This window comes from Dysgonomonas sp. HGC4, from assembly GCF_001261715.1.
In the GTDB taxonomy this organism is placed as follows: domain Bacteria; phylum Bacteroidota; class Bacteroidia; order Bacteroidales; family Dysgonomonadaceae; genus Dysgonomonas_A.
Genome location: NZ_CVRU01000105.1, coordinates 1 through 40,592 on the forward strand (window position 1 = coordinate 1; position 40,592 = coordinate 40,592).

The window sequence follows — 40,592 nt, forward strand, 5'->3', positions numbered from 1 at the left end:
TAAATATTTAATGTTACTTATATAACATACAAACAGCAAATGAATAACAATAAAACATCCTAAAAGTTTACTTATCTTTGTAGAAACCATGATAAAAATACCTATTGTTATTTTATGAAAACAGATATTGAAATTGCCAGAAGCATCAAACTTGAGTCTATATATAAGATAGCTCAACAGATAGACATAGCTGATGAAAATATTCATAGCTATGGAAAGTACATGGCCAAAGTGCCTGCATCACTTATCGACAATGAAAAGGTAAAGCAAAGTAATCTGATATTAGTAACCGCTATAACACCTACTAAGGCAGGTATTGGTAAAACAACAGTCTCAATAGGACTTACCTTAGGACTAAACAAAATAGGAAAGAAAGCAGTGGTTGCTTTACGCGAACCCTCTTTGGGACCTTGCTTTGGCATGAAAGGAGGAGCAGCAGGAGGCGGATACGCACAGGTACTTCCGATGGAAGACATCAACCTGCACTTCACAGGAGACTTTCACGCAATTACCTCAGCTCACAATATGATATCGGCTTTGCTTGATAACTACTTATATCAGAACCGATCTGCTGGAAAAGGATTGAAAGAAATTCTTTGGAAAAGAGTGTTAGACATTAACGACAGAAGTTTACGCTATATAGTTTCGGGCTTGCACGGCTCAGCAAATGGCATCCCAACCGAATCGGGCTTTGATATCACTCCTGCATCCGAAATAATGGCAATACTTTGCCTATCAAAAGATATTGCCGATTTAAGAAGACGTATTGAGAAAATTATTTTAGGATACAATTATGATAATACACCTTTCACGGTGAAAGACCTAGGCATTGCAGGATCTATAGTAGTACTATTAAAAGATGCCATCAATCCAAACTTGGTACAAACTACCGAACATAATGCAGCCATAGTACATGGAGGCCCATTCGCAAATATAGCTCACGGATGTAATTCTATCATTGCAACTACACTAGCAATGAGTCACGCAGACTATGTGGTAACGGAAGCTGGTTTCGGTGCAGATTTAGGCGCAGAAAAATTCTTCAACATCAAATGCCGTAAAGCCGGATTGACTCCTAAACTAACCCTTATTGTAGCAACAGCACAAGGTTTGAAAATGCACGGAGGTGTTGCCATAGAAGATATTAAGAAAGAAAACATTGAAGGATTAAGAAACGGATTGGCTAATATTGAAAAACATATCATGAATATGCAATCATTTGGTCAGACTGTAGTTGTAGCCTTCAACAAATATGCACAAGACACTCAAGCTGAACTGGATATTATTACAGAATTTTGCAAGGAAAAAAAAATAGGGTTCGCTATAAACAACGCTTTCACCGAAGGTGGCGAAGGAGCAATAGAATTAGCAAATTTGGTTGTAAATACAATTGAGGAGAACCCATCTAAATCACTTTCTTTTACATACGAGGACAGCGATTCGATACAACAAAAGGTTGAAAAAGTAGCAAAGAAAATATATGGTGCAGAATCCGTTGAATTCAGTGGCAAAGCACAAAAGATACTGCAATTGATCAAAGGGACTGATATGGAAAAGTATCCTATATGTATTGCAAAAACTCAATATTCGTTTTCGGAAGACCCAAAGGCTTATGGCGTAGCAAAAGGCTTTACTCTTACCATTAACGATATGGTAATAAATAACGGTGCAGAATTTATTGTAGCCATAGCAGGCTCTATAATGAGAATGCCCGGATTACCCAAAAACCCACAAGCAAATCATATTGATATTGTGGACGGATTTATTGACGGTCTAAGCTAAGGTGTGAGATCTTCTTAAGGTTCTGATAAAGTATCAAATCCATAATCAGTTATAATTTAGCATACACCATTTCTTATGAAAAAAGTATTTATCCTGTTTCTATTTCTTACAGTGGTACTCGTTACCAATGCAGGGATAGTATATACAAAACAAGATTCGCTTATCTACGAAAGGTACGTTAATCAATTAAAAGCTGATGCGAATTTGTCAATAGGTGAATTGATCGTAAAAACAGCATTATTCTTTCGAGAGACTCCGTATGTAGCATCTACACTTGATAATAATAAATCGGAACAACTGGTAATAAACCTACGTCAATTTGATTGTACTACATTTGTAGAAAGTTGTATTGCTCTTAGCAGAACTCTTAAAACAGGAGATTATACATTTTCTAATTTCGGCAATCAGTTGCAGATTATCCGATATAGAGAGGGCAAGATAGAGGATTACTCTTCCCGATTACATTATGTAACGGACTGGATATACGACAATACTAAAAAAGGAATTCTGAAAAACAAAAGTTCTGCTTTAGGAGGCACACTAAATAGTAAGACAATCAATTTTATGTCATCTCACACAGATGCCTACAAATCTCTCCATAATAATGCGGAACTACAACAAAAAATCACAGACACAGAACATCAAATAAATAGCAGAGGTGGATATTACTTTGTAAAGAAGGAAAATATAAACAAAATTAGCAATCAAGTTCTGAATGGTGATATGGTAGTGTTTGCAACAACTATTGATGGTTTAGACTACACACACATTGGTATTGCTTATCACGATGGAACAAAGCTCACCTTTATCCACGCATCCAGCAGGGTTATGAAAGTTATTGTAGAGCCCCAGTCATTGTCTGATTATTGCTTGAAGTCTGCAAAATGTACGGGAGTTAGCATTGTACGTGTAACAGACTTAGACAAATAAGACGCTAAAACTATTTAGAGTGTTTATATGTTTCATAAATAAAGAGAGTATAATATTAAATGTGAGATCTAAGCCTTTTTATTGCTTCAGAAAGCATAACAATTAGATAATAAAATCACTAGACAACACAGTTATAGGTATTTCAGATTACTTAAATATAAACAATGAATAAAGAATTATTTTTAAGGATGAGCAGTTGGTCTCAACTCTTTTTCCTTTGTCTTTTTAGCTTTTGCGGCTTGGTTATCGCTTCTGTTCTCACTCTCTTAATAGGAGTAGGAACGGACTCTCTGCAATCTTTGGATTTCATGAAAGCCATGCAAGTGGTTCAGGTAATCTTCATTTTCTTGATTCCTTCATTACTCTGTGCTTATTTATTTCACAAATCGGCTCCTCGATTTCTGAAAATAAATAAACCGATTGATGTAAAATTCTTATTACTCTCTATTCTGCTTATATTCGCAATTCAGCCGTTAATAGCCTTTACAGGCTACTACAATGGATTGATGACTCTTCCTGAGTCTCTGGGAGGCCTCGAAAGGATAATGAAAGCAATGGAAGAGCAAGCACAAGCCTTAATAGAAAAAATGCTGACAACAAACTCTATCATCATACTATTAGTCAATTTATTTGTAATAGCTATTACCGCAGGTGTTACCGAAGAATTCTTCTTTAGAGGATCCATGCAACAAACTATAAAGAAAATCTGTAAAAACAGACATGTAACTGTGTGGATTACAGCTTTTATATTCAGCTTCATTCATTTTCAGTTTTACGGCTTTGTTCCCCGTTTACTTCTAGGAGCTTTGCTTGGATATATTTTCCTTTGGTCGGGCAATCTATGGGTTCCTGTAATTGTTCACGCAATTAATAATACCATCGGAGTTCTGACTTTTCATTTCTTCCACAATACACCTATATACGAAAAGCTCGAAACTTTCGGCGTAGGCAATACCCTATGGGCTACAGTTGTAAGTATTGTTTTATCTGGTACTATTTTAGCTATCTTGTCGCGTGAATATCAGAAAAATAATCCGCAAGACTTTACAATCTAACGTCACATGCTTTTTGTTGTTTTGGCTAGTATATAATCAAAGACGCTTATATACGCAGGAATGTTTAACATTACAAACTCTTAATGGAGGTTATTAAAAGAAAAGATGGTTTTGGACATCTGATAAAATGGATTATCAGACTAGGGGATCTAATTGTTATAAATGTTAGCTTAATCCTCTTAGCAAAACTCCTTTCCTCTGATGAAACATTTACACTATTAATAAATGATATTCGTCTGGGTGAAATATTTCTACTTATTAATCTCATCTATTTTATAGTTGTAAGTGTTGTCCCGATAAACTTATCATCGAATATTATTTTCTTTGATAAAATTGTCCATCGGAGTCTCTTATTTATATCTCTTTACTTCATATTACTTACAGCAGGAATGCTACTATTAGGAGTTGGCAGAATCAGTTTTGATGATTGGCTCATCTTCTATTTCGGACTCTCCATATCCTATATCTTATGGCATATTATAGTACGTATTATTCTGAAACTATATCGAAGTAAGGGATATAACTATAAACGAATTGTAATTATCGGAAGTGGCGATAATGCTTTAAACGTCTATAATGAACTACGATCGAGTGATTATGGATACAAAACATTAGGTGTATTTGACGATAACCCCGATCAGCACGACTCACCCCTTAAGTATCTTGGCACATTATCGCAGGTCGATAAGTTCTGTATCGAAAACAAAGTAGATGAAATTTATTGCACCCTGCCTAATAATGAAGAATCTGCTATTTTACGCCTGGTGAATTTTTCAGAAAAAAACATGATACGCTTCTTTCTTATACCCGAATTTTACGGTTATATAAAAAGGAAATTAGTACTAAACTCACTTCAATCAATACCTCTCATCGGTATCAGACCCGAACCGTTGCAATTGGTTTATAATAGAATTCTAAAGAGGACATTCGATATTATATTTTCACTCATTATACTAATCACGATCTACCCTATAGTTTACCTCATATTCGGAATTATAATAAAACTTACATCACGCGGACCTATCGTTTTCAAACAACGAAGAACCGGTTTACAAGGTGAGGAGTTTACATGTTATAAATTCAGAACCATGTATCTGAATGATAAATCTGATTCACTTACTACACAACACACAGATCCTAGAATTACACCCATAGGAGCATTTATGCGTCGAACAAGTATAGATGAACTACCTCAATTTTTCAATGCGCTGATAGGCAACATGTCAGTTGTAGGACCTCGCCCACATATGACCAAACAAACCGTTCTATATAATGGGCTAATAGACAAATTTATGATTCGCCACATGGTAAAACCGGGAATCACAGGTTGGGCTCAGATATCAGGATACAGAGGAGAGACAAAAACCATCGAGCAAATGGAAGGACGATTCAAGCGAGATGTTTGGTATATAGAAAACTGGTCTTTCATCCTTGATATTAAAATAATCGTTGTTACAACACTACAATTATTAAAAGGAGATGATACCGTTTATTAAAGCTATCTGCTATTATCAAACAATATCACCTCCATATATTCTCACTTCTAACTTTTCATTTTTTTGAAAGAGCCAGAGTATAGTCTTAATATATTTTTCGCTGATTAAGAGCTGTCCTATAGCGATTTGCATTTCTCACATGCTCAGCATGAGTCACAGCAAAATTGTGTCTACCCGAAAAATCTTCTTTAGCACACATATAAAGGTAATCGTGCTTTTGCGCATTCAACACAGCATCTATACCTTTAATTGAAGCAACCCTAATTGGTCCTGGAGGCAACCCTAAATGCTTATAAGTATTGTATGGTGATTCCACTTGTAAGTGCTCAAAAAGGATTCGTTTTAATGAAAAATCACCTACTGCAAACTTCACTGTTGGATCTGCTTGTAAAAGTTGACCAATTCTCAATCTATTGAGGTATAGCCCTGCAACTACCGGATATTCATCCGAAAAGTAACATTCTTCCTCTACAATAGACGCCAAAATAGACACCTCAATAGGAGTCAACCCTTGAGCTTTTGCTTTTTCGAGACGCTCACTTGTCCAAAACTTCGAATATTCGTCCTTCATTCTTTTCAAAAAACTATCCAAAGTTACATCCCAATAGACTTCATAAGTATTAGGAACAAACATACACGTGATTGTTTCGGGCGTAAAACCCAATTTAGAGCACATCTCTGCATTATTAAACGCATCCATAAACTCTTCTTCGGTTAACATCAATTGAGACGCAAGGCGCTTAGCTAAATCAGCCTTAGTGCGAATATTATTAAATTTCAATTTAACAGGAGCCTGATGCCCTCCCTTTAAATCACCTATAACCTCTTGTATACTCATATCAGGAGTAATTGCATAACGTCCCGTCTTCATATTATCGGGATACTTCATGTAACTAGCAAGACGTTTAAAAGCATTTAAATCCGAAACATGGGCAGTGGTATCCATTTGAGTAAGTACCGCTTCAAAGCTTTTTTGCTTATCCACATAAATATAAACAGTCTCTTTTATTCTGAATTCAGCATCCAGAAAACCCTTGATGTATACAAAAACACCTCCTGCTGCAAGAATTAGCACAGCAAGGATTATAAGCAGAACATTTCGTTTAGTTTTAGCCATTTTTTCAATTAAGGTCGTAGACCTGTTTAATTATTTTGCAAACACCGTAAATATATTTGTTATATCTGAATAATAACTCATTAAGTACTTATACTTAATTATCTACAACCATTTTGTAGTTTTCTTTCCTCAAATATCCGCCAAAATTAAACATATTATTTAGAAAAAATGAGAGAGTGAACTTGATAAATCAAAACAAACAGCTATATTTGCATCGCAATTCAGTTTTGCCTACGGAAAACCGTTGATTGGAAGTGTGGGTGAGTGGCTGAAACCACCAGTTTGCTAAACTGACGTACGGGTAACTGTACCGGGGGTTCGAATCCCCCCGCTTCCGCAAAAGCGAAGACTTAAGAAAGTCAAATTAAGCGAAACCCTGTAAAATTAATCTTTTACAGGGTTTTTTCTATTTAAGTCTCTCATTAAAAAGAAGCACAGCATTAAAATTGAGCATACGGAATACTTAACTATCAATACTACTTTTCATCTTAAGACCGACTATATTGCTTCGGATTCATCCCTATATGTTCTTTAAAGGCTCTCGAAAAATGACTTAAGTTTGTAAAACCTAATTCATAACCCACATCCGATACAGATAACTTTTCTTCTTTCAATAAACGGGCAGCCTCTTTCATCCTAAATCCTTGATAATAATTAAAAATACTATTACCGAAAATCTGCTTAAATAAACGTTTCAGTTTGGTTGGGCTCATATTAGCTCCTTCTGCCAATTCTCTAATAACTGGGGGAATTTCGAGGTGCTCAAGCATTTGTTCTTTTACTTTGTAGATAGTCTGCACATCATGACCATTTAAAGCATAAAGGTGTTTCTCATCTCGCTTTTCCAGCTCCATTAACAATCTACAAATTAACTCTTCTGATTTTATTCTAAGAAAAAATAATTTAAAAGTTTCGTCAACCGATTCATTTACAATCTCATCTACAATTTTTTGTAAAGAAGGATAAATCATTTGTTCGAATAATAGGGGCTGCATATTTTGTAACAAACTCTGCAAAACCAGTGATTTTTCAGATAAATCAAATATCCCCTTCAAATAGTCAGCATCCACTTCTATATTTATAGTAGCAGTATTTGTATGAATTGAAATAATATCATCGGTATTTACACGACTGGTTCCAATCAAGACAGAAGGTATTGCCTCTAATTGCTTACTAGCTTTCAACATTTCCGTTTTAGGAAAGATATTTTGAAACTTAAAAAATATCATTCTTTTAGAAACATCAATGTCTGGGTTCTCAACAACCAGATCCTCATTTAACTCATAATTACTTACAAGCATTCGGATATGCTCATTAAAAACAAATCCAGAACAATAACCGCGACCAAATTTTTCAGGAATTTCCAGTCTTCTGTTTATTACTTCCGTCCCTAATAAATAAGCAAGTCTCATTAGAATGCTTGATTCTGTTTGCTGATTCTCTTTTTTCACACTAAACCCTTTACGACTATTTTAACGACTAATATAGCTATTTTATCTTCATAACACCTATTAATTTCGCATTATCAATTAACATGATAGGTTTCTTTGGAATTTAACGATAAGAAAATAAAGTATCAAATAAATAATGATTGAAAATGAATACGAAGAAAAATAAGTTGTGGATTATTATAGGGATTGTATTATTGAATTCTATTGGAATGTCTATAGTCTTGCCCCTTTTGCCTTTTATAGTGGGTGAATACCTACCCTCTCAAAAAATCGTTGTGGGTATGAGTGTACTAATGTCCGTCTTTGCTGGCTGCACATTTTTTGCATCTCCCGTTCTTGGTGCACTAAGTGATAGGTATGGACGAAAAAACATTCTTATCACTAGTTTATTGGGCTCTACTATAGGCTATATCCTGTTTGGAATAGGAGGAGCACTCTGGGTGCTTTTCCTTGGACGGATTATCGACGGACTTACCGCTGGGAATATCAGTACACTGTTTGCATACATCTCTGATAGTACTAAGCCTGAGGAACGTGCTAAATGGTTTGGCTATATTGGTGCTGCTATGGGAATAGGAAAGTTGGGAGGCCCTGCATTGGGCGGATTATTGGGAAGCATAAACCTTGCATTACCAGTCTTTCTTACTGCGGGATTAATATTTCTATCCAGCTTAGCTGTCTACTTTTTGTTACCCGAATCTTTAACCCCTGAGAAAAGGACTAAACACTTAAGCATTGACAGTTTCAATGTCTTCTCACATTTTAAAGATATATTCAGCCTCAAAGACATTAAATCATTACTCATATTGGGAATACTTTTTTATGCAGCCTTAGGTATTTTTCAGTTCAATTTCACCATTTTCCTCAAAGACATTTACAAATGGGGACCAGCTGTTATTGGTACCATGCTAACACTTGTTGGTATTTGCGAAATTATTTCGCGTGCATTCTTATTGCCTTGGTTATTAAAACATTTTAGCGAAAGAAATATTGGTATAACTGGTTTAATTGTTTTCGGAATCGGACTAGCATTGATTATAGCAAGTATATATTTACACTCAGTAGTTATTATTTCGCTAGCTGTAATATTTATAATCTCGGGCGAAGGCTTGTTTGATCCAACGTATAATGGAAAATTATCGCGATCTATTAATGAAAACAAACAAGGAAAATTACAGGGCGTAAACCAAAGCTTACAATCAGCAAATAACATGCTTGTGCCACTAATTGCAGCTGCAATTTATTTTTACAGTCCAAGTATACTTTATGCAATAGCGACATTTATTATACTCGGAGCAGTTATTATCTACACAAAACTTTTGCCTACACAAGACTTACACAAAGCATAAACAACAATAACCGATGAAGAATAATATGATTAATAAAATATCATTTTCATTATTTCTTAAAATATTTTTTCACCTCAGTCGTCAATATAAATAGAGAGCTCTCCGTAAGAAAAATAGATTATAAAATATAAAACTGAAAAGATTATGACAACAAGAGGTTTTGGGATGGGATTCGGAAGAAACCCTTTCGACAAAGATGCAAGACAAAAATTCAAAGAAGAATGGTCTAAAATGACCGATAGCGAAAAACTAGACTTCATGAACAAACGCATGGAAGGCATGGACAATCACGAAGATCATTTTTCTGTTGAAGCAATAGATGCTCGTTGTGAGAAATGGATGCAAATGTCAAGCGAAGAAAAGCAAACATTCATTGATGAAAGAAAAAAAGCTATCAAAAGCAAAATGCAGGCAATGCACGGATATTTTGGTTTCGGGCAATAAAACAACAAAAAAATAATTACACAAAATCCGATTGTAAAACACCATTACAATCGGATTTAGATAATAACAATTTCGATATGGAAACAAATACAATTGGACCTCCCTCTAATCATATGGAGTTTGATAAAGCATATAGTTCTTTATCTCATTGGATGTGGACTGATACACGCATACCCTCAGAATTAAAAAGGCTTATAGAAACAAACAAGCCTCAAACTTCATTAGAGTTGGGTTGTGGACTCGGTCGCTTTTCTAAATTCATGGCTAATCAGAAAATACAAGCAACAGGAGTAGACTATTCAACTGTCGCTATTGAAAAAGCAAATAAACGGGTTGCGAATGAGAGAAACAAACCCACTTACTTAGTAGGAGATGTTACTAATCTGGAAATACTTTCCGAACCTTTTGATGTCTCTTTTGACATTGGATGTTTCCACTGCCTCAACAAGGAAGCTCAGCAAAACTATGTAAAAGAAGTATATCGGTTATTAAAACCAGGTGCTACACATTTGATCTGGGCATTAGATGAATCTCCTAGCAATATGAAACTAACACCCGAGTATATAAGTGATATATTTAGTAACAATTTTCAATTACAAAAGTCACAGCGTAGCCGAAGACGTGTCGTATTTGTAGCATCTCACTGGTATTGGCTCATACGGAAATAAAAATACTTTTCATCTCTTATATCTAACAAAAAAAAATCGCCATCTAAAACTTAGACAGCGATTTCTTTTATTTTAAATTCTGAAAGATTATTTATCTTCTTTCTTTGCTCTTGGCTTACGTTTTGGCTTTTCTTCTTGAGCAGCCTCTTCTTTAACCTCAGTTGTTGCAGGTGCCTCTTCTGTAACTTCTTCAGGAGCAGCAATCTCTTCTTCACTAACAAAAGCTATTCCTGCTGCCGACAGTAAGTTATACCAACTAATCAATTTCTTGATGTCAGTATCATAAACTCTTTCTCTGTCATAAGTAGGAAGAATCTCTGCGAAATATTTTTTTAATACATCTGGTTTTGAGTTTGTAGCTACCGAAGCTTGTGCTCCGTTTTCTTTTGCTTGAATTTTAGTCAAAACTTCACTCAAAGGAACTTCGCCCTCATCTGTATACATTGCAATATCACCCAAAGAAACAACCTTATCTCTTGCATAGATAGGAAGTCTTCTTTTATCTGTTAATGACTCAACAATGACCATATTCTTAGCATTTGACACGAGTCTAAATAACCCCGGTTTACCGGATACAGATAAAATAGTTTTCAACATAATCTTTATTTTTAGTTTTATCGTTTGACCTATTATACATTTAACGAATCACAAAAATAATGGGATTGTTGTAATATAAAAACACCATAGCCAAACAAAAAAGTTAAGTATCTATATATTAATTAATTATTAAAATATTTTTTTATACGAATGGCAATAGGGTGTCGATCCTTTATGCTCATAATATTGTTGATGATAATCTTCTGCCTTCCAGAAAGTAGATACAGGCTTCAACATCGTAGCCACCTTAAAGCCTTTGCTTTCAAGGATAGCAATATATTTTTCTGCTATTTTTTTCTCCTCTTCGGTACTATAAAATATACATGAAAGATACTGAGGTCCTATATCGGGTCCTTGCCCATTAGTTTGAGTAAAATCGTGAGTCTCGAAGAACAACTTCACCATTTCATCATAATTAGTCTGTTTTGTATCATACTCCACCTCTGTTAATTCAAGATGTCCCGTATTTTTTTGACAAACTTGTTCATAAGTAGGATTATCAACATGACCACCCATAAAGCCAACAGTCGTATGTTTTACACCTTTGACTTTCATAAAATAATACTCAGTTCCCCAAAAACAGCCCGACGCAAAATAAGCCTTGTGGATATTCTTATTTACATCCGGAATAAATTTCAATGAAATAGAGTTCACACAATGACGTGTTTCCTTGTCTGTAAAACCCTCTCCAAGAAAAACATGCCCCAGATGTGCTCCACAGTTGGTACAGATAATCTCTGTACGCGAACCATCAGCATCAGGAACCCGTTTTACTGCTCCCTGAATTTCATCATCAAAAGAAGGCCAGCCACAATGTGAGTCAAATTTGTCTGCCGATTTATACAATGGGGCATCACATCTTTTACAGACATATGTTCCCGACTGTTTATTGTTTACATATTCTCCTGTATAAGGATATTCTGTTCCTTTATATACAATCACACGCTCCTCTTCAGGAGTAAGTTCGTTATATTTCATGTCTTTTGGTTTAAAATTTTCTGTTTTCTGCGCACATGAAACTTGCACTGTAAGGAAGCAAGCCATCGCAATTAAATATTTAATAATAGTATAACGCTTATAAGTTAGCATCTCTTTACCTACCTTTCTTTTTTATAAAAATAATTTACAAATGCATACCATTTTCTACTTTCTAAATAATTTAAATTCTTATCGTTACTATACGCTTCTCTCTCAAAAGAAATATTATAATAGGCTGTAAGACTATCTCGATACTGAACCAATCGAATAAGCCATTCTACGAAGTAAAGTAAGTAAAAAAACACCCACAACATCTCAATGATTTGTCTCGAATGGATTTTTTCATGATTCAATTCGGATTTCGATAAATCCCCATATTCTTTGCGACCAATTATAACACCAAACAGGTTAATTGCTGCAAAGCCTTTAGGAGGAAAATGCTTACTATAATAAATCTTCATCTACGACTATTTTCACACAAAAGTAATCACAATAAAGTATCTTTAAGGTCTCAGACCTATTTATTACTTTTACATATAATTTTCAACATCATACATTAGAACAAAAAAGATGCCATGGAGTTTATTTATATCGCAATAATTTTAGTTTTTTCTATTTTTATTATCTGGTGGATATATTCCTCTGGAAAACAACAATCTGAGGAATTGAAGAAAGAAAACCAACGTCTCAAATCGGAGATTGGAAATCTACAAACTAAGCAGCTCGAAGCAGTACACGAATCAGCAAACCTAAAAGCCAATCTTCAAAGCAAAGAAGAACAACTAAGACACCAGCAAACCGAGCTCTTAAATGCCAGGGAACAACTAAACAAAGATTTTCAGATATTAGCAAATAAGATACTCGAAGAAAAATCGAGTCGTTTTACTGATATCAATAGACTGAATATGGAATCTATCTTAAAACCTTTAGGCGAAAAATTATCTGAATTCAAAACCAAAGTCGAAGAAACATACGACAAAGAATCTAAACAAAGATTTTCGCTTGAAGAACGCATCCGCGAACTTGTAGTACTCAATCACCAAATAAGCGAAGATGCCAACAATCTGACCAAAGCTCTAAAAGGAAATAACAAAATACAAGGAAACTGGGGAGAAATGATATTAGAGTCTATCCTCGAAAAATCGGGATTAAAGAAAGGCGAAGAATATTTCTCTCAGGATATGCTCACCGACGAGAACGGACAAAAAATACTGAATAGCGAGAACAAAGCCCTTCAACCTGATATTGTCATCCTATATCCGGGAGGACGTAAAATAGTAATTGACTCGAAGGTCTCACTAAATGGTTACATTAGATACGTAGAAGCCGATACAGATGAAGCCAGAATAATATCGGAAAAGGAGCATATTATCTCTATTAAAAAGCATATTGACGAGCTTAGCAGTAAAGCCTATCAAGATTACATAGAGTCGTTAGATTTCGTCATGATGTTTATACCAAACGAACCAGCTTACATTCTTGCCATGCAATTAGATTCGGGCCTTTGGGATTATGCATACCGCAAACGTATCTTGTTAATTAGCCCTACTAACCTTATTGCATCCCTGAAAGTGGTAGCTGACTTATGGAAAAGAGAGGCTCAAAGCCGTAATGCGCAAGAGATAGCCAAACGAGGTGCTATTCTGTATGATAAGTTTGCAGGATTTGTTGAAACCTTACAAGAGGTTGGTAAAAACATAGACCGTACTCAAAAAAGTTACGATAAAGCCTTCATTCAGCTAAAAGATGGTAATGGAAACTTAATAAGACAAGCAGAAATGTTAAAGGAGCTAGGTATAAAGCCTCAAAAAGAGCTTCCAAACACCTAAAATCGTTAAATAATATTAATCGCGATAAAATAATGATATAGAAGTATGTTTTATAACATAAAACCCCTTATATTTGTACTGTGTTTTTCATGGTATTAGATTTAAGGTTAACAATGAAGATTGGTTGTCGTGATGACAACCTTTTTTTGCTTTATAACGTTTCCTTTTTTCAGACACAAAAAAAGGAGAAAATTACTTCCTCCCTTCTATATAAATTTATTTATTTAAGCTTACTTAGCCTTAGCCAACTCTGCAATCAATTCATCCCATTTAGCATCATCCATTTTTGGACCTACTATCTGTATTACATTTCCGGCAAGCAAAGTTCCTATCTTTCCACTCTCTGCTAATGTCCGATTTTTAATCAAACCATATAAAAATCCGGCTGCATATAAATCTCCTGCACCCGTAGTATCAATACAATTCACTTTAAGGGCAGGTACAAATACTTTTTCGTCACCTCTCTTTATCCATGAACCCTTTTCTCCTACTTTCACGATGGCAATTTCTACATCTTTGGCAATCATATCCAATGCGACCTCGGCTTCAACATCAAATAAGGCTCGTGCCTCTTCTTCATTAGCAAAAACGATATCAATATAGTCAGGGATAATCTCAAGTAGAAAATCTCGGCTAGCTTCTACGACATTATAACTTGCCATATCAAGCACCACCTTTAAACCTGCATTCTTAGCTAATGTTATAGCCTTACGAATCAAATCCAGATTTTGCACTAAATATCCTTCAATATAAAAGTAGTCGTAACCAACAAAATCCGATTCATTAAGATCTTCCGCTGTTAATCCTGCTGCTGCTCCTAAGAATGTTCCAAATGTACGTTGCCCGTCTTTCGAAACAAAAGTTGTTGCAATACCCGAAGCCTCATCATCTGTTATAATCAAGTGTGATGTTACTTTACATTTATCAAGATCGTGTTTATAATAGGTTCCGTAAAAATCTTTACCTACTCGTCCGATAAAACCCGTAGCAATATCTAAACGTGCAAGACCATTAATTGTATTGGAAGCCGAACCTCCCGAAGCCACAAATTTCTCTCTGTCTGCTATAGCAAGATGCAAAGATTCCTTTTTTACTTCGTCAATTAACTGCATACTCCCTTTTGGAAGCTCTAATTCTTCAAGTAGAATATCGTTGTCTATCAAGGCCAAAACGTCCACTAGGGCGTTTCCCATTCCTAATACTTTCATTTTTATTAAATTTTCATGCAAAGATATTGCATAATTCGGAAATAAGCTCTACTTTTGCTACGCTTTTGGAGAAAAGCACTAAAAAAATATTCTTCCTTAGCTCAGTTGGTTAGAGCATCTGACTGTTAATCAGAGGGTCCTTGGTTCAAGTCCAAGAGGGAGAGCTTTTTTTGTTAAAATTATCCGAGAGTTTACACTCTTCCTTAGCTCAGTTGGTTAGAGCATCTGACTGTTAATCAGAGGGTCCTTGGTTCAAGTCCAAGAGGGAGAGCAGAAAAAAAGTCTGAAGAATATTCTTCAGACTTTTTTTGTTATTAAGATCTCAAACCTCATCAATCAGAGTAATTCGAACTCAGATTTCAAACGAATATCTTCCGCCGAAGAACCGATCATAAGATCAAATTCACCCGGTTCTGAATCAAATTCTAATTTTTGATTGTAAAAAGATAGCTTTTCATTATCAATAACAAAAGTCACAACTTTACTTTCGCCCGCGTTCAGCTTTATTTTCTCAAAACCTTTAAGTTCTTTTACCGGTCTTACAACCGAGCCTACTTTATCTCTCAAATACAACTGAACTACCTCTTCGCCTGCATACTTTCCTGTATTAGTTATGCGTGCAGTAACCTCAATAGTCTCACCTTTATTGATTTGTTTCTTCGAAAGTTTCAAATCTGAATATCCGAATGTAGTATAGCTCAAACCATATCCAAATGGAAACTTAGGACTATTTGGCAAATCAATATAAGCAGAAACATAATTCAAATCATTTTCGTTCTTAGCAGGTCTACCTGTATTGAAATAGCTGTGATAAATTGGAATCTGCCCAACTGATCTAGGGAAAGTCATAGGCAATTTTGCAGAAGGGTTTACATCACCAAATAATACATCCGCAATAGAGTTTCCTGCTTCCGAACCTAACCACCATGTGTAAAGAATAGCAGGTACATTATCTGCAGTCCAATTAAACACCAATGGACGACCTGCATTAATTAAAACTACAACCGGTTTTCCTATTGCTTGAATGGCTTTTACTAATTCCTCTTGAACACCAGGTAAGCTTATATCACTGCGGCTTTTTGCCTCTCCACTCATATCACGTTTTTCGCCGATGCTTAATATCACCACATCTGCCTGATTAGCTATTGAAATAGCCTCAGCAAATCCGCTTTTATCATCACCTTCTATTTCGCAACCTTTAGCATAAAGCAATTTAGATGTTTTACCAACTTTGTTTTGTAGTCCATCCCATTGCGATACAATAAACTTATCGTAGTCTACCTCATCTAATTCTACCGACCAGAAACCAAGATTTTCTTTATACTCTTTTACCAAAGGTCCTATAAAAGCAATTGTTTTAGTTTCTTTAGATAGTGGCAAAACATTATTTTCGTTTTTCAGCAATACAATACTTTTAGCCCCTATCTCGCGTGCAGCTTTAGTATGCTCGGGATTATTCATAGCAGCCTCTTGTCTCTTAACATTACTGTATTTATAAGGATCTTCAAATAATCCCATTTCGAATTTCTTATACAGAATACGTCTTACAGCATCATCAACCAAAGCAATATCTACTTTATTTTCTTTCACAAGGTCTGCTAAGTTATTTTTATAACATCTGCTTTCCATATCCATATCACTTCCTGCAACAATAGCAGCTAAAGCAGCATCTTTTCCATCTTTCACAAAACCATGCTGTACCATCTCGCCAATAGATCCCCAATCAGACACCACGAAGCCTTTAAAGCCCCATAGTCCTTTCAAGATATCACGTTGCAGAAATACACTTCCTGTTGCCGGAATACCATTCAGATCATTAAAAGAATTCATAAAAGTGGCAGCACCTGCATCTAAAGCAGCCTTGAAAGGAGGTAAATACACTTCCCAAAGCATACGCTCACTCATATCAACCGAGTTATAATCACGTCCTCCAACAGCAGCTCCATAAGCAGCAAAGTGTTTGGCACAAGCCATTACGCTTGTTATATCACCTAGTTTTTCTCCCTGAAAACCTTTTACTCTGGCTGTTGCAATCAAAGAACCCAAATAAGGATCTTCTCCTGCACCCTCCATCACACGCCCCCAACGAGGATCTCTACCTATATCGACCATCGGAGCAAATGTCCAATGAATACCACTTGCAGCAGCCTCTATGGCAGCAATGCGTGCTCCTAGTTCAATAGCATCCAAATCCCAACTGGCAGCCTCCGCCAATGGAATAGGAAAAGTAGTTTTATAACCATGTATTACATCTTGTCCGAAAAGCAAAGGAATTTTCAATCTCGATTGCATTGCCATTTCCTGACATTGACGAGTGTGAGCCACACCTTTTACATTCAGCATAGACCCTATCTGCCCTGTACGAATCTGGTTTTGTTTATCTCCATCTTTCGTTATCGGTCCGGTAGCCGACGACCAATCTCCGGTGTATTGATTCAATTGTCCTACTTTTTCTTCGAGAGTCATTTGCTTAAGCAAATCATCTACTCGCTTGTCTATCGCAGGATTTTGAGCTGTCAGGCTTAAAACAGCCGACGCCGTAATAAAAGCGGTTAGGAATGTTTTTTTCATTGATATTAATATTTTATAAAGTGTAAATTATCTTGCTGGTTATTCAATCTTCAAATATATTGATTATTTGTCATAATAACACTAACCTAAAATAAGTAAAATAAAGATTTAATATCGTATTTCAGAATTATAACTATCAGCTGCTATTACGCTTACCAAAAACTATAAAATGGCCTAAGACTGTAAATTAAAACCCATTTCTTAATTTAACACACCATATTATCTAAAAACTGTATATTTACATACTCATTCTATAAACCAACTATAAACCATGAAAAAACTCTTAGTCCTTTTATTCCTTCTTTGTGCCGTCTTTCTTCATGCACAAAATTCCAAAGTACAGGAATTACCCCTTATCCCCTACCCTTCCAATATTCAAACCGGAAGTGGAAGTTTTGCAATCAATGGAAATACAAAAATCGTTGTAGCAGACATATCAAAATTCAATAATGAAGCAACCTACTTGCAAGCACTATTAAAATCGGCTATTGGCAAAAACATATCTATTGCTAAAGGTGGAGCTAAAAATGTAATTGAAATAAAATACAATCCTCAATTAGAAAAAGCAGAGGCTTATACCCTTGAAGTGACACCCGATAAAATTACTATATCAGCAAGTAACGGGCACGGAGCATTCAATGCATTGCAAACGATAAGACAATTGTTACCTCCAACTATCGAAACTGTAGGAAACAATACTCTAACATCCGTTTCAATACCAAGTCTGAAAATAGAAGACAGCCCCGCATTTAGTTGGAGAGGTATGCATCTTGATGTATCTCGCCACTTTTTCACTCTTGATTATCTAAAAAAACATATTGACAGACTTGCTCTCTATAAATTCAATAAATTCCATCTACACTTAACTGACGACCAAGGATGGCGTCTTGAGATTAAGAAATACCCAAAGCTCACCAACGAAGGAGCATGGCGTACATTCAATAACCAAGACTCAGCCTGCATAAAAAAGGCTGAAGAGAATCCAAATTTCAAGATTGATCCTCGTTTTATCCATGAAAAAGATGGAAAAACTGTGTATGGCGGATTCTACACTCAAGAAGAAATGAAAGACCTAATTGCATATGCTCAATCGAAACATATTGAAATTATTCCCGAAATAGATGTTCCCGGACATATGATGGCTGCCATCAATGCATATCCTTATCTTATTGAAGGACAAAAATCAGAATGGGGAGAGCTTTTCTCAACTCCTGTTTGTCCATGTAAAGAAGAAGCATATACTTTTACGAAAGACGTACTACAAGAAGTAATTGACCTTTTCCCTTCGAAATACATTCATATTGGAGCCGACGAAGTAGACAAAAAATCGTGGAGCAATTCCGAACTATGTAAAGAGTTTATGAAAGCTAACGGACTCGAAGATGTGGATAAACTACAGAGTCACTTTGTACATGAAATGCAAGAATTTGTAGAAGCTCACGGCAAAAAAATTATTGCTTGGGATGAAATTCTCGAAGGAGGCACAAATCCAAATGTAACCATTATGTATTGGAGAGGCTGGGTAAAAGACGCTCCTAAAAAAGCTGTATTAGGAAATAGTGAAGTAATAATGACTCCTACAAATCCTCTTTACTTCGACTATGTAAACAACAATATCAGTGTAAACAATGTATATCACATGGAAGTAGTTCCAACAGATGTACCTGCAGACAAAGCACATTTAATACAAGGAGCACAGGCTAATCTTTGGACAGAAATGATTCCAACTGAACAACAAGCCGAGTTTCAGATGTATCCTCGTATGATTGCATTGGCAGAACGCACATGGACAAATAACACCAACAGATTTGACGAATTTTCTCAACGCCTTCTAAAACAATATCCAAGACTTGATGCTCTGGGGATAAATTACAGATTGCCCGATATTGATGGGTTTGCCCAAGAAAATGTTTTTATGGGATCAACCGATTTTATGGTAAACAGTCCACTTCCTGATATGACTATACATTTCACGCTTGATGGAGGCATCCCGACTGTTGATTCGCCCAAACTATCACAACCCATCACAATATCTCAACCAACGCTCCTAAAAATGGCTCTATTTAGTTCAGGAGGAGTGAGAGGTGAGATATATAGCCTAAACTTTAGACCTACATCTTTAAATAAAGCTGTAACGGTAGATAATACGAATGCCGGACTTCGTTGCGATTTCTTCAATAAGTTTTATAAGAACACAAAAGAAATAGTAGGTACTCCCGATGAAACATTCATAGTGCCAAACATTCAAGCCCCTAAAGAAACTAATTCGTTCGGATTGAAATTCAACGGATATATCAATGTTCCCGAAACAGGTATTTATAGTTTCTTCTTCAATTGCGACGACGGTGGAGTACTTTATATAGCCGGAGAAACTGTTGTAGATAACGACGGACAACATTCTGCCATAATGAAAAGCGGACAGGTAGCCTTAGAGAAAGGTTTGCAACCCTTCCAATTAGATTTCCTTGAAGGAGGTGGCGGTTATACACTAAAACTTCAATATAGCTTCAATGGAGCTCCCGTACAAGAAATTCCCGATAGTTGGTTTAAACATTAAAACCAATAGAAATACCATAATAAAAAAGAGCTCAAATAGCTGAGCTCTTTTTTTATTTCCTACAAAACATGAAGGCTAAACTAGCGCTTTTTTGCTTTCCAAGGTTTGAATACAGAAATTACAATCATAAACAATAACAAACCCGATTGAAAGAATCCACTGATTTCCATAAACCTATTATTTGCAATAAATTCAGCATTAAAAACAACCTCCTCTTTCAATTCGCTTATAAGACTCAGATTCTGAGTAAGCGCAGGATGATAAGCAAATGTACCGAACAGTATCTGAGCCACAGTGATTATCCACTTAACAATAATCCATCGATGTTTGAAAAAGCCCCAGTTAGTAAATATTCCATACACAATGCCAATAACTAAACTGGTCATAGCACCCGTAATTATTAGCCAATTATCAACCACAAGCAGTATACTGTATTTCATATGTAGCTCATCTACCGATTGTGCCTTTGACAAAAAAGTAATAAGTACCATAGCTATAGCTCCACTAGTCCATATCATGGCAAATATTAAGTGGAGTATTTTAAGAACTTTGATACCTTTTGATCCTAATTTTTTCATATTGTTAGTTTAATAGTTGATTAGTCAATGTTTAAAAGAAAAAAATTATTTCAACTCTTCTACATTCGAATAGATACGCTGTAAAAGCTGCTTCAACAATTCATAATCGCTTTCATTTATATCCTGCAGTACCTTTTCGAGAGCCAGATCTCCACATTTAATAGCCGCAGGCATAAGAACCTTGCCTGCTTCTGTAATTTGAATAGCATTTTCTCTTTGCGACACATGAACTCGACAAACCAAACCCCTATCTTCCAGATTATCAATTGTCCGTTTTATGGCAGCCGCATCCTTACAAAGCAAAGTTGCCAGCTCCTGCTGACTCAATCCATCTTTATAATACAAACACCGAAGTACTATAAACTGCGAATGTGGCAATTCTATATTATTTCTCTTAAGCTCTATTCTCAGCATTTTAGCTAGTGAGAACGAAGCTCTATTCAATAGAAAACCAAGTGAATATAAACTATCCATATCAATTCTGTTTTTACAAAAATACAAAAAACAATTGACTAATCAACAATCAAAAAAAACACATCAAATAAAACGTAAAAGAAGAGTACACAATGTGGCTCTTCTTTTACAATAAGGACAAATATTAGAAATAGTTATGTGACCTTAAAATTTACTCATTGAAGGATGTTTTCCTTTATATTTTGGATCGTAATTATCTATCCACCAATAATACATCATAGTGGCAAGTGCCCAATAAACAACAACCTGAACCCACAGAACTACATACTCAAACCAAACATCGGAGAGGGTTGCACCCATCGTATTGATGCTTACAAAACCATGAATACCCGGAGTGGATGGCAGAAGATATGCAATAGCCTTTAATACGGGAGGTATAGATACCCAAGGCCATGAAATACCCGACATAAACAGAAACGGCACACTTGTAAATACAACTAATAACATTACAAACTCACGTTGAGAACAGAAGTAAGATAAAGTCATAGCAAAAAAGGTAGCCGCCAGAATATAAGGGAAAAGAAACACTGCAATAGTTAATGGATCTCCAATCTGAGGGAGATTAAACAGATAAGGAACGACTCGCAATACCCATGCAGATGTGATAATATACAGAGTACTATAACAGAAACCCTTACCAATGGTCAACTTCAATGGGTGAATATTTTTCCCTTCCGACATATGGGATGCAACAGTAAATCGCTTTTTATCATTATGAGTACCCACAATAGTACCTACACCTAACAGTAATGTTTGCTGAATAACCAGAATAAGAATTGCAGGAACCAAAAAGCTGGCAAAACCATTAGATACATTATAGAAGGACACCCACTCATAATCTACCGCTTCCATTGTTGAAGCATCCTGCGCACGTGTACCATGCCCCATATCATTCACCCTGATATCTGCTCCCATTTCCAAAGACACTTCCATACAAGTAAGCAACATTGCTTTATAAAAAAGCATACTACTCATATCGGAGTATACCAAAACGGCTGTTTGCTGTGCAGTATTCAGATCGATACTGAATGATGCAGGAATATATATAATTCCGTATGCTTCTTTACGGCGAACGGCTTCGCGAGCTTCTTCCATATCGGCAACATGGGCAACCACATTTACATCAGCGGCTCCATCTACTTTACGTGTAAACTCTCTAGACAAAGCCGAGTTAGACTCGTCTACCACAATAACTTTTACTTCATGGACTGCCTCATTATTGTATAAAAAAGCATACAATACTGGATATGCAAGTGGAACTATTAGAAACAATAGTACTACTGCCGGATCCCGAAAGACAACTTTCAGCTCATGCAACCACACGTAATATATATCAAGCAGTAATTTTTTCATTCTTCGTATACATTTTCGTACATAAAGTTTCTAACTCTACCCATAAAGATCAATCCCAGAAAGAAAAAGCCTAACAGAGCAGCATAGTGATAAGCCGAATATTGCCATGCAATACCATTAAGAGCCTGATCAACATAAATCAAAAAGAAATGCCGAAGAGGAAACAAGAAGCTTAATGCATAAAGTACAGGACTCATAGCTATTGACGGAAACGAAAAGCCGGTTATAGAAAAGGAAATCATCCCTAATAAACTTGCCGCACTCAACGATAATCTATAATTTCCAAAAACAGCAAGTAACATTAATCCAAACCCTTGAGCCGATAATATCAAGCACAAGTAAGCAAAGCAAATAGGAAAGAAACCTGAGTTTAACGGAAAATTATTATAATAGTACAATACTGACATAAAGAATAACGATAATACAAAAAAGAGAATCGTATATGGTAAAATCTTACCAAATATTGCCTTTACGGTAGAACCGCCCGCCAAATCGAGAAACTTACGCCCTGTACCCATCTTCACCTCAGATCCAAAGCTAGATATAGTAAACATAGCCAGAATCAAGAATATGATACCGGGAGTAAGCACATTATTCAGATAAACCGAATAGTTTAACCAAGGATTTCCAATAGGATGAGCCTCAATAGATATGGGTTGTATAATAGGCATTAATTGCCCTTGTGTATAACCTTTTGCCTCCCCCATTCTAAGACCGACTGATGCCGAAGCCAATACACTAATAGTCTTCATATCCTGAAACAATAACGAACCAGATATAAGAAAAGCATTATTAGTATAGAAAACTATCTTGGGACGATTGCCCGAAATAGCATCTTTTGCAAAATTACGAGGAATAGTAAAGACTCCATACACTTGGCCACGCTCCATTTCGACACGTGCTTCTTTGAATGAAAGACTCTTAAATTTGATATCGGTCTTTGCAAACGCATCTAATTGACGAACCAAAGATCGTGAAGTCAACGAATTATCGAGATCAACTACGGCAATAGGAATCTTAGTCGGTAAACCGGCATGCATCATATACATCAGCAAACCAAATGTAAGTAACGGAGCCACAATCATCCCCCAGATACAAATCTTGGAAGATAATATACGTTTCCATTCTCTCACGAAGACTACCCACATACCTTTTTCTGAAGCCATTCTTTATTTAAGTAATGTTTATTATTTACTGCTTCAATACAGCTACCTCTACTTATTATAATTGCCGAGACAATAAAAATATACGGCTTTATTCTTTTATGACAAGCGACATTCCAGGCAAAATATCAGGCTGATTTTCTACAAAATGCCCTCTTACCTCAAATGTTTTACGATCATAGCCACCAGTAGTTTTGGTTGCTTTCCATGCAGCATAAGAACCAAGGTCTTTCATATAATATACTTTCAACTGCACATCCTTATTCAAAGCAGGCACAAAGGCAGTAACCGTTTGCCCTATCTTGAAGTTTTGCAAACGATCTTCTCTCACATTGAAAGTTCCCCATTTGTCCGAAAGATCCATTACATTCATAATAGGAGCACCCGTACCAACCAATTCTCCCACATTAGGGAAACGATCAGATACACGTCCGTCAACAGGAGAAATAAGATATGTTTCTGTTATATAAGAATCTACCTCAGCCACAGCACCTTTTGCTCTGTTTAACATAGCCAATGCTGCTTCTTTATCTTCACGCTCAGCTCCGTTTTTCGCCATATCGTATTGAGATCTAGCTGCTTTTTCGGTAGCTACGGCAGCATTATAATTTGCCTCAGCCTCATCTCTCTTCTGAGCCGTTGTTACACCTTTATTGTACAGATTTTGTACACGTGTAAAAGACTTCTGAGCTATATCAACTCCTACTTTTGCTTTTTGCCACATTTCGTAAGCAGCATTAATCTGCTCAACTCGCGCTCCTTTTTGTGCTTTGTTACTTTGTGCAGCAGCACCCTGTTCGGCAGCGGTAGCTTGCGAAAGTTTAGCGTAAACATCCGGTGCACTAAGTATAGCCAAAGTATCGCCTCTGCGAACAGAGTCTCCTTCTTGCACGAAAAATTTCTCGATACGCCCGGGAACTTTGCTCGAAATACGCACTTCAGTTATTTCGGCTTCTCCCTGCAATGTATTATCTTCTTGATTTAGAAAAAAGAATCCATAAATTGCAACAGCAATGATAACTGCGGCAAAACCGAGAATCGGAATAAGTTTTGATCCTGATTTATTATCTTCTCTACTCATATCTGCATTTATTAAGGTCACAGACCTATTTTTATTGTTTTACATTAGTTAAACTTCTACCTAGTGCTTTATTCAAATATACATTGCATAGTTTCACATCAATCTGAGAATCGATCATCTCCGAGTGAGCCGATAACCATGCTGTATGAGCAGCCAAAACATCCGAAGCAGGAATAACCCCTTCTTCGAAACCCAACGTAGCATATCTCAAGTTTTCATTCGCTTTTTCCATATTTTGCTCCGAAGAAATATACCTTTTGTGAGCTTCATTCAGTTTAAAAGCTGATTGATTGATTTGTAGTTCTATTTTTTCTTTTGCATCTTCCAGTTGATATTCCTGAATACGAGTCTGAGCCTTTGCAGCACTCAGTTTGGCAGAACTGGTCATAAAATTAAGAGGAACACTCAATTTCAGCCCTACGTTCCACATTCCTCCAAATGTATTTTGAAAACCATCAAAACCATTGGGGTTTGTCCATGTATAAGCAGCCATTAATCCTAGTTCGGGTAAAAACTCGGCTCTCTCTATTTTTTCTTTTCCTTTATATATCTTAGTAGCTAGTTCGAGACTCTTTATTTCGGGCCTGTTTAGCAGAGCTTCTTCAATCGAAGGAGTAATAGGTGCTTCTGTTGAGATCAGCATTTCACGTTTTTCATCCGCTAAAGCTACTTTGTCTTCAATCTCTAACCCACATAATTGGTTGAAAAGCATTCGAGCTAAACTTAAACCATTATCAACCTTAGTTAAGGTCATGTCCGCTTCATTCTCTTTTACCATTACCGACAAAACATCTGCTTTGGTTGCAACTCCTTCGGCTTCCATTGAGCCAACATCAGAATGCATCTTTTGCAGCAATTTGAGGTACGATTCAGCAAGATCTCTTTTATAAGCCAACGAAACAATTTGCCAGTAAGAAGCATCCAACTCTGCAATAACATCTTGCAATTCGGTATCCTTCTTTGACTTTGCCAACTCCTGAGCATTCTTCATTATGTCATTATAAGCCACAATACGCCCACCCATAAACAATGGCTGAGTCATTGATATAGAGCCTACCCAAATATTTTTTATATCGAGTTCTCCAATAGATCGTATCTTGTCTGATAATTCCTGTGGAATAGGTATCTGAGTTCCGGGAGGAATAGGTATTCCTATACCCGACAAATCGGGAATGGTAATAGATCCCGGAATAGCCGAAGAACCTATAAGATTCAGATTCTTTTCGTTGCGAATATACATTCCGGACGCAGAAAATTTAGGGAAATACTTTAAGTAAGCTTCCTTTTTTTCATAGTAGGCGACCTTTTCTTCCTCAGAGGCCATCTTCAAATGCTTATTGTTCTGGATAGCCAGATTTCGGGCATCTTCGAGACTTAGTGTTCTTTGTGCAGATATAGTACCGCTTAAGGCGCCAACGCAAAACAAAATCCAGAGAAAATTTCTTTTACTCATGTGTTGTGTCCATTTTTAATAAGTAAAGTATTAATCGCTATATTTTTCAATCAGCCAATTTTAGTGTTATAATGTAACTAATCAAGAAATGAGTTTACAACTTTAGTTAGTTGTCTAAACAATAAAATCACGTAAAAGTACACTCTTTAGACTATATAAACAACACCTAAATATCCCTTTTAGTTCGGAATATTTAAATTCAGTTAAAAAAACGTTTTCACAACTTTCCTATAAAACACAAAAATGGGTAATCTTTCGACTACCCATCAAATATAATGTGTTTATCACAAATAATTTATATATAGTAAAGATTATTCTCTGAAATAAATTCTCCTAACCCTCGATGATACAGAAGTTAATACCTCGTAAGGAATAGTATTAATCTTTTTAGCCTGGTCTATAACAGATAATTCATCACCAAAGAGAATTACCTCATCACCTTCTTTAATATCAAGCCCAGTAATTTCGATCATAGACAAGTCCATGCATATATTGCCGATAATAGGAACCAGATGCCCGTTGACCAGCACATGCCCATTTCTATTTCCAAATTGACGGCTCAAACCATCTGCATATCCTATACGGATAGTCGCAATAGAAGCATCGTGATCAAGGTCTCCCCTTCTACCATACCCCACAGTTTCACCTTTTTTGAGATGTTTTATTTGTAAGATCGTAGTCTTAAGCGTACAAACATTACGTAATCCATCTAATCCACTGGCACTGATACCATACAAGCTAATACCTAAGCGCACCATATCCATTTGCTCTTCGGGGAAACGTTCGATCCCTGCTGAGTTAAGAATATGTCGCCAAATAGTATAATCCAATCCATCTTGCAATGCAGAAGCAAGCTTTTTAAATAACGAAATCTGTTGTGTTGTAAAATCGTCAAATGCCCAACTTTCGCTCGCTGCTAAGTGTGAGAATGTTGATTTCACTTTAAGAGCTTGTTGCGATTTCAAACGCTCTAATAATAAAGGTATATCTTCTTCAGTAAAACCAAGACGATGCATACCTGTATCCATCTTTATATGAATAGGAAAATCGGAGATTCCCCTGCGTTGTGCTTCTTTTATAAAGGCATCGAGAATCCTGAAATTATAAACTTCGGGTTCGAGATACGATTCAAATAATTGATTAAAACCCGATACCTCAGGGTTAAGTACAATTATAGGAGTCTTTATTCCTGCTTTTCTCAAGACAACCCCTTCTTCGGCAATTGCTACTGCAAAGTAATCACATTTATGATATTGAAGTATCTTAGCTACCTCTTCGGAACCCGACCCGTAAGCATCTGCTTTAACCATACAGATAATCTTGGTATCAGGATTCATTCTCGAGCGGTGGAATTTAAAATTATGAAGTATAGCATCCAGATTTATATCCAACACCGTCTCATGATTCTTTTGCTCTATGAGTTCGCTGATACGTTCAAATTCAAAATGACGTGATCCTTTTAATAAGATCGTTTCTTCATGAAATTCGTTCCATATTCCGGAAGAAATAAAATCTTCTGTAGAATCGAAGAAAATATGAGGAATATTCGCAAACAACTTTTGCTGATCCGAGATATGATGACCGATACCAATAATCCGACCAATACTAGCAGAATCTGCCAGATCTGAAACTGATTTATATAAAGCCTCATCCGAAAATCCTGATTGCAATATATCAGAGAGAATAAGAGTTCGTTTCGGAGAATCCTCAGCAGATTGTTGCCCTAAGAAAGACAGTGCAATCTTCAACGAGTTGATATCCGAATTATATGTATCGTTTACAATGATATTATTATTCTTGCCTCTACGTACATCCAAACGCATAGCTACCGGCTCAAGCTGTTTTACTTTTTCCTGTATAGTTTCGATAGATGTAGTCAAGTATAAGGCAGCCGCTATACTGCTGGTAACATTTTCGACAGAAGCATCATCTGTAAAGGGTAATTCTACTGTAAACGGTAAGCCAAGAAAAGAGTAAGTAATAAAAGATTTAGCTTCGAGCTTTTCAACCTTTAGTATAAGTAAGGGACTGTTAGATCGATTGTTATAAGACCACGTAAAACTTTTCTGAGACAGACAAGTAGCCTCCATACATTCATCAAGAAGTTTATTACCCTCTTCACAAATTATAACATCGCAATTGACAAATAACTCTAATTTTTCGAGACATTTTTGCTTCAAATTCTTGAAGTTCTCTTGGTGAGCATCTCCAATATTTGTAAAAACACCAATAGTCGGCTGTATTATTTTTTGCAGACGAGTCATTTCATTAGGCATAGAAATACCAGCTTCGAAAAGTCCAAGTTCTGTATTTTCATTCAATTGCCATACCGATAAAGGAACTCCCAATTGAGAGTTATAACTACGTGGCGATCGGGTGATATTCTTCTCTGAACCTAACATCTGATATATCCATTCCTTTACAATGGTTTTACCGTTACTTCCTGTTATAGCAATAACAGGGATATTAAAGTGTTCGCGATGAAAAGTTGCTACCTTTTGTAAGGCAAGCAAAGAGTCCTTGACATGTAAAAGATTTATGTCTTTAAGATTCTTCCATTCGGATTGAATAGTTTGTACAACAAAATGTCGTACACCCAGATTGTATAATTCATCAACATACTTATGCCCGTCGTTGTTTGCCGTCTTCAAGGCAAAGAACAGTGTCTCTCCGGGATTAAAAACTTCGCGACTGTCGCTCAACAAATGACTTATGGGCGATTCGGGATTGTTTACCTCTTTTATTTTTAATGTTTTGGCAATTTCAGAGATAGTATATATCATTTCTATATTTAGTTTTTTAGAACTCTCAGTTTACTTCAATAAGCAACTAATCAAAGTCTTTTATGTTGAAAAATAAAGCAGCAAATATTTACTCGGTTTATGTTCTCTAGGAGAGTTTTTTCTCGAGTAACAAAAGCTCCTTTTCACAATCAAAGTAAGGATATTTATTTCGTAAAGATTTGACCTTTAACAAAGTTTGTTTTAAAAATTGTTTATGATCCTCCGTCTCTTCATTAAAAGGTCGATGACCAATTGCCCTACTTATATTCTGCCATTCGACACATAATTTTCGGGTCTCTTCATCTAAATAAGTAGCAGTAAAAATATCCCATATATATTGTATAGCTACATCATTGGGATGAATCATATCTTCGGCATAAAACCTATAATCTCTCAACTCATCCAAAACGATTTCATAAGACGGAAAATAATATAGATTGGAAAACTTATTCATCAACTCATCAATAGCCAGAAGTAAAACAGCTTTACTCAATTGATTATTGTGTGCCCCATCTTTCCAATGACGAATAGGACTTACAGTGAATAAAATTTTCAAATCGGGATTAATCCTTAAAGACTCTTCTATAAGTTTAGTCCATGAAAAAACAATTTCCGATACAGAAAGTTTATACCTATCAAAAATATTTGATGGTTGCTTATGGCAGTTGGCAACAACGTTCTCCGTTTCTTTGAGATTAAAAGCATAGGCTGTACCAAAAGTAACGAGAAGAATTTCTGCTTCCTTTAAATCAGCAGAGGCTTTTTCCCTAGCCTCATTTATAGTTTTAAGAAAGCTATCTTTATCAGGACTGGAAAATACACTGTGGTGAAAATAAGTTCGGTAAATTCCGTGATGATGAAAAATATCATCTTCTGTAAAAACTCTATTTTGCTGTAACATCTCTATTGCCTGCGCGATAGAAGCGGGATTGTAAAGTACGCCGAAAGGATTTACATTGACCGAAAATTTATTTTCGAGAAGTTGTTTCCCTATATTTTCGGCAAAGCAAGACCCAAACAAAAGTATTTTTGTCTGATGATTAATTCTTAGTTCTGATTTTGGGACTTCAACCTTTTTCCTGAATTCCATTCAAATAAAATTCTAAAATAAGTAACATTCAATATAACTAAGTTTGGTTATTCTACCTATCAAAGAAGTAGAAAGGCTTATCTCGTCAATATTCTTTTTCGTTAGCCAAGTTCCAGGCATTCAAATAAGAGGCTTTAGTTATCTCAACTAATTTTTTCCAATTTATTTTCGAAGCCTCATCGCTTGGTTTGTGATAATCGGGATGCCCATCGGTATGATACCAAATAATCGGGACACCTGCCTTTGCAAAAGAACCATTATCGCTTCCTCCCACAGGCTTATCCCAAGGCGTGTAATTAGGAGTCAATTGCAAATTATATTTTTTGATATCGTCTTTCAGCCATTTACCAAAAGCAGGATTAGCTTCGGTATAGAAATAGACTACATAAGTAGGATTAGACTCATCGGTATTACGACCTATCATATCGAAGTTTAGATAGCCTTTTACTTGATTGATAAATTTACAGTTTTGTGTAAAATATTTGGAGCCTAATAAGCCATCTTCTTCTCCATCCCAGAATGCAAAAATCACATTACGCTGTGGTTGAACTCCACTCTCTACAAAAGCTTTCGCAATCTGCATTACAGCCGATACACCAGACGCATTATCGTCAGCCCCGTTATATATTTGATCGCCCACCAAATTTGTATCCATCCCCAGATGATCGAAGTGAGCTCCTACTATCACATATTCATTTTTATTGACTCCCGGAATCATTCCCAGAACATTTCGCAGATTTAAAACACGATGAACTCCTTGTTTATATTTAGCGATTGAATCGGGATTTACCTGATATCTTTTCTTTTGTTTAAAATCTTCACTATATGCCTCAAATGCTTGGAAATAAGTATCACTTAAAGGCTGAATACCTAAAGCTGTAAGATATGAAGCCAAATATTCGGAAGCAACTTGTCCTCCTAAAGCTCCTGCTCCACGCCCTTGAAGAGCATCACTTGCCAAAAAGCCAACTGCAGCTTTTGCCTCTCTTTCCGAAATGGAGTTTAGTCCTTTTTCGATAGGCTTTTGAGCAAAAATATTTAATAACGAAACACTTAATAATAAAACAGATAAATAAATTTTCATGATAATAGGTTTTCGGGATAAAGTAACTTTATCCTTACATACAACGAATCAGGTCTATGACTTAGATTTTACTTCAATAGATTTAAACTTATCACGGTTAGATGTAACCTGTTTTACATACTGAACCACTTCCGACCCTCTAAGGTAACCGTTTTTGCAGACAGAATCATTATAATATTCGGGTTTACTTTTTAGCTCTATATATTTTTCAACATGCCCATCCCATATATACGGATTGTCATTGTACTTCCGAGCCAATGCCTGAGCGTCTGTAACATGCCCGTTACCACCATTATACGCTGCCAACACAAACTTGAGTCGCTGTTCTTTATTCTCTATTTTAGCAAACATCCCATCTAATTTATTTATCAGCTCAGCCCCCACTTTTATACTTAGTTCAGGATTTTTAAGATCATCTCCAGAGACTCCAAAGGCTTTAGCCGTACGAGGCATCAACCCCATTAATCCCACTGCACCTGCCCATGATGCAACCTCAGGTTTAAAACGCGATTCTTGATATGCTACTGATGCCAACAGATGCCAATCGTATCCAGATATAGCTGCATATTTCTTGAAAATCTCATCATAAAGCGAAACATGCCCTTTAGGGACATTGGCTAAGACATTTAAATCAAAATCGGGTTGTTTACTTAACTCGAAGTATTTTTTCAGAATAGATTTATACTCTCTGGTCTTACTGTTCTCAGCAAACCATTCGTTCAAAGCCTTTCCTAGTTCGGGTGTATCTTTACGAACAGCCCATGAAGAACGTTGCTCGAAACTTAAAGGGAGAGAAACATCAATATTACGATAGTATGTTTTATTCAGTTTAGCAATATATTCGTCCGCCACTGTGTAGTCGATCTGTTTTTGAGCAACCATTTGGATAAGGTCTTCCACCGTTACCGTATCTTTCTCAACATCTTTAATAACAATACCATTACCCAACTCAGCATCTAGATTGAGTAATCGTTTATGATACTTCGTGTTATGTTTTATGTAAACTTCTTTTCCTATCAATTGAGTAACATCAGTTACCATCGAATCTTTCTTATTTGTTCTTTGGACTAATACTTGATGCGAAACTTGCTCCAATCCACAATAGAGAATAGAATCTTTCAGTTCGTTTTGTACAGAAATAGGACTGGTTATTAAATCTCCCTCACCATTTTGAAGCATTTCGATAAGTCGTGTTGCGTTTTCGGCAACCTTTACATTTAGTTTTAGACCATAATAATCGCAAAATTCTTTTGCCAGATCATAGTCATAACCCATCGGCTCATCTTTGTAGATAAAATATGAAGTAGAACTACTTAAGGTAATAATATTTAGCTCGCCCGACTCCTTTATTTGCTCAAAATCTCGAGTCTGAGGCTTCTGCCCTCCACAGCTGCAAAAGACGGCAATCATACCTATTAAGAATACAAAATAGCTAATCTTCGACATCATATTCAACTTATTAAAGGTTTTAGAGCTATTATAAATATCGTCGCAAATATAATATTTTTTAGTTAACAGATTATCAAACTCTAGAAAACGGATAAGAGACTGTTATTTAAATCAGTAAATAAACTTGAAGCTTTGTTAATCTTGGGTTGATCAGATCAAAACCCATCTTAGAACATACTAAGAATCAAAACAGGTATAAATAAGAAAGGTGACATTTCTGTCACCTTTCTTTAGTCTTATTTTGATCCAGCTATTTACTTCGCAATAAACAAGCTCTGAGATTTACCTTTTCTGAAAATCATAGCATCATTACGTTTACCTTTACGAAGAGCTTTTTGTTCCTCCTCTGGTAGCATAACTACACTTCTACACCCATCGCAACAACATCCTTTCATTGCCTCGGCACACTCGGGACATTGGATAAACAAAAGGTGACAACCTTCGTTCGCACAATTGGTATGTGTATCGCAAGCTTTACCACACTGATGACAATGTGCAATAACATCTTCGGTAATACGCTCACCTAAGCGATTGTCGAAAACAAAATTCTTTCCGATAAACTTACTGTCTAGTCCTTCGGCTTTTACTTGTCTTGTATATTCAATAATACCACCTTCCAATTGATAGACATTCTTAAAGCCCTGATGCTTGAAGTAAGCACTGGCCTTTTCGCAACGAATACCTCCAGTACAATACATCAACAGGTTTTTGTTTTCTTTATGCTCTTCCAGCATTTTGTCTATAATAGGAAGAGATTCTCTAAATGTTGTAACATCAGGAGTTACAGCTCCTTCGAAATGTCCTACTTCGCTTTCATAATGATTGCGCATATCCAATACCACAGTATTAGGATCGGCCATCATATCATGAAATTCTTTAGCCCTAAGATGTACACCAATATCGGTAACATCAAAGGTTTCGTCATTAAGCCCATCTGCCACAATCTTCTCGCGAACTTTAATCGTAAGCTTTAGAAAAGATTTGTTGTCATGCTCAACTGCCACATTCAAGCGAATATCTTTCATAAACGGATAAGTATCCAGATAATCTTTAAAAGCTGAAATATTGGCAGCAGGTAACGATAGCTGAGCATTGATGCCTTCGTTAGCTACATAAATACGTCCAAGCACATCTAGTTTTGACCACTCAAGAAAAAGCGAATCTCTAAAAGCTTGAGGATCAGCTATATGAGCATAAGCATAAAAAGAAAGTGTGAGACGTTGAACTCCTGCTTCATCTATCAGTTTGGCTCTTTCGTCAGCGCTCATCAAATTGTACAGTTGCATATTATACAATACATTAAATGTAAATAATCGTTAGAATCATTCTAAATAAAGAGACAAAAGTAAGTGCAAAAAACAAGAACCGATGACTATGAGTCATCGGTTCTATCTATATCTAAATCTAAACAGGTTGTAACCTTAGAATTGTTGCATGTCGCACAGTTTACGATAGTATCCGTTAAAGTCATACAACTCATTGTGATGACCTCTCTCTACAATACGCCCTTCGTGCATTACGCATATCTCATCAGCAGTTTTTATAGTAGATAGTCGGTGAGCAATAACGATGGTGGTACGATTACGCATCAAGTTCTCAAGAGCCTCCTGAACCAGTCGTTCCGATTCGGTATCAAGAGCAGAGGTTGCCTCATCCAGAATAAGTATCTGAGGATTTTTAAGAATCGCACGGGCAATACTTACACGCTGGCGTTGTCCTCCCGAAAGCTTTCCTCCACGATCACCAATATTAGTATCGTAACCGTTTTCAGTTCCAACAATAAAATCATGTGCATTAGCTATTTTAGCAGCCTCTACAACATCTTCCATAGTAGCATTATCAACTCCAAAGGTGATATTATTAAAGAATGTATCATTAAACAGAATTGCCTCCTGATTCACATTCCCCATCAAAGAACGTAAGTCAATTATTTTTGCATCTCTAACATTAACTCCATCTATTAAGATTTCGCCTTTATCAACATCATAAAAACGAGGAAGTAGATCGACCATTGTAGATTTACCTGAACCCGACTGTCCTACAAGAGCAATAGTTCTTCCCTTAGGAATTACGAGGTTTATATCTTGCAACACCCAATTGTTTTGGTATTTAAACCAAACGCCTTTATATTCTATTTTATCATTGAAAGGTATTTGTACAGGATTCTCTGGATCAGTTATATTACTTTCTGCTGCTAGTATTTTATCTATACGAACCATAGACGCCAACCCTTTCTGAATAGCATAGGCCGATTTCGAAAATTCTTTAGCCGGATTTATGATACTGTAAAACATCACCAAATAAAACATGAAGCTCGATGCAGTTATAGAAGCATCGTGTCCAAGAATAAGATTACCACCATACCAAAGCACAATAGCAATAGTCAACGTTCCAAGAAACTCACTCATTGGATGAGCTAATTGCTGACGACGATTTATCTTATTAGACATTCTGCGCAAATCATCACCACCTCTGTGGAACCTGTCAGTTACTTTTTTTTCTGCATTAAAAGCTTTTATAATACGCAATCCACCTAAGGTTTCTTCGATTTGAGCCATTAGCTCTCCCCATTTTTCCTGGGCTTCTGTAGATTGACGCTTTAAAGTCTTCCCTATCCTACCCATTATAAAACCTGATACAGGAAGTAGTATCAACACAAAAATTGTTAGTTGCCAACTGATAACCAACATCGTTGTGAAATATACTAAAATCAAAATAGGATTTTTGAAAAGCATATCTAAAGAACTCATAATTGAGTTTTCTACTTCACCAACATCACCTGTCATCCGACCAATAATATCACCTTTTCGTTCTTCCGAGAAGAAAGACAATGGAAGTGATAGTATTTTGTCATTTATCTGATTACGAATATCTCGCACTACACCTGTACGTATCGGAATAAGGAAAAAAGAACTTAGATAAGTAACTCCAACCTTTACTAAAGTCATACCAACTAAAGCCAATGCCAGAATAAACAAAGTAGAGGAAGCTCCGTATTGCTCAATGTAGTTAGCACTCAGATAATAAAAGTTATTCTGTGCAACTCCCATTATAGATTCAACTTTCTGAAAAAGAGTTGTTGCGTCTGGGCTAATCCAAGGCATGAATTCATATGTATCCTCATTTATTTTAAAAAGGATATTAAGAATCGGCACTATCAAAGCAAAGGATAGTACATTCATTAACGCCGACAGGATATTGAAGACAAAGCTGAGAATAAGCTCCCTTTTATAAGGGGGTATAAATCGGCGAAGAATACGTAAAAAATCTTTCATATAGGAGTCTAAGTGAATAAAAGGATCTAATCCTACATTGATAAAGATAAACCATCTTTATTTTATAAGACCTTAGATCTGTGACCTTAAAACAAGCCCGCAAGTTAGTCATAATTATTTTCATCCAAAACACAATGTTTGGCGATCTTATGAATCATCCATATATTTGCTTATAAAAAACAAAAGAATGATTAGATATATCCTCCTTTCTCTTTGTATATTATATAACCTGACGACATTCGCCTCGGATGGATACATGTTCAGAATACAACTCAAAGACAAAGGACAAACAACCTACTCTATAGACAAGCCCGAAGAGTTTCTTTCGAAGCGTGCAATAGAGCGTCGCCAAAGACAGCACATCAGCATTAATGAAACGGATATACCGATTTCATCGACATATATTAACATCATCGAGAATTTAGGATGTAATGTAGTCGCAAGAAGTAAATGGCTAAGTACAGTTAGTATTTATTGTATAGATAGCTCATTTGTCGATAAAGTAAAAGAGTTAGATTTTGTAAGCAACGCAACTTTCGTATGGAAAGGAGACACAACCAATACCGCAACAAAAGACATTGCAAGAAGCAAACGCACCGTTATTAAATCTGAAAGTGAATACGGATATGGAGAAGATCAGATACGAACAGTAAACGGTCAGTTTCTACACAAGGAAGGATATAGAGGTAAAGGCCTTGAAATCGCTGTTATTGATGCAGGATTCAGAAATCTGAATGAGCTCCTACTTCTTGATAATATTTCTATAAAAGGATTTAAAGATTTTGTATTTAATGGCGACGATATCTTTAAAAGTAGTGATCATGGGTTGAAAGTATTATCAGTTATGGCAGCAAACCGCCCTAACATATTTATAGGAACTGCACCCGAAGCTAAATATTGGTTGTTACGATCAGAAGACAGTCGATCAGAATTTCCAATCGAAGAGGATTATTGGGCAGCCGCAGCCGAGTATGCCGATAGTATAGGGGTAGATATAATAAACGCTTCGCTTGGCTATCACACATTTCATGCCCCTGCACAAAGTTATACCCACGAACAACTCGATGGAAAGACTGCTTATATCACTCAAGCTGCCGAAATAGCCGCATCCAAGGGAATATTTGTAGAAATAAGTGCAGGAAATGAGGGTTCAAACTCGTGGAAGAAAATAGCATTTCCAGCAGATGCAGATAACGTACTTACTGTGGGAGCCATAGCCCGAGACTCTACCATTGCATATTTCAGTTCAGTAGGTCCTACTGCCGATGGAAGGATAAAGCCCGATGTTGTAGCAGTAGGATTAAGCACAGCAGTAGTAGCCAGTTCGGGAGAAGTAGAACCTGCACAAGGTACATCATTTTCAGGACCCATAATGTCAGGATTAGCTGCCTGTTTATGGCAATCAGCACCTAATCTAACTAGCTTAGAGTTGCTTGATATTATCAGAAAATCCGGAAACAGATACAACAACCCCGATAATTACTACGGATATGGCATTCCTAATATGAAAACCGCATTCCTTTTGGCAGGAAACACGCCCACAGGAATAGAAGAAGAAGCTATGAATAACGAGCCATTATTCGACATAAAATCCGATAGTATCGGACATTTTAGAGTTTTCAGAAATAGGGAAAGCAGCAATAGCACATATACAATTAAAGTTATTAATCTTGACGGGAAAATAATTCTCACAGATACTTTGAGTGAACAGGAACAAGACTTCCGATTACATGATTCTTCTAAACAAGTAAGAATTATCACAATAACAGGAACAGGTGTAAAGGAATCGTATAAAATTATTTTTTAAGCTCACACATAAAAATGGAACAAGCAATAATCTCATTATACGAACTAAACAATCTGGTAAGGGGTGTAATAGCAAATACATTCTCTCAATCTTTTTGGATACGTGCCGAGATGAGCGATGTGCGAGTCAATCAAAATGGTCACTGTTATCTCGAATTCATCGAAAAAGACAGCCAGAACCGAAATATTATAGCCAAAGCACGCGGAAGTATCTGGTCTAATGTTTTCAGGCTTCTAAAAGCCTATTTCGAATCAGAAACAGGGCAAGCTTTTGGTACAGGATTAAAAGTACTTGTTCAGGTTAGTGTAGAGTTTCACGAACTATATGGCTATAGCCTCAATGTTCACAACATAGACCCGACTTACACCCTAGGTGATCAGGCTCGTACCAGAGCATTAATTATAAAGCAACTCGAAGAGGAAGGGGTTCTAACCCTCAATAAAGAATTAGAACTACCCGATATTGCAAATCGGATTGCCGTTATATCATCTCCAACAGCCGCGGGATACGAGGATTTTTGCAATCAACTGGAGAATAATGCCGATCAATTCGCATTTTACACTCATTTATTCCCTGCGATTATGCAAGGAGAACGTACAGAGGCATCTATCATATCGGCACTTGAACGAATTTACGATCACATAGATAAGTTTGATGCTGTGGTTATTATTCGTGGAGGAGGGGCAACATCCGAATTAAGCAGCTTCGATTCGTATCTACTGGCTGCAAACTGTGCACAATTTCCTCTACCCATCATAACAGGGATTGGTCACGAACGAGATGATACCGTACTAGATGTAGTAGCTCATACAAGAGCAAAAACTCCTACTGCTGTTGCTGAATTCCTGATAAAGAGAATACAATCGGCAGCTACAATTATGTATGATCTACAAGAATCGATCGTAACATCTACAAACAGAAAAATAACGGAAGAAACGGTATTTTTGAACACACTAGCCACCCATTTCTCATATATAACGAAAGACAGGACAAAAGATCAACTCAACAAACTGAATACTTTTTCAGACAGATTGAGGAACGCAGCAAGAAGGGTAATCCAAGAAGAAACACATAAGCTGGCAAACAGAGAGCAGCTCCTTAAACTTATCTCTCCCGAAAACATACTTAAGAAAGGATATACTCTTACTACAAAGGGAAACAAAATTGTAAAAAGTGCAGCAGATCTTCAATCAGGAGATCAAATCACAACCTTATTTTATGACGGAGAAACAGCATCTGAAGTTAAGTAGATATTTTAGGACAGAGGTTTACGGCGAACTATGCGAATAAAATCATCCATAACCTTAGAACCTAAAACTTTCAGCAAAGCCAAGTATATAACAGTGCCAATTAGTGCTTGAAAAATTACAAGAAGCAACATACTATTTATCAAAAATGATAGAAAATAAAGAGGCAAATATGAAATCATTGCTATCAAGACATAAGGATAGATATCTCTAAACACCTCCACTATTTTATAATCAATTGTCTTTCCTGCAATATAATAACCAATAAAAAATGATACTACAAGCGTAAAGCTTGCACCCATAACCACAGCATTCACTCCATAATTTATGGTTATTAATATAATAAGTATCGAAAGAACGTTACGTATAAACTCAATAGTCAGTAATAACCCCGACTTACCTAAAGATTGCAGTAAAGAAGACAACAAATAAAACAAGGGAACTACCGACCCACCAATTACCAATATTCTGAGAAGGGGAATTACACCTCTAAATTTTTCTTGCAGAACCACCAAAACAATGGGTTCTGCTGCTACAATAGTAAGTATGGCAATAGGGAAACAGATAAAACTAACGATTCGAACAATCTTCCGAAAGGCACGTTTCTTCCGCTTTAAATCGTCTCCAAAGTTATTTAGAAGAGGAAATGCCACCCCTTGCAAAGTTGAAGCAATAACAGATTGAGGAATCTCGTTCAATTTACGAGCCTGAGAATATAAACCTGCATCAGAGAAAGAAAATCTCTTACCTATAACCAAAGCATAGATATTGGCTATAATTTGATTGAATAAAGAATTCAATAATAATTTGCCACTATATGAAAACATGGATCGAATTCGTTCAAAGCTGAAAGATACTTTAGGATACCATCTCACAAAAAGCCACAATAAGAGCGAACGTAAGAAAGCCTGTACAACTTGTTGCACAGCCAAACTCCAAACACCATATCCTTTATACGCCATTCCAATTGCAATGATACCCGACACGACTACTGAAATAAGTGAAACCTGAGTATTTACACGAAAATTCATTTCTCTAACCAGATGCACATTCTGAACAACACCTAATGCATTAAAGAAAAAAGCTAAGAATAAAAAGCGAGATAAGTTTTGAAGCTCTGGTCTATTGTAAAAATTAGCAATTACAGGGGCAAACAGAAAAAAGAGAATATAGATTACTATACTTATCGAAACATTAAAATAGAAGATCGAAGCATAATCAGTTTCATCAACATCCGACTTTCTGATCAATGCTGAAGAGAACCCACTCTCTTGCAACAAATTAGCAACTGTAACAAAAATAGTCAATACAGCAATTAAGCCGAATTCATCGGGACTAAGCAAACGTGCAAGGATGAAGATGAACACAAACTGAAAAATTTGTTGTCCGCCCTTGTCCATAAAGTTCCAAAATAGAGCTGAAACCGTCTGCTCCTTCAATGTTTTTGCCATAACCGCAATCTACTACAAAAATGAATAGAAAACAAAGGTAAAAAAACGAACTAAACCCTAAGCTTAATTAAACTTTTCTTTTAGAAGAAGAAATTTTATTGAGTAAATAGCTAAACTAAAAAGAGCTGATAATTATCCAAAACAGTTCTTATTTTTGAAAGAAAATCCCTCGACAAATAAGTCCATAATCAGAAATAGTAGATGTAAATATTAAATATTTATTTTCTAATTATTTCACTAATTATTTTTTCAAGAATTTCAGACAATTATTT

General features: G+C 36.2%; 31 protein-coding genes and 3 tRNA genes. 14 read left to right on the forward strand and 20 right to left on the reverse strand.

The genetic code is table 11. The annotated features are described in order from the left end of the window. Positions 1-114 precede the first annotated feature (114 nt). The 4 genes from HGC4_RS10600 (at position 115) to HGC4_RS10615 (ending at position 5,263) form a co-directional block, all read left to right on the forward strand. The gene (locus HGC4_RS10600) at positions 115-1,782 is read left to right on the forward strand and encodes a formate--tetrahydrofolate ligase (protein ID WP_050710111.1); all 1,668 of its coding nucleotides are present in this window, start codon (positions 115-117) and stop codon (positions 1,780-1,782) included. A 75-nt stretch (positions 1,783-1,857) separates the two neighbouring features. Next, positions 1,858-2,712, forward strand: coding sequence for an N-acetylmuramoyl-L-alanine amidase-like domain-containing protein (locus HGC4_RS10605; RefSeq protein WP_082204147.1), 855 nt, complete (start codon positions 1,858-1,860; stop codon positions 2,710-2,712). Between the two features lie 164 nt (positions 2,713-2,876). Continuing rightward, on the forward strand, positions 2,877-3,767 hold the full coding sequence (locus HGC4_RS10610) for a CPBP family intramembrane glutamic endopeptidase (RefSeq protein WP_050710113.1): 891 nt from the start codon (positions 2,877-2,879) through the stop codon (positions 3,765-3,767). A gap of 83 nt (positions 3,768-3,850) precedes the next feature. Further along, entirely contained in the window at positions 3,851-5,263 is a 1,413-nt protein-coding gene (locus tag HGC4_RS10615) for an undecaprenyl-phosphate glucose phosphotransferase (RefSeq protein WP_050710114.1), read from the forward strand. A gap of 85 nt (positions 5,264-5,348) precedes the next feature. On the opposite strand, the gene mltG is transcribed toward HGC4_RS10615, so the two are convergent. Continuing rightward, on the reverse strand, positions 5,349-6,380 hold the full coding sequence (gene mltG, locus HGC4_RS10620) for an endolytic transglycosylase MltG (RefSeq protein WP_050710115.1): 1,032 nt from the start codon (positions 6,378-6,380) through the stop codon (positions 5,349-5,351). A gap of 250 nt (positions 6,381-6,630) precedes the next feature. On the opposite strand from mltG, the gene HGC4_RS10625 reads away from it, so the two are divergent. Continuing rightward, a tRNA-Ser gene (locus HGC4_RS10625) sits at positions 6,631-6,717 on the forward strand. Positions 6,718-6,868: 151 nt separating this feature from the next. Here the strand turns inward: HGC4_RS10625 and HGC4_RS10630 are convergent. Next, positions 6,869-7,831, reverse strand: coding sequence for a helix-turn-helix domain-containing protein (locus tag HGC4_RS10630; protein ID WP_255349829.1), 963 nt, complete (start codon positions 7,829-7,831; stop codon positions 6,869-6,871). Between the two features lie 146 nt (positions 7,832-7,977). On the opposite strand from HGC4_RS10630, the gene HGC4_RS10635 reads away from it, so the two are divergent. The 3 genes from HGC4_RS10635 to HGC4_RS10645 all read left to right on the forward strand — a co-directional run bounded on the left by HGC4_RS10635 (position 7,978) and on the right by HGC4_RS10645 (position 10,292). Continuing rightward, on the forward strand, positions 7,978-9,180 hold the full coding sequence (locus HGC4_RS10635; RefSeq protein ID WP_050710117.1) for an MFS transporter: 1,203 nt from the start codon (positions 7,978-7,980) through the stop codon (positions 9,178-9,180). 144 nt (positions 9,181-9,324) lie between these two features. Further along, positions 9,325-9,624, forward strand: coding sequence for a hypothetical protein (locus tag HGC4_RS10640; protein WP_050710118.1), 300 nt, complete (start codon positions 9,325-9,327; stop codon positions 9,622-9,624). A 77-nt stretch (positions 9,625-9,701) separates the two neighbouring features. Beyond that, positions 9,702-10,292: a class I SAM-dependent methyltransferase gene (locus HGC4_RS10645; protein WP_050710119.1), complete on the forward strand. Its 591-nt coding sequence runs from the start codon at positions 9,702-9,704 to the stop codon at positions 10,290-10,292. 87 nt (positions 10,293-10,379) lie between these two features. Here HGC4_RS10645 and HGC4_RS10650 read toward each other — a convergent pair whose 3' ends face one another. The 3 genes from HGC4_RS10650 to HGC4_RS10660 form a co-directional block, all read right to left on the reverse strand. Beyond that, positions 10,380-10,889 carry a DUF5606 family protein gene (locus HGC4_RS10650; protein WP_050710120.1) on the reverse strand — a complete coding sequence of 170 codons (510 nt, stop codon included), beginning with the start codon at positions 10,887-10,889 and terminating at the stop codon, positions 10,380-10,382. Positions 10,890-11,018: 129 nt separating this feature from the next. Next, positions 11,019-11,867: a bifunctional methionine sulfoxide reductase B/A protein gene (locus HGC4_RS10655; protein WP_082204149.1), complete on the reverse strand. Its 849-nt coding sequence runs from the start codon at positions 11,865-11,867 to the stop codon at positions 11,019-11,021. A gap of 119 nt (positions 11,868-11,986) precedes the next feature. Next, positions 11,987-12,328 carry a hypothetical protein gene (locus tag HGC4_RS10660; RefSeq protein ID WP_050710122.1) on the reverse strand — a complete coding sequence of 114 codons (342 nt, stop codon included), beginning with the start codon at positions 12,326-12,328 and terminating at the stop codon, positions 11,987-11,989. 114 nt (positions 12,329-12,442) lie between these two features. Between HGC4_RS10660 and rmuC the strand changes: the two genes are divergently transcribed. Next, positions 12,443-13,696 (forward strand): DNA recombination protein RmuC, encoded by a 1,254-nt coding sequence (rmuC, locus tag HGC4_RS10665; RefSeq protein WP_050710123.1) that lies wholly within the window; start codon positions 12,443-12,445, stop codon positions 13,694-13,696. A gap of 230 nt (positions 13,697-13,926) precedes the next feature. Here the strand turns inward: rmuC and HGC4_RS10670 are convergent, their stop codons facing one another. Then, positions 13,927-14,904 carry an adenosine kinase gene (locus tag HGC4_RS10670; protein ID WP_050710124.1) on the reverse strand — a complete coding sequence of 326 codons (978 nt, stop codon included), beginning with the start codon at positions 14,902-14,904 and terminating at the stop codon, positions 13,927-13,929. 90 nt (positions 14,905-14,994) lie between these two features. Here HGC4_RS10670 and HGC4_RS10675 point away from each other — a divergent pair. After that, a tRNA-Asn gene (locus tag HGC4_RS10675) sits at positions 14,995-15,068 on the forward strand. A 33-nt stretch (positions 15,069-15,101) separates the two neighbouring features. Continuing rightward, positions 15,102-15,175: transfer RNA gene (locus HGC4_RS10680), tRNA-Asn, on the forward strand. A gap of 65 nt (positions 15,176-15,240) precedes the next feature. On the opposite strand, the gene bglX is transcribed toward HGC4_RS10680, so the two are convergent. Beyond that, the gene (bglX, locus tag HGC4_RS10685; protein WP_050710125.1) at positions 15,241-17,475 is read right to left on the reverse strand and encodes a beta-glucosidase BglX; all 2,235 of its coding nucleotides are present in this window, start codon (positions 17,473-17,475) and stop codon (positions 15,241-15,243) included. 271 nt (positions 17,476-17,746) lie between these two features. On the opposite strand from bglX, the gene HGC4_RS10690 reads away from it, so the two are divergent. Continuing rightward, positions 17,747-20,032: a family 20 glycosylhydrolase gene (locus HGC4_RS10690; RefSeq protein WP_050710126.1), complete on the forward strand. Its 2,286-nt coding sequence runs from the start codon at positions 17,747-17,749 to the stop codon at positions 20,030-20,032. A gap of 80 nt (positions 20,033-20,112) precedes the next feature. Here HGC4_RS10690 and HGC4_RS10695 read toward each other — a convergent pair whose 3' ends face one another. The 12 genes from HGC4_RS10695 to HGC4_RS10750 all read right to left on the reverse strand — a co-directional run bounded on the left by HGC4_RS10695 (position 20,113) and on the right by HGC4_RS10750 (position 35,815). Further along, on the reverse strand, positions 20,113-20,610 hold the full coding sequence (locus HGC4_RS10695; RefSeq protein ID WP_050710127.1) for a hypothetical protein: 498 nt from the start codon (positions 20,608-20,610) through the stop codon (positions 20,113-20,115). Positions 20,611-20,655: 45 nt separating this feature from the next. Beyond that, positions 20,656-21,084: a MarR family winged helix-turn-helix transcriptional regulator gene (locus tag HGC4_RS10700; protein WP_050710128.1), complete on the reverse strand. Its 429-nt coding sequence runs from the start codon at positions 21,082-21,084 to the stop codon at positions 20,656-20,658. Between the two features lie 144 nt (positions 21,085-21,228). Further along, a complete protein-coding gene (locus tag HGC4_RS10705; protein ID WP_050710129.1) occupies positions 21,229-22,437 on the reverse strand; it encodes an ABC transporter permease in 1,209 nt (402 codons plus the stop codon). Continuing rightward, a complete protein-coding gene (locus HGC4_RS10710) occupies positions 22,434-23,603 on the reverse strand; it encodes an ABC transporter permease (protein WP_050710130.1) in 1,170 nt (389 codons plus the stop codon). The genes HGC4_RS10705 and HGC4_RS10710 overlap by 4 nt, the downstream gene beginning before the upstream one ends. A gap of 88 nt (positions 23,604-23,691) precedes the next feature. Next, positions 23,692-24,681, reverse strand: a complete 990-nt coding sequence (locus HGC4_RS10715) for an HlyD family secretion protein (protein WP_050710131.1) — start codon at positions 24,679-24,681, stop codon at positions 23,692-23,694. 31 nt (positions 24,682-24,712) lie between these two features. After that, positions 24,713-26,134 (reverse strand): TolC family protein, encoded by a 1,422-nt coding sequence (locus HGC4_RS10720; RefSeq protein WP_050710132.1) that lies wholly within the window; start codon positions 26,132-26,134, stop codon positions 24,713-24,715. 311 nt (positions 26,135-26,445) lie between these two features. Beyond that, the gene (locus HGC4_RS10725; RefSeq protein WP_050710133.1) at positions 26,446-28,917 is read right to left on the reverse strand and encodes a bifunctional UDP-N-acetylmuramoyl-tripeptide:D-alanyl-D-alanine ligase/alanine racemase; all 2,472 of its coding nucleotides are present in this window, start codon (positions 28,915-28,917) and stop codon (positions 26,446-26,448) included. Between the two features lie 106 nt (positions 28,918-29,023). Then, positions 29,024-30,007 carry a GSCFA domain-containing protein gene (locus tag HGC4_RS10730; protein WP_050710134.1) on the reverse strand — a complete coding sequence of 328 codons (984 nt, stop codon included), beginning with the start codon at positions 30,005-30,007 and terminating at the stop codon, positions 29,024-29,026. A gap of 85 nt (positions 30,008-30,092) precedes the next feature. Next, the gene (locus tag HGC4_RS10735) at positions 30,093-31,091 is read right to left on the reverse strand and encodes a M28 family metallopeptidase (RefSeq protein WP_050710135.1); all 999 of its coding nucleotides are present in this window, start codon (positions 31,089-31,091) and stop codon (positions 30,093-30,095) included. 54 nt (positions 31,092-31,145) lie between these two features. Then, positions 31,146-32,537 carry an MltF family protein gene (locus HGC4_RS10740; protein ID WP_087880165.1) on the reverse strand — a complete coding sequence of 464 codons (1,392 nt, stop codon included), beginning with the start codon at positions 32,535-32,537 and terminating at the stop codon, positions 31,146-31,148. 257 nt (positions 32,538-32,794) lie between these two features. Then, entirely contained in the window at positions 32,795-33,826 is a 1,032-nt protein-coding gene (locus HGC4_RS10745) for an oxygen-dependent tRNA uridine(34) hydroxylase TrhO (RefSeq protein ID WP_050710137.1), read from the reverse strand. Between the two features lie 135 nt (positions 33,827-33,961). Next, positions 33,962-35,815, reverse strand: a complete 1,854-nt coding sequence (locus HGC4_RS10750) for an ABC transporter ATP-binding protein (RefSeq protein ID WP_050710138.1) — start codon at positions 35,813-35,815, stop codon at positions 33,962-33,964. A gap of 187 nt (positions 35,816-36,002) precedes the next feature. On the opposite strand from HGC4_RS10750, the gene HGC4_RS10755 reads away from it, so the two are divergent. Together HGC4_RS10755 and xseA are read left to right on the forward strand one after the other, a co-directional pair. Then, the gene (locus HGC4_RS10755; RefSeq protein WP_082204148.1) at positions 36,003-37,622 is read left to right on the forward strand and encodes a S8 family peptidase; all 1,620 of its coding nucleotides are present in this window, start codon (positions 36,003-36,005) and stop codon (positions 37,620-37,622) included. Positions 37,623-37,636: 14 nt separating this feature from the next. Beyond that, complete coding sequence (gene xseA / locus HGC4_RS10760) at positions 37,637-38,872, forward strand: exodeoxyribonuclease VII large subunit (protein ID WP_050710139.1); 1,236 nt, start codon at positions 37,637-37,639, stop codon at positions 38,870-38,872. 5 nt (positions 38,873-38,877) lie between these two features. Here the strand turns inward: xseA and HGC4_RS10765 are convergent, their stop codons facing one another. After that, positions 38,878-40,320 carry a lipopolysaccharide biosynthesis protein gene (locus HGC4_RS10765; protein WP_050710140.1) on the reverse strand — a complete coding sequence of 481 codons (1,443 nt, stop codon included), beginning with the start codon at positions 40,318-40,320 and terminating at the stop codon, positions 38,878-38,880. Between the last annotated feature and the right edge of the window lie 272 nt (positions 40,321-40,592).

Excerpts from the sequence above, each read along its gene's own strand:
- HGC4_RS10600 (WP_050710111.1), top strand. The coding sequence starts at position 115 with ATGAAAACAGATATTGAAATTGCCAGAAGCATCAAACTTGAGTCTATA.
- rmuC (WP_050710123.1), top strand. The coding sequence starts at position 12,443 with ATGGAGTTTATTTATATCGCAATAATTTTAGTTTTTTCTATTTTTATT.
- HGC4_RS10720 (WP_050710132.1), bottom strand. The coding sequence starts at position 26,134 with ATGAGTAAAAGAAATTTTCTCTGGATTTTGTTTTGCGTTGGCGCCTTA.
- HGC4_RS10755 (WP_082204148.1), top strand. The coding sequence starts at position 36,003 with ATGATTAGATATATCCTCCTTTCTCTTTGTATATTATATAACCTGACG.
- HGC4_RS10615 (WP_050710114.1), top strand. The coding sequence starts at position 3,851 with ATGGAGGTTATTAAAAGAAAAGATGGTTTTGGACATCTGATAAAATGG.
- HGC4_RS10740 (WP_087880165.1), bottom strand. The coding sequence starts at position 32,537 with ATGTCGAAGATTAGCTATTTTGTATTCTTAATAGGTATGATTGCCGTC.
- HGC4_RS10670 (WP_050710124.1), bottom strand. The coding sequence starts at position 14,904 with ATGAAAGTATTAGGAATGGGAAACGCCCTAGTGGACGTTTTGGCCTTG.
- HGC4_RS10640 (WP_050710118.1), top strand. The coding sequence starts at position 9,325 with ATGACAACAAGAGGTTTTGGGATGGGATTCGGAAGAAACCCTTTCGAC.
- HGC4_RS10750 (WP_050710138.1), bottom strand. The coding sequence starts at position 35,815 with ATGAAAGATTTTTTACGTATTCTTCGCCGATTTATACCCCCTTATAAA.
- HGC4_RS10660 (WP_050710122.1), bottom strand. The coding sequence starts at position 12,328 with ATGAAGATTTATTATAGTAAGCATTTTCCTCCTAAAGGCTTTGCAGCA.
- HGC4_RS10735 (WP_050710135.1), bottom strand. The coding sequence starts at position 31,091 with ATGAAAATTTATTTATCTGTTTTATTATTAAGTGTTTCGTTATTAAAT.
- HGC4_RS10650 (WP_050710120.1), bottom strand. The coding sequence starts at position 10,889 with ATGTTGAAAACTATTTTATCTGTATCCGGTAAACCGGGGTTATTTAGA.
- HGC4_RS10655 (WP_082204149.1), bottom strand. The coding sequence starts at position 11,867 with ATGAAATATAACGAACTTACTCCTGAAGAGGAGCGTGTGATTGTATAT.
- HGC4_RS10610 (WP_050710113.1), top strand. The coding sequence starts at position 2,877 with ATGAATAAAGAATTATTTTTAAGGATGAGCAGTTGGTCTCAACTCTTT.
- xseA (WP_050710139.1), top strand. The coding sequence starts at position 37,637 with ATGGAACAAGCAATAATCTCATTATACGAACTAAACAATCTGGTAAGG.
- HGC4_RS10635 (WP_050710117.1), top strand. The coding sequence starts at position 7,978 with ATGAATACGAAGAAAAATAAGTTGTGGATTATTATAGGGATTGTATTA.
- bglX (WP_050710125.1), bottom strand. The coding sequence starts at position 17,475 with ATGAAAAAAACATTCCTAACCGCTTTTATTACGGCGTCGGCTGTTTTA.
- HGC4_RS10605 (WP_082204147.1), top strand. The coding sequence starts at position 1,858 with ATGAAAAAAGTATTTATCCTGTTTCTATTTCTTACAGTGGTACTCGTT.
- HGC4_RS10690 (WP_050710126.1), top strand. The coding sequence starts at position 17,747 with ATGAAAAAACTCTTAGTCCTTTTATTCCTTCTTTGTGCCGTCTTTCTT.
- HGC4_RS10715 (WP_050710131.1), bottom strand. The coding sequence starts at position 24,681 with ATGAGTAGAGAAGATAATAAATCAGGATCAAAACTTATTCCGATTCTC.
- HGC4_RS10730 (WP_050710134.1), bottom strand. The coding sequence starts at position 30,007 with ATGGAATTCAGGAAAAAGGTTGAAGTCCCAAAATCAGAACTAAGAATT.
- HGC4_RS10765 (WP_050710140.1), bottom strand. The coding sequence starts at position 40,320 with ATGGCAAAAACATTGAAGGAGCAGACGGTTTCAGCTCTATTTTGGAAC.
- HGC4_RS10700 (WP_050710128.1), bottom strand. The coding sequence starts at position 21,084 with ATGGATAGTTTATATTCACTTGGTTTTCTATTGAATAGAGCTTCGTTC.
- HGC4_RS10710 (WP_050710130.1), bottom strand. The coding sequence starts at position 23,603 with ATGGCTTCAGAAAAAGGTATGTGGGTAGTCTTCGTGAGAGAATGGAAA.
- mltG (WP_050710115.1), bottom strand. The coding sequence starts at position 6,380 with ATGGCTAAAACTAAACGAAATGTTCTGCTTATAATCCTTGCTGTGCTA.
- HGC4_RS10705 (WP_050710129.1), bottom strand. The coding sequence starts at position 22,437 with ATGAAAAAATTACTGCTTGATATATATTACGTGTGGTTGCATGAGCTG.
- HGC4_RS10725 (WP_050710133.1), bottom strand. The coding sequence starts at position 28,917 with ATGATATATACTATCTCTGAAATTGCCAAAACATTAAAAATAAAAGAG.
- HGC4_RS10745 (WP_050710137.1), bottom strand. The coding sequence starts at position 33,826 with ATGCAACTGTACAATTTGATGAGCGCTGACGAAAGAGCCAAACTGATA.
- HGC4_RS10695 (WP_050710127.1), bottom strand. The coding sequence starts at position 20,610 with ATGAAAAAATTAGGATCAAAAGGTATCAAAGTTCTTAAAATACTCCAC.
- HGC4_RS10645 (WP_050710119.1), top strand. The coding sequence starts at position 9,702 with ATGGAAACAAATACAATTGGACCTCCCTCTAATCATATGGAGTTTGAT.